Source organism: Streptomyces sp. NPDC014656, from assembly GCF_043084305.1.
In the GTDB taxonomy this organism is placed as follows: Bacteria; Actinomycetota; Actinomycetes; order Streptomycetales; family Streptomycetaceae; genus Streptomyces.
Window position 1 is genome coordinate 618,802 of the sequence record NZ_JBIBZN010000003.1, and the last position, 57,671, is coordinate 676,472.

43 protein-coding genes and 2 pseudogenes (2 of these 45 only partly in view) are annotated in these 57,671 nt (G+C 75.5%); 29 read left to right on the forward strand and 16 right to left on the reverse strand.

Annotated features, from left to right (window positions below):
• Position 1, forward strand: partial view of an HD domain-containing protein gene (locus tag ACF1ED_RS10090; RefSeq protein ID WP_391758500.1) — a 1-nt sliver only. The gene continues 503 nt to the left of window position 1, outside the view; only 1 of the gene's 504 nt is visible here; its start codon lies off the left edge, out of view; the stop codon is cut by the window's left edge — 1 of its three bases falls inside, at position 1.
• Positions 2–90: 89 nt separating this feature from the next.
• On the opposite strand, the gene ACF1ED_RS10095 is transcribed toward ACF1ED_RS10090, so the two are convergent.
• From ACF1ED_RS10095 to ACF1ED_RS10115, 5 genes are all read right to left on the reverse strand, one after another.
• Positions 91–834, reverse strand: coding sequence for a class I SAM-dependent methyltransferase (locus ACF1ED_RS10095; RefSeq protein ID WP_391758502.1), 744 nt, complete (start codon positions 832–834; stop codon positions 91–93).
• A 245-nt stretch (positions 835–1,079) separates the two neighbouring features.
• Positions 1,080–1,472 (reverse strand): ArsR/SmtB family transcription factor, encoded by a 393-nt coding sequence (locus ACF1ED_RS10100; RefSeq protein WP_391758504.1) that lies wholly within the window; start codon positions 1,470–1,472, stop codon positions 1,080–1,082.
• Between the two features lie 8 nt (positions 1,473–1,480).
• On the reverse strand, positions 1,481–1,840 hold the full coding sequence (locus ACF1ED_RS10105; RefSeq protein ID WP_391758506.1) for a zinc ribbon domain-containing protein YjdM: 360 nt from the start codon (positions 1,838–1,840) through the stop codon (positions 1,481–1,483).
• A 104-nt stretch (positions 1,841–1,944) separates the two neighbouring features.
• A complete protein-coding gene (locus tag ACF1ED_RS10110; protein WP_391758508.1) occupies positions 1,945–3,825 on the reverse strand; it encodes an NAD-binding lipoprotein in 1,881 nt (626 codons plus the stop codon).
• A gap of 136 nt (positions 3,826–3,961) precedes the next feature.
• Positions 3,962–4,783, reverse strand: coding sequence for an SDR family NAD(P)-dependent oxidoreductase (locus ACF1ED_RS10115; protein WP_391758510.1), 822 nt, complete (start codon positions 4,781–4,783; stop codon positions 3,962–3,964).
• A gap of 197 nt (positions 4,784–4,980) precedes the next feature.
• Between ACF1ED_RS10115 and ACF1ED_RS10120 the strand changes: the two genes are divergently transcribed.
• From ACF1ED_RS10120 to ACF1ED_RS10170, 11 genes are all read left to right on the forward strand, one after another.
• Positions 4,981–6,537 carry a sensor histidine kinase gene (locus ACF1ED_RS10120; protein ID WP_391758512.1) on the forward strand — a complete coding sequence of 519 codons (1,557 nt, stop codon included), beginning with the start codon at positions 4,981–4,983 and terminating at the stop codon, positions 6,535–6,537.
• The gene (locus ACF1ED_RS10125) at positions 6,534–6,935 is read left to right on the forward strand and encodes a roadblock/LC7 domain-containing protein (RefSeq protein WP_043225763.1); all 402 of its coding nucleotides are present in this window, start codon (positions 6,534–6,536) and stop codon (positions 6,933–6,935) included. The genes ACF1ED_RS10120 and ACF1ED_RS10125 overlap by 4 nt, the downstream gene beginning before the upstream one ends.
• The gene (locus ACF1ED_RS10130) at positions 6,932–7,288 is read left to right on the forward strand and encodes a DUF742 domain-containing protein (RefSeq protein WP_383461992.1); all 357 of its coding nucleotides are present in this window, start codon (positions 6,932–6,934) and stop codon (positions 7,286–7,288) included. The genes ACF1ED_RS10125 and ACF1ED_RS10130 overlap by 4 nt, the downstream gene beginning before the upstream one ends.
• The gene (locus ACF1ED_RS10135) at positions 7,269–7,898 is read left to right on the forward strand and encodes an ATP/GTP-binding protein (protein WP_391758514.1); all 630 of its coding nucleotides are present in this window, start codon (positions 7,269–7,271) and stop codon (positions 7,896–7,898) included. The genes ACF1ED_RS10130 and ACF1ED_RS10135 overlap by 20 nt, the downstream gene beginning before the upstream one ends.
• Positions 7,895–9,124 carry a cytochrome P450 gene (locus ACF1ED_RS10140; protein WP_391758516.1) on the forward strand — a complete coding sequence of 410 codons (1,230 nt, stop codon included), beginning with the start codon at positions 7,895–7,897 and terminating at the stop codon, positions 9,122–9,124. Before ACF1ED_RS10135 ends, ACF1ED_RS10140 begins: the two co-directional genes overlap by 4 nt.
• On the forward strand, positions 9,121–10,356 hold the full coding sequence (locus tag ACF1ED_RS10145; RefSeq protein WP_391758518.1) for a cytochrome P450: 1,236 nt from the start codon (positions 9,121–9,123) through the stop codon (positions 10,354–10,356). Before ACF1ED_RS10140 ends, ACF1ED_RS10145 begins: the two co-directional genes overlap by 4 nt.
• 256 nt (positions 10,357–10,612) lie before the next feature.
• Complete coding sequence (locus tag ACF1ED_RS10150) at positions 10,613–12,691, forward strand: carbohydrate binding domain-containing protein (RefSeq protein WP_391758520.1); 2,079 nt, start codon at positions 10,613–10,615, stop codon at positions 12,689–12,691.
• A 215-nt stretch (positions 12,692–12,906) separates the two neighbouring features.
• Complete coding sequence (locus ACF1ED_RS10155) at positions 12,907–13,836, forward strand: adenosine kinase (RefSeq protein ID WP_391758522.1); 930 nt, start codon at positions 12,907–12,909, stop codon at positions 13,834–13,836.
• Positions 13,833–15,329, forward strand: coding sequence for a GMC family oxidoreductase (locus ACF1ED_RS10160; RefSeq protein ID WP_391758524.1), 1,497 nt, complete (start codon positions 13,833–13,835; stop codon positions 15,327–15,329). The genes ACF1ED_RS10155 and ACF1ED_RS10160 overlap by 4 nt, the downstream gene beginning before the upstream one ends.
• Positions 15,330–15,406: 77 nt before the next feature.
• Positions 15,407–16,303, forward strand: coding sequence for an aldo/keto reductase family oxidoreductase (locus ACF1ED_RS10165; RefSeq protein ID WP_391758759.1), 897 nt, complete (start codon positions 15,407–15,409; stop codon positions 16,301–16,303).
• Between the two features lie 60 nt (positions 16,304–16,363).
• On the forward strand, positions 16,364–18,376 hold the full coding sequence (locus ACF1ED_RS10170) for a radical SAM/SPASM domain-containing protein (RefSeq protein WP_391758526.1): 2,013 nt from the start codon (positions 16,364–16,366) through the stop codon (positions 18,374–18,376).
• Between the two features lie 87 nt (positions 18,377–18,463).
• Here the strand turns inward: ACF1ED_RS10170 and ACF1ED_RS10175 are convergent.
• The 4 genes and pseudogenes from ACF1ED_RS10175 to ACF1ED_RS10190 form a co-directional block, all read right to left on the reverse strand.
• Positions 18,464–21,508: pseudogene (locus ACF1ED_RS10175) on the reverse strand (alpha-amylase family glycosyl hydrolase); the annotation flags it as partial.
• A 116-nt stretch (positions 21,509–21,624) separates the two neighbouring features.
• Positions 21,625–24,684: pseudogene (locus tag ACF1ED_RS10180) on the reverse strand (alpha-amylase family glycosyl hydrolase); the annotation flags it as partial.
• Positions 24,685–24,772: 88 nt separating this feature from the next.
• Complete coding sequence (gene rfbB / locus ACF1ED_RS10185) at positions 24,773–25,753, reverse strand: dTDP-glucose 4,6-dehydratase (RefSeq protein WP_391758528.1); 981 nt, start codon at positions 25,751–25,753, stop codon at positions 24,773–24,775.
• Positions 25,750–26,814, reverse strand: coding sequence for a glucose-1-phosphate thymidylyltransferase (locus ACF1ED_RS10190; protein ID WP_391758530.1), 1,065 nt, complete (start codon positions 26,812–26,814; stop codon positions 25,750–25,752). The genes rfbB and ACF1ED_RS10190 overlap by 4 nt, the downstream gene beginning before the upstream one ends.
• A gap of 251 nt (positions 26,815–27,065) precedes the next feature.
• Here ACF1ED_RS10190 and ACF1ED_RS10195 point away from each other — a divergent pair, with 251 nt between their 5' ends.
• The 13 genes from ACF1ED_RS10195 to ACF1ED_RS10255 are packed head-to-tail and all read left to right on the forward strand — an operon-like array spanning position 27,066 to position 44,587.
• Positions 27,066–28,355 (forward strand): aspartate aminotransferase family protein, encoded by a 1,290-nt coding sequence (locus ACF1ED_RS10195; RefSeq protein ID WP_391758532.1) that lies wholly within the window; start codon positions 27,066–27,068, stop codon positions 28,353–28,355.
• Positions 28,352–29,374 carry an ATP-binding cassette domain-containing protein gene (locus tag ACF1ED_RS10200; protein WP_391758534.1) on the forward strand — a complete coding sequence of 341 codons (1,023 nt, stop codon included), beginning with the start codon at positions 28,352–28,354 and terminating at the stop codon, positions 29,372–29,374. Before ACF1ED_RS10195 ends, ACF1ED_RS10200 begins: the two co-directional genes overlap by 4 nt.
• A complete protein-coding gene (locus ACF1ED_RS10205; protein ID WP_391758536.1) occupies positions 29,371–30,186 on the forward strand; it encodes an ABC transporter permease in 816 nt (271 codons plus the stop codon). The genes ACF1ED_RS10200 and ACF1ED_RS10205 overlap by 4 nt, the downstream gene beginning before the upstream one ends.
• Entirely contained in the window at positions 30,183–30,983 is an 801-nt protein-coding gene (locus tag ACF1ED_RS10210; RefSeq protein WP_250734394.1) for an ABC transporter permease, read from the forward strand. The genes ACF1ED_RS10205 and ACF1ED_RS10210 overlap by 4 nt, the downstream gene beginning before the upstream one ends.
• A gap of 8 nt (positions 30,984–30,991) precedes the next feature.
• Positions 30,992–32,485, forward strand: a complete 1,494-nt coding sequence (locus ACF1ED_RS10215; RefSeq protein ID WP_391758539.1) for a hypothetical protein — start codon at positions 30,992–30,994, stop codon at positions 32,483–32,485.
• 1 nt (position 32,486) lies between these two features.
• Positions 32,487–34,628 carry a glycosyltransferase gene (locus ACF1ED_RS10220; RefSeq protein ID WP_391758541.1) on the forward strand — a complete coding sequence of 714 codons (2,142 nt, stop codon included), beginning with the start codon at positions 32,487–32,489 and terminating at the stop codon, positions 34,626–34,628.
• Complete coding sequence (locus ACF1ED_RS10225) at positions 34,621–35,763, forward strand: sugar phosphate nucleotidyltransferase (RefSeq protein ID WP_391758543.1); 1,143 nt, start codon at positions 34,621–34,623, stop codon at positions 35,761–35,763. The genes ACF1ED_RS10220 and ACF1ED_RS10225 overlap by 8 nt, the downstream gene beginning before the upstream one ends.
• A gap of 8 nt (positions 35,764–35,771) precedes the next feature.
• Positions 35,772–38,909: an HAD hydrolase family protein gene (locus ACF1ED_RS10230; RefSeq protein ID WP_391758545.1), complete on the forward strand. Its 3,138-nt coding sequence runs from the start codon at positions 35,772–35,774 to the stop codon at positions 38,907–38,909.
• Positions 38,906–40,969, forward strand: coding sequence for a 4-alpha-glucanotransferase (malQ, locus tag ACF1ED_RS10235; RefSeq protein ID WP_391758546.1), 2,064 nt, complete (start codon positions 38,906–38,908; stop codon positions 40,967–40,969). The genes ACF1ED_RS10230 and malQ overlap by 4 nt, the downstream gene beginning before the upstream one ends.
• Positions 40,962–42,167: a sedoheptulose 7-phosphate cyclase gene (locus tag ACF1ED_RS10240; RefSeq protein ID WP_391758548.1), complete on the forward strand. Its 1,206-nt coding sequence runs from the start codon at positions 40,962–40,964 to the stop codon at positions 42,165–42,167. Before malQ ends, ACF1ED_RS10240 begins: the two co-directional genes overlap by 8 nt.
• Positions 42,164–42,547, forward strand: a complete 384-nt coding sequence (locus tag ACF1ED_RS10245; RefSeq protein ID WP_391758550.1) for a cupin domain-containing protein — start codon at positions 42,164–42,166, stop codon at positions 42,545–42,547. The genes ACF1ED_RS10240 and ACF1ED_RS10245 overlap by 4 nt, the downstream gene beginning before the upstream one ends.
• A complete protein-coding gene (locus ACF1ED_RS10250) occupies positions 42,528–43,652 on the forward strand; it encodes an ROK family protein (RefSeq protein WP_391758552.1) in 1,125 nt (374 codons plus the stop codon). Before ACF1ED_RS10245 ends, ACF1ED_RS10250 begins: the two co-directional genes overlap by 20 nt.
• Complete coding sequence (locus tag ACF1ED_RS10255; RefSeq protein WP_391758554.1) at positions 43,649–44,587, forward strand: SDR family oxidoreductase; 939 nt, start codon at positions 43,649–43,651, stop codon at positions 44,585–44,587. Before ACF1ED_RS10250 ends, ACF1ED_RS10255 begins: the two co-directional genes overlap by 4 nt.
• Before the next feature lie 31 nt (positions 44,588–44,618).
• Here ACF1ED_RS10255 and ACF1ED_RS10260 read toward each other — a convergent pair whose 3' ends face one another.
• The 5 genes from ACF1ED_RS10260 to ACF1ED_RS10280 all read right to left on the reverse strand — a co-directional run bounded on the left by ACF1ED_RS10260 (position 44,619) and on the right by ACF1ED_RS10280 (position 50,404).
• On the reverse strand, positions 44,619–45,290 hold the full coding sequence (locus ACF1ED_RS10260) for an adenosylcobinamide amidohydrolase (RefSeq protein WP_391758556.1): 672 nt from the start codon (positions 45,288–45,290) through the stop codon (positions 44,619–44,621).
• A 50-nt stretch (positions 45,291–45,340) separates the two neighbouring features.
• Positions 45,341–47,404 carry an iron ABC transporter permease gene (locus tag ACF1ED_RS10265; RefSeq protein WP_391758558.1) on the reverse strand — a complete coding sequence of 688 codons (2,064 nt, stop codon included), beginning with the start codon at positions 47,402–47,404 and terminating at the stop codon, positions 45,341–45,343.
• 20 nt (positions 47,405–47,424) lie between these two features.
• Complete coding sequence (locus tag ACF1ED_RS10270; RefSeq protein ID WP_391758560.1) at positions 47,425–48,411, reverse strand: iron-siderophore ABC transporter substrate-binding protein; 987 nt, start codon at positions 48,409–48,411, stop codon at positions 47,425–47,427.
• Entirely contained in the window at positions 48,408–49,280 is an 873-nt protein-coding gene (locus tag ACF1ED_RS10275; protein ID WP_391758562.1) for an ABC transporter ATP-binding protein, read from the reverse strand. The genes ACF1ED_RS10270 and ACF1ED_RS10275 overlap by 4 nt, the downstream gene beginning before the upstream one ends.
• Positions 49,281–49,582: 302 nt before the next feature.
• The gene (locus ACF1ED_RS10280) at positions 49,583–50,404 is read right to left on the reverse strand and encodes a polysaccharide deacetylase family protein (protein ID WP_391758564.1); all 822 of its coding nucleotides are present in this window, start codon (positions 50,402–50,404) and stop codon (positions 49,583–49,585) included.
• A gap of 210 nt (positions 50,405–50,614) precedes the next feature.
• Here ACF1ED_RS10280 and ACF1ED_RS10285 point away from each other — a divergent pair, with 210 nt between their 5' ends.
• Together ACF1ED_RS10285 and ACF1ED_RS10290 are read left to right on the forward strand one after the other, a co-directional pair.
• On the forward strand, positions 50,615–52,432 hold the full coding sequence (locus ACF1ED_RS10285; protein WP_391758761.1) for a SpoIIE family protein phosphatase: 1,818 nt from the start codon (positions 50,615–50,617) through the stop codon (positions 52,430–52,432).
• A 219-nt stretch (positions 52,433–52,651) separates the two neighbouring features.
• Positions 52,652–53,860, forward strand: a complete 1,209-nt coding sequence (locus ACF1ED_RS10290; RefSeq protein ID WP_391758566.1) for a PP2C family protein-serine/threonine phosphatase — start codon at positions 52,652–52,654, stop codon at positions 53,858–53,860.
• A gap of 16 nt (positions 53,861–53,876) precedes the next feature.
• Here the strand turns inward: ACF1ED_RS10290 and ACF1ED_RS10295 are convergent, their stop codons facing one another.
• Entirely contained in the window at positions 53,877–55,811 is a 1,935-nt protein-coding gene (locus tag ACF1ED_RS10295) for a hypothetical protein (protein WP_391758568.1), read from the reverse strand.
• Positions 55,812–55,919: 108 nt separating this feature from the next.
• Here ACF1ED_RS10295 and ACF1ED_RS10300 point away from each other — a divergent pair, with 108 nt between their 5' ends.
• Together ACF1ED_RS10300 and ACF1ED_RS10305 are read left to right on the forward strand one after the other, a co-directional pair.
• Positions 55,920–56,318 carry a hypothetical protein gene (locus ACF1ED_RS10300; protein WP_391758570.1) on the forward strand — a complete coding sequence of 133 codons (399 nt, stop codon included), beginning with the start codon at positions 55,920–55,922 and terminating at the stop codon, positions 56,316–56,318.
• 114 nt (positions 56,319–56,432) lie between these two features.
• Complete coding sequence (locus ACF1ED_RS10305) at positions 56,433–57,632, forward strand: nitric oxide synthase oxygenase (RefSeq protein ID WP_391758572.1); 1,200 nt, start codon at positions 56,433–56,435, stop codon at positions 57,630–57,632.
• 30 nt (positions 57,633–57,662) lie between these two features.
• Here the strand turns inward: ACF1ED_RS10305 and ACF1ED_RS10310 are convergent, their stop codons facing one another.
• Positions 57,663–57,671 carry the final stretch of a hypothetical protein gene (locus ACF1ED_RS10310; protein WP_391758574.1) on the reverse strand. It continues 555 nt past the right edge of the window, so only the last 9 of its 564 coding nucleotides appear in the window; its start codon lies off the right edge, out of view; the stop codon is at positions 57,663–57,665.

A 57,671-nucleotide genomic window follows, 5' to 3' on the forward strand; every position in this document is an offset into this window, starting at 1 on the left:
GGCCCCGCCGGGGCAGGAACGCGGCGGGGCCCTGAGGGGCGCCCGGCGGCGGCGGGCCGCGGGGCGCCCCTCAGGGGGTTTCGGGGCCGGTCAGGCGCGGCAGCGGAGGAGTTCGAGCGGCGGGTGGGCGAGGAGGTCGGCCCAGAACTCCTCGCCGTACGCCTCGTAGCCCGCCGCGGAGATCCGCAGCGGCAGCCACTCCACGTCGCGGAACCCGGCCCCGGCCAGGGCGTCCTCGTAGACCTCGCGGCGCGGGGCGGCGCCCACGATGCTGATGGGGTGCGGGTCGAGGAGGGCGGTGACCCGGACCCGGGGACCCGTCTCGATCTCCTCGCCGGTCGGTTCGCAGCGGAAGCCGTACGACTCCAGGGACGCGCAGTCGAAGGCGTAGTCGGGCTTCTGCGCGAACACGTAGAACCGTCCTCCCGGCACCAGATGGGCGTGGACGTTGGCGCACATGCGCTCCATCTCCGCGACGGAGCTCGCGTAGTTGAGGCACTGCACGCCGAGCGCGAGGTCGAACGGCTCGTCGAACGGGCGCAGTTCGGCGACGTCGCCGACCTCGTAGCGCAGGCCCAGCGGGTCGCGGTCCTCGATGGCCCGGGCGGCGGCGATCATCTCGGAGGAGATGTCGACGCCGAGGACGTCCGCCGCGCCGCGCCGCTTGAGCTCCCGGCTGTAGAAGCCGGTGCCGCAGGCGAGGTCGAGCACCGACCTGCCGGTGACGTCGCCGACCAGTTCCAGGACGCTGGGCACCTCCCCGTAGCGGGCGAGGGGCAGGGCCTTGAAGCCCTCGAACGCCTCGCCGATCCCGTCGTACTGCCGCACCGTCATCGTGCTTCCCCTCGTGGTCCCCGGGTGGCGCTTCCGTCAGGCACCGAGTCTGCGTCGCCCCCGCCGGTCATCCGTACTGTCGGATGCCACGAGAAGACGGCGGGCGCCCGCTCGCATCCCCCAAGGAGACGTCCTGATCGGGGCGTTGGCCGGCCGGTACGGCACGGGGCGCGACGGCGCGGACCAGGAACCCGGGACGCGGAAGGCCGCACGGGCCGGGAGGGCCGCTCCCCGTGCGACCCGCGTCAGTCGCCGGGTACGGGCTCCGGGCCGGGCGCCGGAGCCGGGCCGGGTACGGGCTCCGGGCCGGCCGCCCTCAGGTCGGCGAGGAGTTCGGCCTGTCCGGCGAGGACGCCGGAGAGGATCGCCCGCGCGACGGCGAGCAGCTCCGCCACCCCCGGGTCGGTGAGCGCGTAGCGCACGGCGGAGCCCTCGCGGCGGGCGACGACCAGGTTCGCGCGCCGCAGCACGGCGAGCTGCTGCGAGAGGTGGGCGGGCTCCACGGCGACCTCGGCGAGCATCTCCGAGACGGCGTGCTCCCGTTGGCTCAGCAGCTCCAGGACGCGGATGCGCACGGGGTGGCCGAGGGTCTTGAAGAACTCCGCTTTCAGCTGGTAGAGCGGCGCGGTCCTGGTCATGGCGGGGGTCAGACCTTCTTGACCACGCTCGACTTGAGCTGCATGGGGCCGAAGCCGTCCACCTTGCAGTCGATGTCGTGCCCGTCGACGCCGTCCACGAGGCGGATGTTGCGGACCTTGGTGCCGGCCTTGATGCCGCTGGGGCTGCCCTTGACCTTCAGGGTCTTGACGACGGTGACCGTGTCGCCGTCGGCGAGCACGTTGCCCACCGCGTCCTTGATCACCCCGGCGCCGTCCGTCTCGGTCCCGGCGGCGGCCTCGCCGCCCGCCTGCCACTCGTGGCCGCATTCGGGGCAGACCAGCAGGGCGCCCATCTCATAGGTGTAGACGCCGGAGCATTCGGGGCACGGGGGCGGGTTCTCGTTCACCCCGCGATCCTACTGAGCGATGTGACCAATTGCGAAAAACGGCAAGTCGCCGGAAGGCTCCTTCGACGCCCCGGCCTCCGTGTCACGCCGCTTCCGCCTCCGCGTCACGCCCCGCAGACCACGATCAGGACGTCGCCCGCGGACCAGGTCCTGGACGCGGCCTTCGGCGGGTTGAGGCGGGGGACGGCGCAGTCGCGGGGGCGGTAGCCGATGGCGGCGGCGCCCTGGCGGGCGGCCGCCGCGACCAGGTCCCCGAAGGTGGCCTCGGTGCCGGACGGGAGGAAGTCGGCGGCGGGACGGAGGCGGACGCCGTCGCCGGTGGGGGAGAACAGCTCGTCGAAGGCGGCCGCCAGGTGGCCGTTCTGGGACACCTGGGCCAGGAGCAGGGCGGTCAGCCGGCCGGTGACGAGGAGGTCGGTGCGGGGGCCGGCGGGGGCGAGGGGGCGGTTGCGGGCGTCGGTGAGCTCGGCCACCACCGGTACGGCCCGGCCCGAGCGCCGTTCGCGCGCCCGGAGGTGGAGGAGGGCGACCAGGGTGCGGCCGTCGGGGTCCGGCCGGCCGTCGCCGTCCGGGCCGGCGAGGACCACCACGTGGTCGTACGCCTCCGGCTCCGCCGGCACCCCGCCGCCGTCCTCCCGCACCGCCGCCACCCCGCCCCTCGCCAGCCCCTCCAGCACCCGCTCGGCCCGGCCGTTCCAGCCCAGGACCAGGGCCCTGCGGGGTGCGGACTCGGGGGCGGGCGGAACGGGACAGGGGGCCGCCGTGGCGGCGGGTCCGGCGGGTCCGGCCGCTCCGACCGGTCCGGTGGCCAGGACCGCCGCGCGGTGGTCCTCGGCCAGGACGAGGAGGCCGTCGCCGGGGGCCAGCTCGGTGTCCCGCGGGGGGTTGAGGCGCGGGGTGCCGTCCCGCCGGACGATCCCGACCGCGCAGGAGTCGGGGCAGGCGGCGGCGAGTTCGCCGTAGCGGCGGCCGGCGAGACCGGGCCGGTGGAGGGTGTGGAGTTCGGCGCCGGCGAAGTCCAGCAGGTCCTCCAGGACGAGCGCCAGGCCGGGCTCCAGGACGCACTGGACGAGCAGCCGGGCCGCCAGGTCGTCGACGTCCAGGACCACCGCGCCGGGCCCGGCGGCCAGGCGGGCGGTCGCCAGGTGGGCGCCGTCCCTGACCGCCGCCACGACCCGTACCGGGCAGCCCTCCCCCACCGCCGCCCGGAGCGCGAGGAGCGTTCTGATCACCTGCGCGTCGCCGCCGGGACCGTCCGGCGGCAGCACGACGACCGCCTCCGCCGCGGCGGGGGTGACGCGGGCCAGGGCGGCCGGGTCGGTGGGGCGGCCCCGGCGGCACAGCAGCCGGATCCGGACGCGGGACGGCAGCGCGTCCCGCGCCTCCCGCTCGGTCTCCGCCTTGTCGCGGTCCGCCAGCACGACCACCGCGCCCCCGCGCCGCTGGGCGTGGGCGGCGAGCAGTTCGGCGAGGACCGTGGGCGCCTGTTCGGACCAGCCGAGCAGCACCGTGTGGCCGCGTTCGACCACCGTGGTCTGCCCGCGCTCCAGCTCCGCCAGCCGGTCGGTGACGGCGGTGGTGACGATGCCGACGAGGGTGGAGACGTACAGCAGCGACACCAGGGCCAGGAAGACCGAGAGGGCGACCCGCAGCGGCGGGCCGACCTCGCCGCCGAGCCGGAGGGTCTGGCCGACGGTCCGCCAGACGGTGGCCGCCTTGCCCTGGAGGGTGTCGGGCGACGCGTCGTCGGTCCACACGAGCAGGGCGCTCACGGGCGCCACCAGGGTCAGGCAGGCCAGGGCGAGCCAGGCGGCCAGGGCGGTCGCCCCGCGCACCACGGTCCGGTCGACCCAGTACCGCGCCCGGTCCCGCACGCCCGGCCGGGCCGGGGGACCGCTCGCGGACCGGCCGGCCGGACCGGGACCCGGCCGGGCCCGTCGGGGCGCCCGCTGGGAGGGGACCGTGAACTCGCGCTCCTTACGCACGGCAGCAGGGTGGCGGCGGCCCCGGCGGGAAACGCCGCCGATGCCCGCCGTTCATCCTTTCGGGCAGGCGCACGGGCGGCAGGCGTTCGAACCGCGCCCCCGGCGCGCGCGTCCTCGCGCCCGGGGTGCGCCGGTTTCAGCTCCGGAGGTACGAGGCTCCGTTGAGGTCCAGGATCGTCCCGGAGGCCCATTCGGCGGCGGGCGAGGCGAGCCAGAGGACGGCGGCCGCGATCTCGTCCGGGTCTGCGACCCTTCCGAAGGGGCTCTGCGCGCGGATCGCGGCGCCGCCGGGGCCTTCGAGGCGGGGCGCGACCCGTTCCGTGGCGAAGAAGCCGGGGGCGACCGAGGCGACCGCGATGCCGTGCGGAGCCAGGGAGACGGCGAGGGACTGGCCGAGCGCGTGGACGGCGGCCTTGGTGGCGCCGTAGGCGGGGTGGTCGGGCTCGCCCCGGAAGGCGCCCCGGGAGCCGATGTTGACGATCCGTCCGGCCGCGCCCCGGTCGATCAGGCGGCGGGCGACGAGGTGGCTCAGGTTCGCGGTGGCGAGCAGGTTCACGGCGACGTGCCGCTGCCAGAGCGCCGCCCACTCCTCGTACGGCGTCTTCGCGAGGGGGTGCGGGAGGTTCACGGCGGCGTTGTTCACCAGGACGTCCACCCCGCCGCCGTCCCCGCCGAGGGCCTCGGCGGCCGCGTCGACGACCCGGGCCGCCTCCGCGGGGTCCGCGAGGTCGCCGCCGACCAGGACGTGTCCGGTCCCTTCGAGGGAGTCGAGGGTGGAACGGGCCTCGTCGGCGCGGGTGCCGTAGTGGACGGCGACCCGGTCGCCGTTGGCCGCGAAGGCCCGGGCGACCGCCCGGCCGAGCCCTCGGGAGGCTCCGCTGACGAGGACGCCGCGGCCTGAGTCGGGCAGCTTCACCGGTGTGCCTTCCGGTCGGGGACGTGCCGTACGGTCCGTCATTCTGCCCGGAGGGCGGGAGTGAGGGGCGCGGCGGGCCGGTGGACGGGGCCGGGGCGGAACCAGCGGCCACCATTTGGAAGGTTTTGTATCAGTCCGGATGCCAATCCGGTCAGGGAGAGTTCCGAACCGATCAAGAACGCCTCTATAGTGCGGTCGTTCCGAACCTCCCCTGTGCCTGCCTCTCGAGAGTCCGGTTGATGTCGGCGTCGCCCACCCCGTTCCGCCCTGCCCTGATCGCCTCCCTGCTGACCGTCGCCGCGGGTGGTGCGCTCACCGCCGCCGCGACGAGTGCCGCCCCGGCCGAAGTCCGCCCCTCACTCGCCTGGTTCGCGGTCTGCGGGGTGCTGCTCCTCGGGGCCGCCACCTTCGCCCTGACCTGGTACGCGCGGACCGCCCGCGGCCTGGCCAGGCGGGCCGAACAGCTGGCCGCCCAGGTCGCCTCCCAGGACACCTACGCCGCCCGGCGGCAAGCCGCCTTCGAGCGCGAGACCGATGCCCTGAAGGAGCGTCACGAGGCCGCTGTCGCCGCCGAGGCGGCCGCCCACACGGCCCGGACCGACGAACTCGTCCGCGCCCAGCGGGCCGAGGCCGAACGGCTCGCCGCCGGCCACGCGGCCGCGGTCGCCGGCCTGGAGCAGCGGCTGCGCCGCGCCGAGTCCGCCCGCTCCGCCGCCCTCGCCGCCGCCGCCAACGCGGCCGGCCGCATGCAGGCGCTGGCCACGAGCATGATGGCCGACCTGCGCGAGATGGAGCACCGGCACGCCGACGAGGACGTCCTCGCCGACCTGCTGCACCTCGACCACCGCACCGCCCAGGCGGGCCGGCTCGCCGACTCCGTCGCCGTCCTCACCGGCGCCCGCTCCGGCCGCCGCTGGGCCCGGCCCATCGTCATGGAGTCGATCCTGCGCGGCGCCATGGGGCGCATCGCCGGCTACCAGCGGGTCCGGCTGCACTCCAAGTGCGAGGCGGCCGTCGCCGGCCACGCCGCCGAGGGCGTCATGCACGCGCTCGCGGAGATCCTCGACAACGCCGCCAACTTCTCCCCGCCGAGCGCGGAGGTCCACGTCTACGTGGAGGAGGTCCCGGCCGGCGTCGTCATCACCGTCGAGGACAGCGGCCTGACCATGAGCGACGTCCAGCTCCGGCGCGCCGAGGCCGCCGTCGACGCGACGGCCCAGGACCTGGCCGGACTCTCCGGCACCCGCCTCGGCCTGCACGTGGTCGGCCGGCTGGCCCGCAAGCACAACCTGTCGGTCTCCTTCCGGCCCTCCGCCCGCGGCGGCACCGGCGTCGTCCTGATGGTCCCCCAGGAGATCGTCACCCGCGGCGCCGAGACGGCCGGGCCGCCCGCCGCCGAACGGCCCGCCGCGCCGCTCGCCGTACCCGCCCCCCGCACCGCCCCCGACTCCGTGCCGCCCGCCGAGCCGGAGGCCGTCCCCCGGGCCGGGGGCGAGGCCCCCGCCGGTACGGACGGGTCCGGGATCCTGCTGCCCCGCAGGCGGCGGGGCAAGACCCTGGCCGCGCACCAGGAGACCGGCAAGGCCCCCGCCGAACCGGCCCGCCCGGCCGCGCCCCGCACCGGCGAGGCGGCCCGCGCCCGCTTCGGCGGCTTCCAGAGCGGCCTGCGCGGCACCGGGGCCCCGGCCCCGTCCGGCGGGACCCCCGCCGCCGGTCCCGACCCCTCCGCTCCCCCCGCGACGGAACCGACCACGCCGTCCTCGAACCACCCCCATTCGGAAGGCAATCCGCGATGACCGGCACGACCACCGACGACAAGCTCAGCTGGCTCCTGGAGGGCCTGCTGGAACGGACCCCGGGGACCCGGCACGCCCTGGTCCTCTCCCGGGACGGCCTCAAGCTCTGCCGCACCTCCGGCCTCTCCGTCGACCAGGCCGACCAGCTCTCCGCCATCGCCGCGGGCATCCAGAGCCTGTCGCACGGGGCGTCCGTGGAGTTCGGCGACGGCACCGGCGGGGTCCGCTCCGCGATGGCCGAGTTCTACGGCGGCATCCTCTTCATCGTCGAGGCCGGGGAGGGCGCCCACCTCGCGCTGGTCGCCGACGAGGACGCCGACGCCGGGCTCGTCGGGCACAACATGACCGAGCTGGTCGAGCAGCTGGGCGAGCACCTCGTCGCGAGGCCGCGGGGATGAGCCGCGTCAGGCCGGGTCGCGACGACTCCCCCGACCGCCTCTACACCCTGACCGGCGGCCGCAGCGGCACCGGATCGACCGCCTTCGACGTGGTCACGCTCGTGGTGGCGGAGAGCGATCCGGTGCCCGGCATGCAGTCCGAGCACGCCGCCATCCTCCGCATGTGCCGCTTCCCCACCGCCGTGGTGGAGGTCGCGGCCGGACTCGGGCTGCCGGTGTCGATCACCAGGATCCTCCTGGCCGACCTGCACGACACCGGCCGGATCAGCGCACGGCACCCGCGCCCCACCTCGTACCGCCTTCCCGATCACGACATCCTGGAGCAGGTGCTCGTTGGACTCCGCAATCTCTGAGCAGCACCAGACCCTGAGCAGCACCGCCGACAACGGACTGAAGATCGTCGTCGTCGGCGGCTTCGGAGTCGGCAAGACCACCCTCGTCCGCTCGGTCAGCGAGATCCGCCCGCTGAACACCGAGGAGACCATGTCGCAGGCGGGCGAGGGCATCGACGACACCGTCGGCGTCGCCGCCAAGACGGCCACCACCGTCGCCTTCGACTTCGGCCGGATCTCGCTGGACGCGCGCAACGTGCTGTACCTGTTCGGCGCGCCCGGCCAGGAGCGGTTCTGGTTCCTGTGGGACCGGCTCTTCTCCGGGACGCTCGGCGCGGTCGTCCTCGTCGACACCCGCCGGATCGCGGACTCCTGGTACGCCGTCGACCGCCTGGAGCACCACGGCACCCCGTTCGTCGTCGCCTGCAACGACTTCGGCGGCCCCTCGCACTCCCCCGCCGAGATCCGCGAGGCCCTCGACCTCGCCGACGAGGTCCCGCTGGTCTTCTGCGACGCCCGCTCGCGGGAGTCCAGCAAGCAGGTCCTCATCTCGCTCGTCGAGCACCTGAAGAACGTCGTCGCCGCCGACCCCGAGCAGGGTCCGCGGCCCGTCCCGGAGCCCGCCCCGTGAACCCTGCCGAGCCCGCGCCGGTCCCGCTGAGCGGGCCGCGCTTCCACACCGACCCCGTCGAGCTGTACCGGCGGATCCGGCGGGACCACGGGGCCGTCGCCCCGGTCGTCCTCGACGGCGACGTGCCCGCCTGGCTGGTCCTCGGCTACCGGGAGCTGCACCAGGTCACCAGCGACCCGGTGCTCTTCTCCCGCGACTCCGAACTGTGGAACCAGTGGGACGCCATCCCCGCCGACTGGCCGCTGCTGCCCATGATCGGCCGCAAACAGCCGTCGATCCTCTACACGGTCGGCGAGCGCCACCGCGAGCGGGCCGAGGTGATCTCGACCGCGCTGGAGTCCGTCGACCCCTTCGAACTGCGGCGGCGCGCCGAGCGCTTCGCCGACGAGCTGATCGACGGGCTGTGCGGCAAGGGCGCGTGCGACATCATCGCCGAGTACGCGATGCTGCTCCCCGTCCGGGTCCTCGCGAGCATCTACGGCTTCGCGGACGAGGAGGGCCCGGCGCTGGTCACGGCGATGAACGACATGATCAACGGCGGTCCCGGCGCGCTGGCCGGCCAGCAGCACCTGGCGGGGGCGATGGTCGCGCTGCTCACCGCCAAGGCCGCGGAGCCCGGCGATGACGTCGCCTCGCGGATGCTCGGCAACACCGTCGGGTTCACCGTCGAGGAGGTCGCCCAGGACCTCATGGTGATGATGGCCGCGGGCCACCAGCCGACCGCCGACTGGATCGGCAACTCGCTGCGCCTGATGCTGACCGACGACCGCTTCGCGGCCTCGCTCTCCGGCGGCCGGCACAGCGTCGGCGAGGCGATGAACGAGGTGCTGTGGGAGGACACCCCCACGCAGAACGTCGCCGGCCGCTGGGCCTCGCGCGACACCCACCTGGGCGGGAAGCGGATCGACCGCGGCGACCTGGTGCTCCTCGGCCTCGCCGCCGCCAACGCCGACCCGCACGTCCGGGCCGACGCCGGCGCCCTCACCGGCGGCAACAACGCCCACCTCTCCTTCGGTCACGGCGAGCACCGCTGTCCGTTCCCCGCGCAGGAGGTCGCCGAGACCATCGCCCGGACGGGCATCGAGGTCCTGCTCGACCGGCTGCCGGACGTCGACCTCGCCGTCTCCGAGACCGCCCTGACACGTCGCCCCTCCCCCTGGCTGCGCGGCCTGACCGCGCTGCCGGTGACGTACACCCCGACCCCCGCCCTTGGAGGGACCGCATGACCTGCCCCATCGACCACACCGCCGCCGAGCCCGTGGTCCTCGACCCCTTCGTCACGGACCTCGACGGCGAGGGCGCCCGGCTCCGCGAGGCCGGTCCGCTGGCCCGCGTCGTGCTGCCCGGCGGCGTGCCCTGCTACGCGGTCACCCGCCACGCCGAGGCCCGGGCGCTCCTCACGGACTCCCGGCTCGTCAAGGACATCGAGCGGTGGGGGGCCTGGCAGCGCGGCGAGATACCGCTGGACTGGCCGCTGATCGGCCTCGCCAACCCCGGCAGGTCGATGCTGACGGTGGACGGCGAGGAGCACCGCCGGCTGCGCACGCTGGTCGCCCAGGCGCTCACCGCGCGCCGGGTGGAGCGGCTGCGGGCCGGCATCGAGGCCCTGACGGCGGGTCTGCTCGACCGGCTCGCGGAGCGTCCGGCGGGCGAGACGGTGGACCTGAAGGCGGAGTTCGCCTACCCGCTGCCGATGAGCGTGGTCAGCGAGCTGATGGGCGTGGACGCGGCGGACCACCCGCGGATGAAGGCGCTGTTCGAGAAGTTCTTCTCGACGCAGACGCCTCCGGAGGAGGTGCCGCAGATGATGGCGGACCTCGGCACGCTCTTCGCCGGGATCGTGGCGGGCAAGAAGGAGTCGCCCGGCGACGACCTGACGAGCGCGCTGATCGAGGCCTCGGAGGACGGCGACCGGCTCAGCACGGAGGAGATCACCAACACCCTCCAGCTGATGGTGGCGGCCGGTCACGAGACGACCATCAGCCTCATCGTGAACGCCGTGGTCGCCCTGGAGACCCACCCGGAGCAGCGCGCCCTGGTCCTCAAGGGCGAGGTGCCCTGGGAGAACGTGATCGAGGAGACCCTGCGCTGGTCGACGCCGACCTCGCACGTGCTCATCCGGTTCGCGAGCGAGGACATCCAGGTCGGCGACCGGGTGCTGCCGAAGGGCGAGGCGCTGATCGTGTCCCACGGCGCGATCGGCCGGGACGAGGAGCAGCACGGCCCGACGGCGGGCGACTTCGACGTCACCCGCGCGTCGATCCGTCACATCTCCTTCGGCCACGGCCCGCACGTCTGCCCGGGTGCGGCGCTGTCCCGCCTGGAGGCTTCGGTGGCGCTCCCCGCGCTGTACGCCCGCTTCCCCGAGCTGCGTCTCGCGGTGCCGCGCGAGGAGCTGCGGAACAAGCCGGTGGTCACCCAGAACGACCTGTTCGAGCTGCCGGTCGTGCTCGGCTGAGACATCCCGCCGCCCTCGCGCGGCACGCGAAGAAGCCCGCCCCCTCGGGGGGCGGGCTTCTTCGCGTATGCGGACAGCGGGCAGGCGGAATTGCCCGTGTCCGACGTCTTGACGCTCTCGGGACGCCACGCCTAGCTTGCTCAAGGTCTTGCTGAAAGTTACGGCAAGTTCTTTCAACCCCTGTGGCCCGCCGTCCCGTCGACCGGTACGGCGGGCCTGCCGCACCCGCATCCGCACCCCCACGAGGAGCACACCCATGAGGTTAGGCCTCATCCACGCCTCCCGGCGGCCGACGGCCGGGCTGGCCACCGCCGCGCTGGCGCTCGGCCTGACGACGGCGCTGGCCGCCCCGGCGACCCCCGCGGCGGCCGCCCCGACGGCCAACGGCGACAAGAAGGTCACCGCCGTCCTGTTCGAGTGGAACTTCGACTCGATCGCCCGCGAGTGCACGAACACCCTCGGCCCCAAGGGCTACGGCTACGTCCAGGTCTCGCCCCCGCAGGAGCGCGTCCAGGGCCCCGCCTGGTGGACCGCGTACCAGCCGGTCAGCTACAGGATCCAGGGCCCGCTGGGCGACCGCGCCGCCTTCCGGGACATGGTGGACACCTGCCACCGGGCAGGCGTGAAGGTCATCACCGACACGGTGATCAACCACATGACCTCGGGCTCCGGCACCGGCACGGCGGGCACGAACTACAGCAAGTACGACTACCCCGGCCTCTACTCCGACGGGGACTTCCACGGCTGCCGCCGCCCCATCGGCGGCGACTACTCCGACCGCCACAACATCCAGGAGTGCGAGCTCGGCGAGACCGGCCGGCCCTCGCTCTCCGACCTGAACACCGGCAGCGACCACGTCCGGGGCAAGATCGCCGGATACCTCAACGACCTGCTGTCGACGGGCGTCGACGGCTTCCGCGTGGACGCCGTCAAGCACATCGCGGCGGACGACCTGGCCGCCATCCGCTCCAAGCTCACCGACCAGAACGTCTACTGGGTCCAGGAAGCCATCCACGGTGCCGGCGAGGCCGTCTCCCCGAGCGAGTACCTGCGCACCGGTGACGTACAGGAGTTCCGCTACACCACCGACCTCAAGCGGATCTTCGGCAACGAGAAGCTCTCCTACCTGAAGAACTTCGGCGAGTCCTGGGGCTACATGCCCTCCGGGCAGAGCGGCGCCATGGTCGCCAACCACGACACCGAGCGCAACGGCAGCAGCCTCAGCTACAAGGACGGCGCCCGCTACACGCTCGCCCACGTCTTCATGCTCGCCCACCCCTACGGCACCCCCTCGGTCCACTCCGGCTACGAGTTCGGCGGCAAGGACGACGGCGCGCCGAACGGACACGCCGTCAGCGCCTGCTACGCCAACGGCTGGTCCTGCCAGCACTCCTGGCGGCAGATCGCCAACATGGTCGCCTTCCGCAACGCCACGGAGGGCACGGCGGTCACCGACTGGTGGGACAACGGCGGCAACGCCATCGCCTTCGGGCGGGGGGACAAGGGCTTCGTCGCGGTCAACCGCGAGGGCGCCGCGATCACCCGGACCTTCCAGACCTCGCTGCCGGCCGGCACCTACTGCGACGTCCAGCACGGCGACCCCACCGCGAACGGCGGCTGCACCGGCACCACGTACGCCGTCGGCTCCGACGGGAGGTTCACGGCCACGGTCGGCGCGAACGACGCCGTCGCCCTGCACGTCGGCGCGAAGGGCGGCGACAAGCCCGACGAGGGCGACAACAGCGTCACCGTCCACTACGCCACCGACAGGAACTGGACGGCCCACAACCTCCACTACGCCCCGGCCGGCGGCCGGTGGACCACCGCGCCCGGCGTCGCCATGGAGCCCGCCTGCGCCGGCTGGGTGAAGAAGACCGTCGCGCTGGGCTCCGCCACCGGCATGAAGGCCGCCTTCAACAACGGCTCCGGCACCTGGGACAGCAACGGCGGCGCCGACTACGCGCTGGGCACCGGTGACGTCACCGTCAAGGGCGGCGTCGTCGGCACCGGCAACCCCTGCGACGACGGCGGCGAGCAGACCGGGAGCGGCGCCTCCTTCGCCGTCACCGCCACCACCGTCCCGGGCCAGGACGTCTACGTCGTCGGCGACGTCGCCGCCCTCGGCGCCTGGGCCCCCGCCGCGGCCCTGAGGCTGGACCCGGCGGCGTACCCGGTGTGGAAGCTGGACCTGGACCTGCCGGCCGGCACCTCCTTCGCGTACAAGTACGTCCGCAAGGACGCCGCGGGCACCGTGACGTGGGAGAGCGGCGCGAACCGCACCGCCACCGTCCCGACCTCCGGGCGGCTCGCCCTCACGGACGCCTGGCGCGGCTGATCCGCGACCGCGCCACGGGTGGGGCCGGCCGGGCGCCGGTCCCGCCCCCGGCGTTCCCGCGCGCCCCTCCCCGGCCCGTCCCTCGGTCCCTCCCCCGCCCCCTCCTCGCAAGAGTTTTCTGAAACACCCTGCAAGATCTTGCCGACATGATCGGCGGACTGCTTAACTCCTCAGCGATCCGCGGCAGTTGCGGCCCGTGACCGAGAGGAACAGCCATGAGCAGCGCGTACGACGTCCTCGTCCTGGGAGGATCCGGCGTCGACACCATCGTGTACGTCCCCGAGCTCCCCCTCCCGTACGCCGACAGCTACATGATCCAGCCCGGCATCGAGACCCGCGCCGGGCAGACCGGTGACTTCGTCGCCCTCGGACTCAGCTCGCTCGGCCTGCGCACCCACCACATCGACATGATCGGCGACGACCCCTCCGGCGACCTGATCCGCGCCTTCCACCGCGACCGCGCCATCGACTTCACCGAGGTGCTCCAGCCCGGCGGCACCAAGCGCGCGGTCAACCTCGTCGGCCCGGACGGACGCCGGCTCTCCCTCTACGACAACAGCCGCTCCGACGAGGCCGACCGGCTCCCCGAGGACACCGTCCGCAAGCTGGCCGCCGCCAGCCGGCACGCGCACGTCTCCATCACCTACCCCTGCGCCCACGCCCTCCCGCTCCTCCACGAGGCGGGGCTGACCGTCTCCACCGACCTGCACAACTGGGACGGCGAGAACCCCTACCACGAGGAGTTCGCCTACGGCTCCGACCTGGTCTTCGTCTCCACGACGGCCCTGGACGACCCGGAGGCCACCATGCGGCGCGTCCTGGAGCGCGGCCGGGCCGAGGTCGTCGTCGCCACCGCCGGCGCCGAGGGCTCCTACCTCCTCACCCGGGACGGCGGCGCCCCCCTCCACGTCCCGGCCGTCGCCCCGCGCGGACCGGTCGTCGACTCCAACGGCGCGGGCGACGCCTACGCCTCGGGCTTCCTCTTCGGCCGGCTCGCGGGCGAGCCCGTCGAACGGTGCGCCCTCTACGGCGCGATCGCCGGCGCCTACGCCTGCACCGTCCCCGCCACCGGCAGCGACGCGATCGACCGGGCCGCCCTGCTGGCCGAGGCCGAGGCGCTGACCGGCCCGGAGGACGCCGCGTGAGCGCCGACCGCTTCGACGTCCTCGTCCTCGGCGGCGGTGTCGCCGGCTGCGTGCTGGCCGCCCGGCTCGGCGAGGACCCGGGCCGGTCCGTCTGCCTCGTCGAGGCAGGGCCCGACCACGGCCCCGACCCGGCCGGCTGGCCCGCCCCGCTGCTCGACGCGCGCGCCCTGCCCCGCCAGGACCTGTGGGAGCGCAAGGTGGCGGCGCACCGCTTCCGGGCCCGGGTCGTCGGCGGCTCGTCCTGCGTCAACGGCTGCTGGAACACCTGGGGTTCCGAGGCCGACCACCGCGAGTGGGTCCGGGCCGGCGGGGAGCGCTGGGGCGCCGCCGCCATGGAGCCGTACCGGGACGCGGCCGTCCGCGCGATGGGACTGCGCCCCGTGCCCGGCCGCGAACTCTCCCCCTGGGCGCGGGCCGCCGCCGACGCCGCCCGCGAACTCGGCCACGCCGAGGTCGACATGGGCCGCACCGGCGAACCCGGCTACGGCTTCCCGCTCCTCAACGCGCACGACGGGCTCCGCCGGAACGCCGCCCTCGCCTACCTCGGCCCCGAGGTCCGCGCCCGCCCCCGGCTGACCGTCCTCCCGCACGCCGTCGCCGACCGCCTGCTGGTGCGCGGCGACCGGGTCGACGGCGTCGTCGTGCTCGTCGACGGGGTGCCGCGCACCCTGCGGGCCGAGCGGTACGTCGTCGCCGCCGGCGCCTTCGGCTCACCCGCGCTGCTGCTCCGCAGCGGCATCGGCCCGGCCGGCGAGCTGCGCGCGCTGGGCATCGACCCGGTGCTCGACCTGCCCGGAGTGGGCGCCAACCTCAGCGACCAGCCCGGCGTCTTCGTCCCGCTCGCGCCGACGCCCGAACTCGACGCCGCGCTCGCCGCCAAGGAGCGCGACGGCGAGCTGTACGTCAGCCGCGTCCTGCTCCGGACGGCCGGCGCGCACGCCCCCGAGGACGGCTGGAACCTGCACGTCCTGCCGTCGGCGGGCCCGCCCCTGTTCGGTTCGCTGCCGCCCGGCCGGTACGAGGCCGGCGTGTCGGCCTTCCTGATGAAACCCGCCTCGCGCGGCTCCGTCCGCCTCACCTCGGCCGATCCGCTCGCCCCGCTCGCCCTCGACCCCGGCTTCCTCACCGACCCGGAGGGCCACGACCTGGCCGCCCTCCGCTCCGGCCTGGAGACCGCCCTCGCGCTCGCCGGGACCGCCGCCCTCAAGGGGCTCGCCGCGCTCCCCGGGGGCACGGCCCCGCACCTCCTGGGCGACGACGAGCTGCGCGCCCGCGCCGGCACCTACTGGCATCCGGCCGGGACCTGCGCGATGGGCCCCGACGACGACCCCGCCGCCGTGGTGGACGGCGAGGGCCGGGTCCGCGGGCTGGCGAACCTGACGGTCGCCGACGCCTCCGTGCTGCCCACCGTGCCCGCCGCCAACACCCAGCTGCCGGTGCTCGCCACCGCCGAACTGCTCGCCGCCGCCCTCACCACCGGGCCCGGCGCGTGACCGGCGTCCCCGACCACGGAGGAACCCCCACCATGACGGACCACCCCGCCCGGGGACGGCGCCTCGTCTACGGCTGCATGGGCCTCGGCGGCGGCTGGGACGCCCTGCCGTACGGCCCCGACGACGTCGGCCACGCCGAACGGGCCGTCGAGGCGGCCCTCGCCATCGGCGTCACCGCCTTCGACCACGCCGACATCTACCGGTACGGCAAGTCCGAGGCCGTCTTCGGCGAGGTCCTGGCCCGCGCCCCCGGCCTGCGCGAGCGGATCACCCTCCAGTCCAAGTGCGGCATCCGGCTCCCCGAGGACGGCCGGCCCGGCTTCTACGACCTGCGCGGACCCAGCGTCCTGCGCCGCGTCGAGGAGTCGCTGACCCGGCTGCGCACCGACCGCCTGGACGTCCTGCTGCTGCACCGGCCCGACCCGCTCGCCGACCCGGAGGAGCTGGCCGCCGCGCTCTCCTCGCTCCACCGCCAGGGCCTGGTCGGGCGCTTCGGCGTCTCCAACATGAACGCCGCCCAGATCGCCCGGCTCCAGTCCTTCCTGGACGTGCCGCTCGTCGTCGACCAGCTGGAGATGAGCCTGCGCAGCCGCGCCTGGGTCGAGGAGGGCGTCCTGGTCAACACCCCGGCCGGGGCCGGGGTCGGCTTCCCGTCCGGGACGGTCGAGTACTGCGCCGAGCGGGGCATCGAGCTCCAGGCCTGGGGCGCGCTCGCCGGCGGCCGGTACGCCGACCCGGCGGCCGGACCCGCCGCCGCGCTCGTCGGCCGGCTCGCCGAGGAGCACGGCACCACCCCGGAGACCGTGGTGCTGTGGTGGCTGCAACACCACCCCGCCGGGATCGTGCCGGTGATCGGCACCTCCCGCCCCGAGCGGATCCGTGCCTGCCGCGACGCGGTGGAGCGGGCCCCCGGCCTCGGCCACGAGGAGTGGTACGCCCTCTGGACCGCCGCGCGCGGCGCCCCGCTGCCCTGACCCGGGCCCGCCCGGTCCGCCCCCGCACCCCGATCGGTTCCCCCTGTACGGAGAGAGTCTGTGACCACCACCGGCGCGCCGCCGGCGGGCTCGTTCGAGTCGGCCCGTTTCTACATCACCTTCCGCTGCAACTCGCTGTGCGGCTACTGCAACGTCTGGCAGGACGACAAGTTCAAGGGGTACGACGAACTCACCCTGGAGCAGGGCCGCCGGATCCTCGACGAACTCCACGCGCTCGGCGTCCGATACGTCGACTTCACCGGCGGCGAGCCGGTGCTGCACCCGCACATCGACGGCATCGTGCAGTACGCGAAAAAGCTCGGCATGACGGTCGAGCTCACCAGCAACGGCATCCGCTTCGCGAAGCACATCGACGCGATCGTGCCGCACGTCGACACCATGAACGTCTCCCTGGACACCCTGCGCCCGGAGCGCTACCGGGCCATCCGGGGCGTGCCGACGCTCGACCGGGCGCTCGACGTGATCCGCTCCATCGTCGCCTCCGGCGACGGCGGGCACCTGAAGCTGATCTGCGTGGTCACCCGGGAGAACGTGGACGAGGTGCCCGACCTGCTGCGCTTCGCGCAGGAGAACCGGGTGACCGTCTACTTCTCCACCATGTTCGAGTACTTCGACGAGCAGGACACCGTCCGGGACGTCAACCGCACCGCCCGGAAGCTGAAGCTGGTGGAGCAGAACGGACGCCCGGCCGGCGGCTGCGCGCCCGAACGGGCGGCGCCCGGACCGGACGACGGCTCCATACCCGACCTGCTCCTCGGGCTGCTGCACGCCCCGTTCGCCCTGGTCAACCTGCACTTCCGGAAGTACGTGGAGACGCAGGACCCCTCGGCGCCGACGCAGTGCTACGCCAACAAGCGGATCCTGACGGTCGGTCCGGACGGGCGGCTCGTCCTGCCCTGCTACCACGCCTTCGACAACTCGGTCACCTGGGAGCGGCCGCTGGCCGAACTGGTGCGGGACGAGGAGTTCCTGCGGGTGCGGGACGAGGAGGTCGGCTTCCGGCCGGAGTGCCGCGGCTGCACCGTCTTCCCGTACGTGGGACTGTCGTTCAGCTACCGCTTCGACAAGGTCTTCCTCTACCAGGCGCTGTCCGAGGAGATCGCCAAGCTGAAGACCCGCTTCGTCAACCCGCTCCATCCCCGGCTCGTGGTCGAACCCGCTCCGCTGCTGGCCGGGTTCGCCGCCCTGGAGCGCTTCATCGACGCGGAGCTCCCGCCCTTCCGGGACCCGCTGACGGAGCACCACCTGTACCGCTTCGACGTCACGGGCACCGGGATCCGCACCGACTTCGCCGCCGGGGAGACCTCGGTCGAGGAGGTCCTCGCCGACCACGCCGGCGAGCAGTGCTGGGGCGTCCAGCGCTCCCCGCACACCTGGGTCCGGCTGCTCTACCGCGAGCTGCTCCCGCTGCTCGGCACCCTCGCCGACCGGGGCCAGCTCCCCCGGAAGGAGCACGAGGAGCTGGTCGGCCGGGTGTACGCGGTGCAGCTCGCCTGGTGGCGGGCGTACCTCGGGCGCTACGCCCGGGGCGGCGGGGCGCTCGACACCCGCGACGCCGACGCGACCGTGGCCCGCTTCCTCGCCGCGACGGCGGCCCTGCTGCCCGAGGCGCCGGAGTCCGGCCGGGTGCGCGAGATCCTGCTGCACGCCGGGTGCGTCCTCGCCCTGCCGCCCGGGGAGCTGGCCCCGCTCGCCTCGGCCGAGCCGTTCCCCGAGGCCGGTCTGCTCGCCAAGCACCTGCTGCTGCTCGCCCCCGAGGAGGAGCTCGCGGCCTACGCGGCGCTGCTCCCGGACGGCGCGGCGGGCGCGCTGCGCGGCGAGCCGCCGGCCCCGACGCCGGACGGCCCGCTCGACCGCCTCCTGGACACCGCGCCGGCCGGGGACGCCCCGGCCGTCGCGGCCCTGATCGACACGGTGCGCGCGCTGCGCGGGGAGTTCCCCGAGGAGGAGCTCGCCGCCCTCCTGCTGACGCGCGAGCTGCGCGATCCCGCCCGGATCCGCCGGCGCGGGGCCGAACTGCGCGGCGTCGCGCGGCCCTTGTCCCTGGGCTGACGGCGGAGTACGGCCGCGCCCCCCGGACCGTGCGGTCCGGGGGGCGCGGCCGTGTCGTGGGCGGGGTCAGCCGGCCGGGGTGCCGGTCACGCCGGTGGCGGTGAGGAGGGCCCCGGCGGTGTTCCGCTGGGTGGCGATCAGCTGGCCGCCGAGTGCCCCGGCGATCCGGTCGCGATCACGGGGGTCGACGGTGAAGACCTGGCGGCCGGCCGCCTCCGGGTGGGCGGCGCGCTGTTCCCCGGTGAGGGCGGTGGGCAGCAGGCGCAGCCACCGGCCCTCGTCGGTGAGGGCGCCGTCCCGGATCGCGATGCCGCCCTCGGGGGCGTACACGAGCTGCTGGCTGGTGGAGCCGGTGGGCTTGACGTCCCAGACGAGGGTGGTGGCGTCGAGCCAGCGCGCCTCGGAGCGGGAGAGGTCGAGGTCGGGGGTGGTGCGGATGCTCGGCAGGACGTAGTCGGTGGCGCCGCCGACGAGCCACACCTCCTTGCCGTGGGTGCCGAAGTCCAGGGAGCGGTCGGCGGGGAGGTCCTTCTCGTCGCCCCGGTGGACGATGTAGCTGAGCGTGGTGGCGCCCTCGGCGAGCGGCACCTCGTAGACGGCGCCGTAGGCGTCGGTGCGGACCGGGGCGAGCGGCTTGGACCAGTCGGTGGGCCGGGCGGCGCCGGTCCAGGTGTGCAGGCCCCAGCCCTCGTGGTCGCCGTCCGGGCGGTGGTAGTGGATGACGGCCTTGCGCTCGTCCTGCGGCGGGTAGGCGCCGGCCGGGACGGTCTCGGTCTGTCCGGCCGCGCCCTGTTCGATCCAGACCTCGCCGGTGCGGTTCAGCTCGACCGTGCGGGCGGCGCCGTCGGTGGTCCCGTCCTTCTCGACGGTGTAGGTGACGGCGGTGGTGCCGGGCTCGACCTTCACCCAGGCGAAGGCGCCGTAGGCGTCCCGGCCGGTGAAGGCGGACCGCCCGCCGGGGGTGTTCAGGGTCCAGCCGTCGTACTCCGCGTCCTCGCGCCGGTAGTGGACCACGGCGTAGCCGCGTTCGAAGGCGCTGGGGCGGGTGGGGGCGGGCGGCCTGCCGGAGGTGGTGGTGGCGGTGGTGCTCGCGGTGCGGCCGCGGGCGTCGACGACGACGGCCTTGTAGCGCAGCGCCGTGCCCTCCGGCAGACCGGCGGGCAGGTGCTGGGTGACCTTGTGGGGGGCGTGGTCGGCGGTGCCGAGGGTCCGCCAGGGGCCGTTGCCGACCTGGGCGGCGAAGACCACCCGGCTCAGCTCGCCGGCCGTGGGGTCGGCGCCGATCTCGACGGTGCCGGTGGCGCCCGCGGCGGGGGCGGTGAGGCGGACGGCGGGGGCGGTGTGCGGGGCGTCGAGGGGGCGGCCGGCCTTGAGGACGACGGAGGAGAGGGCGGGCACGGTGAGCGTGATGCGGCGGTCGGAGCCGCTGCGGACGGTGCGGGAGGTTCCGTGGAGCGGGGCGAAGCGGGCCCGGGAGGTGCCGGTGGTGAGGGTGACGGTCTTCTCCGTGGTGGCGTTGTTGACCGCGACCAGGTACTCGGTGCGCCGCTCCGGGTCGACGCGGGAGGTGGCGTGGACGCCGGCGCCGGTGGTGTCGGTGTGGCGCTGGATCTGGACGCCGTCGCGGAGCGCGGGGTGTTCGCGGGTGAGCTTCGACAAGGCGGCGATGGACCGGTAGAGGGGGTGGTTCGTGTCGTAGGCGTCGTCGGCGTGGGTGCGGTCGGTGCCGAGCAGGTCGTCGTCGAGGTAGTCGGGCACCCTGGAGGCGAAGAGGGTCTGGCGGGCGTCCTTGTCGCCGCCGGCGCCGGTGAAGCCCTGCTCGTCGCCCGCGTAGACCACCGGGTTGCCGCGGGAGAGGAACATCAGCTCGTTGGCGAGCGTGGCGCGGCGGACGAGTTCGGCGTCGGAGGCGTTCGGGTTGTCCTGCTTCAGGAAGGCTCCGAAGCGGCCCATGTCGTGGTTGCCGAGGAAGGTGACCTGCTCGTAGGCGTTGGCCTTGTCGGTGGTGTAGCGGTAGTCCTCGGCGAAGACGTCGGCGAGCGCGGAGGCCGGGCGGCCGAGCGAGGCGACGTCGCGGACGGCCTGCTGGAGGGGGAAGTCGAGGGTGGCGTCGAGCCGGCCCTGGGTGACGTAGGGGGCGGTGACGGCGGGGTCGGAGGAGAGGACCTCGCCGAAGATGAGGAAGTCCTCGCGGCCCTGCTTCTTGGCGTAGGCGTCGAGGGCGGTGGCCCACTGCGTCCAGAACGCCATGTCGACGTTCTTCACGGTGTCGACGCGGAAGCCGTCGATGCCGAAGTCGCGGACCCACGTCTGGTAGATCTCGGCCAGGCCGCGCACGACCTCGGGGCGTTCGGTCCACAGGTCGTCGAGTCCGGTGTGGTCGCCGTAGAGGCCGCTCTCGCCGACGAAGGTGGAGTCGCCGCGGTTGTGGTACATGGTCGGGTCGTTGAGCCAGGCGGGCTTCTTGGCGCCCTGCTCGGCGTCGGCGACGAGCGGGGTGTACGGGAGGCCGTCGGCGTCCACGGCGGCCGGCACGCGGCTGTCGTCGAAGGGGCGGCCGGTGGCGTCGAGGTACGGGTAGGCGCCCTTGCTCCGGTAGGCGTAACGGTTCTCGCCGGAGCGGATGACGTCGGCGGTGTGGTTGGTGATGACGTCGAAGAAGACCTTCATGCCCTTGGCGTGGGCGGCCTCGATGAGCTTCTTGAGGTCGTCGTTGGTGCCGAAGTGCGGGTCGACCCGGGTGAAGTCGGTGATCCAGTAGCCGTGGTAGCCGGCCGAGGCGTCCTTGCCGACGCCCTGCACGGGCTTGTTCTCGAAGATCGGGGCCATCCAGATGGCGGTGGTGCCGAGGCCCTTGATGTAGTCCAGGCGCCGCGTGAGGCCCTTGAGGTCGCCGCCCTGGTAGAAGCCCTTGTCGGTGGGGTCGTACCCGGTCTCCAGGCGGGTGCCGGTGAGTCCGCCGCGGTCGTTGGTCCGGTCGCCGTTGGCGAAGCGGTCCGGGAGCACGAAGTAGAACTGCTCGCGGGTCAGGTCGTGGCGGGCGGGCTGGGCGGCGAGCGTCCGGTCCGACGGGGGCGGCGGGGTGCGGTGGCCGGCGGAGGCCGGGGCGGGGCCGGTGACCGCGGTCGCCATGAGGGCGACCGCGGTGGCGATGCCGACGCGGGCGGCCCGGCGGGGGGTCGTCAGGGGGGTCTGGTGCACGTCTGGGTCCCTTCCAGAGTGGCGGTGGGTCAGTGCGGGAGGCGGTGGACGCCGGTCGCGCCCAACAGGGCGCCGTCGGCGGCGCGCTGGGTGGCGATCAGCTGTCCCGTGCGGGCCTCGGCGGCTCGGTCGAGGTCGCGGGGGTCGAGGGCGAAGGCCTGCCGCTCGGCGTACTCGGGGTGGGCGGCGCGCTGTTCCCCGGTGAGGGCGGTGGGGAGCAGGCGCAGCCACCGGCCCTCGTCGGTGAGGGCGCCGTCCCGGATCGCGATGCCGCCCTCGGGGGCGTACACGAGCTGCTGGCTGGCGACGCCGGTGCCGGTGCCGCGCCAGACGACGGTGGTGTCGTCGAGCCAGACGGCGTCCTGGCGGCCGAGGTCGAGCGGGAAGGCCCCGGCGAGGGAGGGCGAGAGATAGGCGGGGTCTCCGGCGAGGCGCCAGACCTCCTTGCCGTGGAGGCGGAAGTCGAGGACCTCGTCGCCGGGTACGTCCTTCTGCTCCTTCTTGTGGAGGATGTAGCTGAGCGAGCCGGCGCCCTCGGTGAGGTCGACCTCGAAGACCAGGCCGAAGGCGTCCTGGCGGACGGGCGCGATGGGGTCGTTCCACTCGGGCGGGCGGGCGGCGCCGGTCCAGGCGTGCAGGCCCCAGCCCTCGTAGTCGCCGTCGGGGCGGTGGTAGTGGACGACCGCCTTCGCCGGGTCCTGGGGCGCCCGCGCGCCGGCGGGGCGGGTGGCGTCGACGAGGGGGCTGCCCTGCCGGGTCCACACCTCTCCGGCGGCGGTGACGTCGAGGGCGCGGGCGGGGCCGTCGGGGACGCCGTCCTTCTCGACCGTGAAGGAGAGGGCGGTGCCGTCCTCGGGCGGGGCGATCCAGGCGAAGGCGCCGTAGGCGTCGCGGCCGGCGAACGCGGCGGTGGTGTCCCCGCTGCGCAGCCGCAGCCCGTCGTAGTCGCCGTCGGGGCGCTGGTGGTGGACGACGACGTGCTTGCGTTCGGCCCTGGGCCGGACGGGCGGCGGGGTGTCGCCCGCGGTGGTGGCGGCGAGGGCGGACGCGGTGCGGCCGGTGCCGTCGACGGCGACCGCCTTGTAGCGGAGCGGGGTGCCGGCGGGGACGGTGGCGGGGATGTGGTGGGTGACCCGGTACGGGGCGTGGTCGGCGGAGCCGAGGGTCTGCCAGGGGCCGTCGCCGGTCTGGGCGGCGAAGACCACCCGGGCCAGCGGGTCGCCGGAGACGGTGGCGTCGATCCCGACGGTGCCGGTGGCGCCGGCCGGGGGCGCGGTGAGGCGCACGGCGGGGGCCTTCGCGCTCCGGGGCAGGGGGGTGCGGGCCTGGAGGACGACCGCGGACAGGGCGGGCACGGTAAGGGTCACGGTGCCGTCGCCGCCGCTGCGGGCCGGGCGGTCGGTGCCGTACAGGGGCCGCAGTTCCCGGCGGGCGGCGCCGGTGGGGACGGTGGCGGTGCGGGGTTCCTCGGCGTTGTTGACGGCGACGAGGTACTCGGTGCGGCGCTCGGGGTCGACCCGGGAGAAGGCGTAGACGCCGGTCCCGTCGGCGACGTGGCGCTGGATCTGGACGCCGTCGCGGAGCGCGGGGTGCTCCTTGGTGAGGCGGGAGAGACGGGAGACGGCCCGGTAGAGGGGGTGGCCCGTGTCGTAGGCGTCGTCGGCGTGGGTGCGGTCGGTGCCGAGCAGGTCGTCGTCGAGGTAGTCGGGGACCCGGGAGGCGAAGAGGGTCTGGCGGCTGTCGGAGTCGCCGCCGGCGCCGGTGAAGCCCTGTTCGTCGCCCGCGTAGACGACGGGGTTGCCCCGGGTGAGGAGCAGCAGTTCGTGGGCGAGGCGGTCGCGGCGGACGAGTTCGGCGTCGCTCGCGCCGGGGTTGTCCTGCTTCAGGAAGGTGCCGATGCGGCCCATGTCGTGGCTGCCGAGGAAGGTGACCTGCTCGTAGGCGTTGGCCTTGCCGGTGGTGTAGCGGTGGTCCTGGGCGAGGACGTGGGCGAGGTCGCCGGCGGGTCCGCCGCGCGAGGCGTAGTTGCGCAGCGCGGCCTGGAGCGGGAAGTCGAGGGTGGCGTCGAGGCGGCCCTCGGTGACGTACGGGGCGGTGACGGCGGCGTCGGCGGAGAACGCCTCGGCGAACATGAAGAAGTCCTCGCGGCCCTGGGTCGCGGCGTAGGCGTCGAGCGCGGTGGCCCACTCGGTCCAGAACTCCATGTTGACGTTCTTGGCGGTGTCCACGCGGAAGCCGTCGATGCCGAAGTCGTGGGCCCAGGTCCGGTAGATGTCCTTCATGCCCTCGACGACCTCGGGGCGTTCGGTCCACAGGTCGTCGTGGCCGAAGAAGTCGCCGTTGAGGCCGCTCTCGCCGACGAAGGTGGAGTCGCCCCGGTTGTGGTACATCGTCGGGTCGTTCAGCCAGCCGGGGACCTTGGCGGGTCCTTCGACGACCGGGGTGTACGGGAAGGAGCCGGTGTCCACCTCGGGCACGGCGGTGGTGTCGTCGAAGGGGCGGCCGTCCTCGTCGAGGTAGGGGTAGGCGCCCTCGGGGCGGTAGCCGTACTCCTTCTCGGCGTAGTCGACGGTGTCGGCGGTGTGGTTGGTGATGACGTCGAAGAAGACCTTCATGCCCTTGGCGTGGGCGGCCTCGATGAGCTTCCTCAGGTCGTCGTTGGTGCCGAAGTGCGGGTCGACCCGGGTGAAGTCGGTGATCCAGTAGCCGTGGTAGCCGGCGCTCGGGTCCTTGCCGCCGTCGCGGTCCTGGACGGGGATGTTGGTGAAGACCGGGGCCATCCAGAGGGCGGTGGTGCCGAGGCCCTTGATGTAGTCCAGGCGCCGGGTGAGGCCCTTGAGGTCGCCGCCCTGGAAGAACTTCTTGTCGGTGGGGTCGTACCCGGTCTCCAGGCGGGTGCCGGTCAGTCCGCCGCGGTCGTTGGTCCGGTCGCCGTTGGCGAAGCGGTCCGGCAGGACCAGGTAGAACTGCTCGCGGGTCAGGTCGTGCCGGGCGGGCTGGGCGGCGAGCGCCCGGTCCGGGGGCGGTGCGGGCGGCGCGGGCGGCGGGGAGGCCGTCGAGGCGGCGGGGACGAGGGCCGTCGTCAGCAGGGCGGCCGCCAGGGACATGGCGGAGCGCCGGACGATTCCGGTCACGGGTGTACTGCTCCTTCGGAGCGCGTCGGGCGGAGGGACGGGCGCGGGGGCGGGGGCGGGGTCAGGGGTGCGCGGGGACGGGCCCGGTCGCGGACGCGTGCCGGGCCGCGTACCAGCGGACCGTGTCGGCGAGGGCGTCGGCGAAGACGGCGCGGGGGCGGTAGCCCAGTTCGCGCCGGATGCGGGTGTCGTCGACGGCGTACCGCAGGTCGTGGCCCTTGCGGTCGGCGACCCGGGCGATCCGCTCGGGGCCGGCTCCGCAGAGGGCGAGCAGCCAGCCGGTCAGCTCCAGGTTGGTGAGGGACGTGCCGCCGCCGACGTTGTAGACGCGGCCGGGGCGTCCGCCGGTGCGGACCAGTTCCACGGCGGTCACGTGGTCCTCCACGTGGAGCCAGTCGCGGATCTGCGAGCCGTCGCCGTACAGGGGCACGTCCTGCCCGGACAGCAGGGCGGTGACGAAGCGCGGGACGAGCTTCTCGGGGTGCTGGCGCGGGCCGAAGTTGTTGGAGCAGCGGGTGACGCGGACGTCCAGGCCGTGGGTGGTGTGGTAGGCCAGCGCCATCAGGTCGGCGGCCGCCTTGGAGGCGGCGTACGGAGAGCTGGGGCGCGGCGCGTCGTCCTCGCGGGCGGCGCCGGTGGCGATCGAGCCGTACACCTCGTCGGTGGAGATCTGGACGAAGGTGCGGACGTGGTGCCGGACGGCCGCGTCGAGGAGGGTCTGGGTGCCGAGGACATTGGTGCGGACGAAGGGCGAGCCGTCCGCGATGGACCGGTCGACGTGGGACTCGGCGGCGAAGTGGACGAGGTCGTCGTGGCCCGGCACGAGGCCGTCGACGAGGGCGGGGTCGGCGACGTCGCCGCGGACGAAGCGGAGGCGGGGGTCGTCGAGGACCGGGGCGAGGTGGGCGGTGCTGCCCGCGTAGGTGAGGTCGTCGAGGACCGTCACGGAGACGTCGGGGGGCCCTTCGGGGCCGAGGAGGCGCAGGACGTGGGCCGAGCCGATGAAGCCGGCCCCGCCGGTGACGAGGACGCGTCGGGTCATGGGTGGAGGTGCACCTTGCTGTGGTCGCCCAGCACGAGGCGGTGGGCGTGGGGGTGGCGGGGGGCCGTCACGACGGCGTCCCGCCCGATGAAGGAGCGTTCGATGCGGCCGGCCCGGTCGACGTCGGCGCCGTCGAGGAGGACGGAGCCCTCGATGGAGCTGTCGTGGACCCGGCAGTTGGCGCCGATCGAGGTGTAGGGGCCGATCACGGCGTCGCTGATGACGGAGCCGGGGCCGATGACGACGGGGCCGGTGATGCGGGAGCCCCGGACGACGGCGCCCTCGCCGAGGCGGACGCGGCCCACGACGGCGCTGTCGGGGTCGATCTTGCCGTCGAGCCGTCCGGGCAGGCCGTCGAGGACGTGCCGGTTGGCCTCCAGCATGTCGTCGACGCTGCCGGTGTCGCGCCACACGGAGGTGGTGACGTCGGCGCGGACGTCGTGCCCGGTCTCGACGAGCCACTGGACGGCGTGGGTGAGTTCCAGTTCGCCCCGGGCCGAGGGCCGGATGGCGGCGACCGCCTCGTGGACGGCGGGCCCGAAGGCGTACACGCCGATGAGGGCGAGGTCGCTGCGCGGGCGGTCGGGCTTCTCCTCGACCCGCAGCACCCGGCCGTCCGGGCCGACCTCGGCGACGCCGAAGGCGCTGGGGTCGGGCACGGCGGTGACGAGCAGCCTGGCCGCGGCGGGCTCGGCGGCGGCGCGGGCGGTGAAGCCGGCGACGCCGCCGTCGAGGTAGTTGTCCCCGAGGTGGAGCAGGAAGTCCTCGTCGGCGAGGAAGTCGCGGGCGACGGCCACGGCGTGGGCCAGTCCGAGCGCCCGGTCCTGGCGGACGTAGGTGACGTCGAGCCCGAAGGCGCGCCCGTCGCCGACGGCGCGGCGGATGTCGTCGGCGTAGGAGCCCACGACGAGTCCGACGTCGCGGACGCCGGCGGCGGCGATGGACTCCAGGGCGTAGAAGAGCACCGGTTTGTTGGCGATCGGCAGGAGCTGCTTGGTCCCGGTGTGGGTGAAGGGGCGCAGTCGGCTGCCGGTCCCACCGGCCAGGACCAGGGCCTTCACATCGGCTGCCTTCGGTCGGGTGCGGCCTTGGGGTGTCTGTGCACGGTCCCTCCTCGCGTTCGAGGTGTGTGTCGGCGGTCGCACGGCGACTCAAGCAGAGCTTCCGCACCGACTGCAAGGCATGTCTGAAAGTTTCTGCAATCTCTTGCTGAAAGGTGGCGGCAAATGCTTCACTCGCACCTCGAAACGATCAATCGCTCGGTCAACTGGCGGAAAACCCGCGTCAGTTCGCTCGACCCTTGGGAGCTCCGGTGGCAGATCACCAGCGAGAAGCGCTGGCCAGGGAGGCGCGGCATCGGGCGCCCGGCCAATCGGAGGAGGCCGCCCTCGCCCGGCGGGTCTTCGCCGAGGGCCGCGGCGCCGTCCTCACCGATCTCGACGGCAACCAGTACCTGGACTTCGCCGCCGGCACGCTCACCCAGTCGCTGGGTCACTCCCACCCCGAGGTGGTGGCGGCCCTCACCCGGCAGGCCGGCCGGCTGTGGAACGTCCACGACAGCTCCACCCCCGAACGGGCCGAGTTCTTCGAGCTGCTGGCCCGGCTGCTGCCCGAACACCTCGACACCTACGCGCTGTTCTCCACCGGCGCCGAGGTGGTCGAGGCGGCGCTGCGGGTCGTGCAGTCCACCGCCCCGCCCGGCCGCAACCGGATCGGCGCGCTCCGGCACGGCTTCCACGGCAAGACCATGGGCGCCCGGATGCTCGTCCACTGGGACGTCGGCCACCAGTCCTTCGCCGGCAACAGCGTGCTGGGCTACGCCCCGTACTGCTACCGCTGCCCCCTGGAACTGGAGCGCCCCACCTGCGGCATCCGCTGCGCCGACCTCGTCACCCGGCACATCGCCACCAAGCCGAACGTCTCCGCGCTGGTCTTCGAACCGGTCCTCGGAGCCGCCGGCGTGATCGTCCCGCCGCCCGGCTACTGGGAGCGGATCTCGGCGGCCTGCCGGGAGAACGGCGTGCTGCTCGTCGCCGACGAGGTCGCCACCGGCGGCGGCCGCACCGGCGCCTTCCTCGCCTCCGAACTCGTCGGCGTGGAACCGGACCTGGTCGCCCTCTCCAAGGGCATGGCCAACGGCTTCCCCTTCGCCGTGCTGGCCGGCCGGCACGACCTGCTGCACCGCCCCGAGGCCGCCCCGCCCGGCGCCTACGCCTCCACCTACGCCGGCAACCCGCTGGGGATCGCCGCCGCCCGCGCCACCCTGGAGGTCGTCGCCCGCGACCGGCTCCTGGACCGGGTGCGGGTCCTCGGCGACCGGCTCGGCGCGCACCTCGCCGCACTCCACGGCCGCTACGAGGTGCTCGGCGACGTCCGGGGCCTCGGCCTCCTGCACGGACTGGAGTTCGTCCGCGACCGGGCGAGCCGCACCCCCGCCCCCGAGATCGCCCGCGCCGTCTACACCACCGCCCTCGACCTGGGACTGCGCACCGCCGTCGGCGGACACGTCATCCGGCTCGCGCCGCCCTTCACCCTGGACGAGCGGCTGCTCGACGAGGGGGCCCGCATCCTCGGCGAGGCCATCGGGCGGGTGACCGCGTGATCGTCGCCGAAGGACTCACCAAGGACTTCCGGATCGCCGAACGGCGCCCCGGTCTGCTCGGCAGCCTCTCCACCCTGCTCACCCGCGAGTACCGCACCGTGCGCGCCGTCGACGGCATCTCCTTCGCGCTGCGCGCCGGTTCGAAGACCGCCTACATCGGCGCCAACGGCGCCGGCAAGTCCACCACCATCAAGATGCTCACCGGCATCATGACGCCCACCTCGGGCCGCTGCCTGGTGAACGGCGTCGAGCCCTACCGGCGCCGGCGCGAGAACGCCCGCGCGATCGGCGTGGTCTTCGGACAGCGCAGCCAGCTGTGGTGGGACCTGTCGGTGCCCGACTCCTTCCAGATCCTGCGCCGGATCTACGAGATACCCGACGCGGTGTACGGGCGGAACCTCGCGCTCTACCGCGAACTGCTCGACATCGACGCCCTCGGCACCACCCCCGTGCGCCAGTTGAGCCTCGGCCAGCGGATGCGCGCCGAGATCGCCGCGAGCCTGCTGCACGACCCGGCGGTCGTCTTCTGGGACGAACCGACCATCGGCCTCGACATGGTCCTCAAGGAGGCGGTCCGGGAGCTGGTGAACCGGGCCAACGCCGAACGCGGCACCACCGTGCTGCTCACCAGCCACGACCTGTCCGACATCGCCGCCATCTGCGACGACGCGCTCGTCGTCGACGGCGGCCGGGTCGTGCACGAGGGCACCCTCCACGACCTGCTGCGCCGGGCCGACCGGCGCTCCGTCGTCTTCGACCACCGGGGCGGCCCCGGCCCCCGGGCCGCCGTCGACGGCATCGAGGCCGGACTGCCCGGCGCCACCGCCGCCGTCACCCCGGAGGGCCGGATCCGGGTCGACTACCCGGCCGACGCCTTCACCTCGCGCCAGGTCCTCGGCTTCCTCCTGGACCGGTTCGAACTGGCCGACTGCTACGCCCCCGAGCCCGACCTGGAGACGGTGCTCCGGCAGGTCTACCGGGGCGGCGTGCCCGCCGCGCGGGACGGCGGCGGCCGATGAGAGCGGCCCTCCGCCCCGGCAGCTACCTGCCCTTCGCCACCAGCGGGCTGCAGTCCCTGCTCCAGTACCGCTCGACCTTCCTCGTCACGGGGATCACCGCGGCGGCCGGCGCGGCCGTCACCGTCTTCCTGTGGCGGGCGGTGTACGCGGACTCCCCGGGACCCGGCCCCGGCGGCTTCACCCCGGCGAGCATCACCACCTACCTCGTGGTGGCGCAGGTGCTGGCGGTGGTGCACACCAACCGGGTGGACGACGAGGTCGCCGCCGAGGTCTACCGGGGCGACATCGCGGTGACGCTGGTCCGCCCGGTCGCCTACCCGCTGGTCCGGTTCGCCGCCTGCCTGCCGGTGATCGCCGCCAACGCCGTCCTGGTCGGGGTGCCGCTCCTGGTCCTGTTCGCCGCCCTCGTCCCGCTGACCGCGCCGGCCCCGGCGGACGTCCTGCTGTTCCTGCCGTCCGCCGTGCTGTCGGTGCTCATCGCCTTCTGCGTGAACCTGCTGACCGGCATGGCCGGCTTCGTCACCACCAACACCTGGGGCGTGCGGATGGCCAAGCAGGGCATCGTCGCCTTCTTCGCCGGGCAGACGGTGCCGCTGGCCCTGCTCCCCGGCCCGCTGCACGCCCTCGCGATGGCGCTGCCCTTCCGGGCCATGGCCGACGGGCCGCTCACCCTGCTCCTCGGCCGGTACGAGGGGGCCGCGGGCGCGGCCGCCGTCCTCGGCCACCAGCTGGCCTGGACCGCCGGGCTCGTCCTGCTGTGCGCCGCGCTCTGGCGGACGGCCGTCTCCCGGCTGGAGGTGCTCGGCGGATGAGCCGCACGCCCGGCGGCCGGCTGCGGCTGGCGCTCTTCCTCGGCGGGGTCGGGCTGCACCGGCTCGCCGCCTACCGGCTCGACTTCCTCCTCGGCTCCGGGGCGTTCCTGATCCGGGTCGGCCTCCAGACGGTCGCGGTCGGCGTGGTCTTCAGCCACGTCCCGGCCGTCGCCGGCTGGTCCTACCACCAGGTGCTCTTCCTCCTCGGCTGCGCGCTGCTGTCGCGCGGACTCGACCACCTCTTCACCGACCAGCTGTGGGAGCTGAGCCGCAAGCTGATCCAGCGCGGCGAGTTCTACCGCTACCTGATCCGCCCGGTGGACCCGCTCTTCGCCCTCCTGTCGGAGCGCTTCTTCCACCCCGACGGGATCGGCGAACTCGCCGTGGGCCTCTTCCTGGTGCTGTGGAGCGGCTCCGAGCTCGGGCTCGACCCCACCGCCGTCCAGTGGGCCCTGGCCCCGCTGCTGGTGCTGGCCGGGGCGCTGATCCACGCCTCCGTGAAGCTGTTCTTCGCCTCGCTGTCCTTCTGGACGGTGACGAGCATGCCGGCGCTCCAGACGGTCACCCAGGTCTCCGAGTTCGCGGGCTACCCGCTGGACCTCTACCACGCCTCCCTGCGCACCCTCCTGACCTGGGTGCTGCCCTTCGCCTTCACGTCGTACGCCCCCGCCGTCTACCTGCTGCACGGCGACACCGGACTCCTCCGGTGGCTGCCGGTGGTGACCGGCCTTTCCCTCCTCGCCGCGCTGGCGCTGTGGCGCCGCGGCCTGGCCCGATACGAGATGACCGGGAGTTGACGAACCGCGTGACCAGCGCCACCCAGATCCGCGAACTGCTGCGCGCCGCCGCCTGGCTGCCGGAGGACGGCCGCCGGGCCGACCGCCACGAGGTGGCCGACGAGGCCGACCTCGGCGACGGACTCCGGCTCGTCGTGACCGCCGCCGTCGGCGGACCGGCGCACGGCCGGCGGTTCCTCGTCCCCGTCCGCGCGGACGCCCGGGGGCGCCCCTCCGAGGCGCCCGGCACCGAGGACTTCGACCGGGCGTGCGTCCGGCTCGCCGCGGCGGGCGCCCGGATCCCCACCGCCCGCGGCGGACACGTCGCCTTCCGCGGCTCCGGCCCCGCCCCCCGCGCGGTCCGGGTCCGCCCCTTCGACCGCGGATGGTCCTCGAACTCGCTCTCCCTGCTCGACCTCGACGGCCGGCCCCACCTGCACAAGACGTACCGGACCCTCGGCCCGGAGGTGCGCGAGCCGGAGCTGCTGCGCCTGATGGACGGCAGCGGCCACACGCCCCGCTGGTTCGGCGACTACTCCTACGTCCCGCCCGGCGGCGGCCCGCCGCTGCCGCTCGGGGTGGTGTACGCGTACACCCCGGGCTCGGGCATGGACGCCCCGCTCCGCGCGAACCTGCGCGCCCTGTGGCCGGAGCTCGCCGCCGCAGGACCGGCCGGACCGGCGGGCCCCGCCGCCCTCGACGCGCTGGTGCGCGCGCACCTCGCGCCGCTCGCCGGCACGCTCACCGCCGCCCGGGAGTTCCTCGGCTCCTTCCACGAGGAGCTGCGGTCCCGGCTCGGCGGGGGCGCGCCGCCCGCCGCGTACCCGGTGGAGCGGGCGCTCGACGCCGCCGAGGCGCGGATCGCCGCCCTGGCCGCCCGCGGCCGGGACGAGGCGGTCCTGCCCGCCGCGGTCCTCGACGGCGCCTTCCGGGCGCTCGGCGAGGAGGCCGCCCTGCTGCGGGCCGCGTTCGCGGCCTCCGCGGCACCGCGCCCCGCCGGGCCCTGCCACGGCGACCTGCACCTGTCGCACCTGTTCGCCGACCCGCCGCGGGTCATCGACATCTCCACCCCCAGCACCGGCCCGGGCGAGGCGGGCTGGGCGGAGCAGTCGCCGCTGGAGGACCTGGTGGCGCTCGGCCGCGCCCTGGAGTACTTCTCCGCCGACGAGGCCGCCGACCACGCCGCCCGGCTCCTCGGGGTGGACCCCACCCGGACCATGCTCGCCTCGCTCGACGGCGGCGCCGGGCTGGCCCCGCGCGAACGGCCCCCGCTGCTCCTCGTCTTCGCGACCGCCGACGCGTGGCGGCGGGAGGTCGCCCGGCTGCTGCTCGGCCCCTCGGGGACGACGGCGGAGCACGGCGGCGAGGAGCTGCGCAGGCTGCTGCACCTGCGCCGCCTGCTGCACGAGCTCGACTACAACTTCGCGCACGCCCGGCCCTACCACGCGGCCATCGACCTGCGCCACGCGACGGCCCTGGGCCGTCCCACCCACCGCACCCGCACTCTCACCACGAGGAACTGACGTGAGTGACGCCCCCGATGGCCCCGACGCCCCCGACGGCCCCCTGCACATCATCGAGACCTACTTCGAATGCTGCGGATTCGACCACACCTTCCTCCAGGGCGGCACCTCGGTCTACCTCTGGAACATCTCGCGCGCCTTCGCCCGCAAGGGCCACCGGGTCTCCATCGTGACCCCGGCGCACGGCCGCCTCGACGACCTGCGCCGCCGCCACGCCGTGGAGGACCTGCCCTACGAGGACGTCCACACCCTCCCCCTGGTGCTCGACCCCGAGGTGTGGCGCGGCTTCCCCGCCGAGGTTCCGGTGGAGCTGCGCACCACGGCCCACCGGATCCGGCTGGAGGGCGTCGACCTCTACTTCCTGTCGAACGACTACCTGGACCGGCTCCCGGACACCTTCTACCCGCCGTACGCGGCGAAGGGCCGCGACCTCACCTTCTTCAAGCCGCTGGTCTTCCAGGTGGAGAGCGTCCGCTTCCTGCGCGGCTGGTTCGGCGGCGAGCGGGCGGTCGTCCACGCCCACGAGCCGTACTACCACTACCTGCTGCCGGCCGCGCTCGCCGGAGACCCGCTGAAGAGCGTGGTGACGACCGTGCAGAGCAACATGCCGATCACCAAGAAAGTGTACGGACCCGAGGTCCGCCGGCTGCTCGCCCTGCTCGGCGCCCCGCCGCCACCGGCGGAGCCGCCCGCCCCGCCGGCCGGGGTGCGCGAGGCCCAGCGCCAGTACCAGACCCGGACGCACCTGCACTACGAGTACCCGGAGGACCACCTCACCGTCTACGGCCTGGTCGCGGACCACTCCGACCGGATCGACTTCCTCTGCGAGGGCCAGCGGGACTTCTCCAACGGCTTCCGGGACACGCCCTTCGAGGAGCTGTTCGCCGCGCTGCCGGTCGCGGAGACGGTCCGGCGCAACGCCCACAAGCAGTTCGTCGGCGGCTGCGCCGTCTCCGACGCCTGGCTGGCGGGCGATCCGGACGCGGTGGACCGGACGGCGGTGCTCTCCGGTCTCGGCCTGGACCCGGCGCTGCCCACCTTCTTCCACAACGCCCGCTACGCGGTGCACCACAAGGGGCAGGTCGAGCTCTTCCGCGCGGTCGACCGGGTGCTGTCCGAGGGACTGGACGCCAACTTCGTGCTGCGCTGCATCTCCGGCACCGGCATCGACGACCCGTACGTCCACGAGGTCGTCGCCCGGCACCGGGGCCGGATCCACCTGGAGTGGGAGCGGGTCGGCGAGGAGCGGGTCTTCGCGCTCGCCTCCGCCGCCGACTTCTGCGTCTTCCCGTCCAAGTTCGAGATGGACACCTTCCTCATCGCGCAGGGCGAGGCGATGGCCTGCGGGGCGGTGCCCATCGCCACCGCCCAGTGGGGCATGGCGCACTTCGGGCACGCCGACGAGGGCGACGGACGGACCGGCTTCGCCGTCAACCGCTCCTTCGCCGAGGACGACGCCCTGCTCGTCGACGCGCTCGCCGACCGGCTGCGGCAGGCCGTCCGCCTGTACCGGGAGCGGCCCGGGGAGTACCGGACGCTGTCCGCCCGGGCCCGCGCGGTGGCCCGCGCCTTCACCTGGGACCACGTCGCCGACCTGCACCTGGAGGTGTTCCGGGAGCTGTGGCGCGGGACCCCTCCCGAGCCGGCCGTCGAAGCGGCGCTGCGGCACGGCTGGTTCGGGCTGCTGCCGGACGCGGTGTGGAAGGAGCGGCCGGACGAGGTGCTGGCGGCGGCCGTCGCCGCCGGGGACCTCGACGCCGCCGGACGCCTCGGGCCGCTCACCGCCCCCCTGGCGCTGCGGTTCTTCGACGCGGCCTGGGCGCGGGCCGACTTCGCGACCTGCGAGGAGGTCCTGGCGCGCGCCCCCGGCGCGGTGCCGGCGGAGCGGACCGCGCCGCTGCGCGGGCGCTGCCGGCCGGGCGGGGCGGGGCTGGTCTACCGCCTCGGGCACGCCGAGCGGGTCGAGCTGGTCGTCCCGGGCCCCCGGGACGAGGGGGGCCGCGGGGAGGCACGGGTCACCGAGTGGACCCGGACCGCCCCCGGCGAGTTCACCGGCGCCGGACCGGCGGGGGATCCCGCCGCCCGGCTCCTCCTGACGCTGTCGAACGGGCGGATCGCCTGGGACGAGGTACGACATGGCTGACCACCCCACCTCCGCGCGGGACTCCGCCGCCGGGGTCCGGACCGTGCTGCTGGCCGGCGGGCGCGGCGAGCGGATGGGCCGGCTCGGCGCCGGCCGGCTGAAGCCCCTGGTGCCGTACGGCGGCGCCTGCCGGCTGGTCGACTTCAGCCTGGCCAACGCCCGCGACTCCGGTCTGGCCGAGGTGCTGCTGCTCTCGCAGTACGAGGAGCGGCTCCTCATGGACGACCTGCACACGGTGTGGAACGGCGTCGCGCCCGGCTTCCGCGTCCACTTCGGCCCGTACGACGCCGCTTACCGCGCGGCCGGCACCGGCCTGCCCGAGGAGCTTCCCGAACGGACCTGGCCGCTGGAGCGCGGCACGGCCGACGCCCTGATCCGCAAGGCCGACCACGTCTTCGGCCCGCGCACCGAGCACGTGCTGGTGCTCCACGCCGACCACGTGTACCGCTTCGACTACCGGCCCCTGATCCGGCGCCACGTCGAGCGGCGGGCCGCTCTGACCGTCGCCTACCAGCGGATCGACCCGCGGTACGTCCACCTCTTCGGCATGGTCGGCCTCGACCGCGAGGAGCGGCTCACCTCCTTCGTCGAGAAGCCCGAACACCCCACGTCCGACCTGGTGTTCGCCGCCTTCTGCGTCTTCGACGCGACCGTGCTGCGGCGCTACCTGGACGACCTGGACGGCACCGGCTGGCAGCACGACATCAGCCGGGACGTCATCCCCGCCATGCTCGCCGGCGGGGAGCGGATCCTCGGCCACCGGGTCGAGGGCCACTGGGAGGACATCGGCACGGTGGAGCGCTACCACCGCGCCCACCTCGCGATGACCCGCCCGGACGCGACGCTCCCGGTGACGGCGCTGCCGCGCACCCTCGCCCCCGGCGTCTCCCGCGGCCTGGTCGACCGGGCGCCCGGGGTGCACCGCTCGATGGTGCCGATGGGCCTGGCCAACCGGGGCCTGGTCGAGGAGAGCGTCGTCTTCCCCGGGGCGCGGATCGGGGCGGGCGCCCGGGTGCGGCGCAGCGTGGTGCTGCCCGGCGCGGTGGTGCCCGACGGGGCCGACATCGACTCCGCGGTCGTCCTGGAGGACGGCTTCGTCCAGCACGTCGAACCGATGCCGTCCGCGGCACGCTGAGGAGCCCCATGCACATCGTCAACTTCGCCTACGAGTGCGGGGGCTTCGACCCCCGGCTGATGCGCGGCGGGCTGTCGCCGCTGGTGTGGAACCTGTCACGGGAGTACGCGGCGCTGGGCCACCGGGTGTCGATCGTGACCCCCGCGCACGGGCACCTGGAGCGGCTGCGCGCCACCCGTCCGGTCGAGGAGCTGGACTACCGCGTCGACCACGCGGTGCCGCTGGTCCTCGACCCTAAGACCTGGCCGGGTCGCCCCGCCGAGCTGTCGCTGGCGCTGACCACCCGGGCGTACCGGCTGCGCCTCGACGGCGTGGACGTGTACCTCCTCTCCGACTCCCACCTCGACCTGCTGCCGGACCGGCTGTACCCGCCGCCGGACTCCGAGGGCCGGGAGCTGTCCTTCTTCAAGCCGCTGGTCTTCCAGGTCGCCGGGCTGCGCTTCCTGCGCGACCGGCTGGGCGCCGGGCACGGGGAGGGCGCCGAGCCGGCGGTCGTGCACGGCTTCGAGCCCTCGTACCACCACCTGGTGCCGCTGGTCCTGAAGGACGACCCGCGCTGGCGGTGCGTCAGCACGGTCGCGGCCAACGCGCCCGTCACCCACAAGGTCTACCGGCCGCAGACCGAGGCGGTGCTGCGGCTCTTCGGCGTCGACCCGCTCCGGATCGGCGCCGCCGGCGGCGATCCCGTCGCCCTGGACGCCTGGGAGGAGCCGGCCCCGCCGGAGGACTCCCCCACCGCGGCGATGGTCCGGGCGCTCGCCGCGACCCGGCTGCACACCGAGTTCGGCCCCGACCACGTGTCGCTCTTCCCGCAGCTCCTCGCCCACGCCGACCTGGTGGACTTCGTCTCGCCCGGCCAGCGCGACCACCACAGCACCTTCGAGGGCACCCCGATGGAGCGGTACGTGAGCGGCCTGCCGGTCGCCCGGCTGCTGCGGCGGCACGCGGGCAAGCTCTTCGACGGCGGCTGCGGGGTCTCCGACTCGTGGCTGGCGCGCGACCCGGCGGCGGTCGACCGGGCGGCGGTGCTGCGCGGCATGGGCCTCGACCCGGCGCGCCCCGTCTTCTTCCACTCGGCCCGCTACGCGGTGCACCACAAGGGCCAGCTGGAGCTCTTCCGGGCGATCGAGGAGGTGCTGGCGGAGGGCGTCGAGGCGTCCTTCGTGCTGCGCTGCGCGACGGGCGCGGGCGGCGCGGCCGCGACGGCGCCCGCCAACGCGTACTTCCAGCGGATCGCGGACGCCCACCCGGACCGGGTGCGGCTGGACTGGACGCTGGTCGGCGAGGACGCGCTGTTCACCGAGGCGGCGTGCGCGGACTTCACCCTGTGCCCCTCCAAGTTCGAGCTGGACGGCTTCCTGATCGCCCAGGCGGAGGCGATGGCCTGCGGCGCGGTGCCGATCGGGACCGCGCAGCGGACGACCGCCCACTTCGGGCACGCGCTGCCGCGGGACCACCCGGACGCGACCGGCTTCGCGGTGCGCGGTTCCTTCCGCGACGACGACCGGGAGCTGGCCGGGCTGCTGGCCGGCCGGATCCGGGAGGCGGAGCGGATGTTCCGCGAGGCTCCGGAGGAGTACGCCCGCCTGTCGCGGAACGCGGTCCGCACCGCCCGCGGCTTCACCTGGGGGGAGAGCGCCCGCCGCCGGCTCGGCGCCTTCCGGGAGCTGCTCGACGGCGTCCCGCGCCGGCTGCCCGCCCGGGACGCCGCGCGGTACGGCTGGTTCGGGCTGCTGGACGGGGCGGAGCTCGCGGAGCACCGCGAGACGGTCCTGCGGCACGCCCTGGAGCGGGGCGACGCCGACGCCTACGGGCGGTGCGCGGAGCTCGACGGGCCCGCGTACGAGGCGCTGTTCGCCGCCGCGTACCGGCGGGCGGACTTCGAGCGCTGCGCCGCCCTGGCCCGTGACGCGGGCCGGGACGACCTCATGGCGCCGGTGCGGCACCGGTGCCGGATCGCCCCGGCCGCGCCGGACGCCCCGCGCGCGGTGGAGTACCGCCATCCGGGGCTGATCGCGGTGGACGCGGTCGTGGACGGCGCGGCCCCGGGTCCGGCGGAAGCCGGTGACGCGCCGCTGGAGTCGGCCGACGAGGCCGCCCGCTCCGACGAGCCGGTGCCGGCGGCCGGGACCACCCGGCTGGTGGCGCTGCGCCGGGACGCCGACGGCGTCTTCCGCGGCGCGGTCCCGGCCGGCGGTCCGCGCGGCGGCCTGGTGCTGCGGCTCACCCACGACGACGGGAGGACCGCCTGGGACCACGTGCCGGTGCCGGAGGCGCCGCCGTACCGGGTGGTCGCGACCGACCTCGACGGCACCCTGCTGCGGTCCGATCTGACGGTGTCCGGACGGACCCGGCGGGCGCTGGAGCTGGTGGCCGCGTCGGGGGCCGCGCACCTGGTGGTGACGGGCCGTCCGGCGGCGGCGTGCCGCCGGCTCCTGGACTCCCTGGGCTACACCGGCCTGGCGGTGTGCGGGCAGGGCGCGCAGCTGTACGACGCGGGCACGGACCGGCTGCTGTCGGCGGAGCGGCTCGACACGGAGCTGGCCCGCTCGGTGGTGGCGCGGGTGGAGGAGCTCCTCGGCCCGCTGGAGCTGGGGGTGGTGACCTCCCCGCCGGAGAGCCGGTTCAAGGTCACGCCCGGCTTCGGTGAGCGGGTGCGGCACGGCTGGGACGTGACCGCCGACCGCTCCCTGCTGTGGGACGCGCCGATCGACAAGCTGGTGCTGCACCACCGCGCGGTCGGGGACGACGCGCTCACGGAGGCCGCCCTGCGGCTGTGCGGCGACGAGGTGACCGTCGTGCACTCGGTGCGGGGGATGGTGGAGGTGCTGCCCCGGGGGATCACCAAGGGCACCGGTGTGGCGCGGGCGCTGGAGCTGCTCGGCCGCACCGGGGCGGAGACCGTCGGCTTCGGCGACATGCCCAACGACATCCCGCTGCTGGCGCTCGCCGGGCACGGGGTGGCCGTCGCCAACGCGCACCCCGCGCTGCGGGCCGTCGCGGACGAGATCGCGCCCGGCCACGAGGAGGACGGCGTGGCGGCGGTGCTGGAGCGCCTCTTCGGCGCGCCGGTGGTGCCGTTCGCGCCGCCGGAGCACGGCCCGGAGCCGGTGGCCGTCCCCGCCGGCGCGGGAGGTGCCCGGTGAACGATCCGCTGAAGGCGCTCGCCGAGGCCCACGGGGTGGCGACCTCGTACCGCACCGACCGGGGTCGGGAGGTCGCGGTGGCCCCGGACACCCTGGTCGCGGTCCTCGCGGCGTGCGGGGTGGACGGTTCGACGCCGGCCGCCGCCCGGGCCGCCCTGGCGGCGCACCGCGCCGTCCGGGCCCGGCGGCTCGTGCCGCCGTGCGTCGTCGTCGACGGCCCGGACGGCCCGCTCCCCCGGCTGCCCCGGGGTGCCCGCGCGCGCGTGCTGTGCGCCGACGGGCGGGAGCGGGGCCCGGCGGACGGGCCGCTGCCGGCCGGGCGGCACACGCTGACGGTGGAGGCGGACGGACGGCGGGACACGGCGGTGCTGCTCGTCGCGCCGGAGCGCCCCGGCCCCGCCCCGTACTCCTGGGGCTTCCTCGTCCAGCTGTACTTCCTGCTGTCCCGCCGCTCCTGGGGCATGGGCGACCTCGGCGACCTGACCGGGCTCGTCTCCTGGGCGGGGCGGGAACTCGGCGCCGACTTCGTCCAGTTGGGGCCGCTGCACGCGATGGAGCCGGGTCCGCTGCCCGACCCGTCGCCGTACCGGCCGAGCAGCCGGAGGTTCCCCGACCCGATGCACGTCCGGGTCGAGGACGTCCCGGAGGCCGCGGGGCTCGCCGACGGTCCGCTGAGCCGGGTCCGGCAGCTCGCCGAGCGGGCCGCCGCGCTCAACGCGGCGGTGCTGGAAGGGAGTTCCCTGATCCGCCGCGAGGAGGTGCGGGAGCTGAAGCTGCGCGCGCTGCGCGAGGTGTACGAGGTGCCCCGCACCCCGGCGCGCGAGGCCGCGTTCGCCGCGTACACCGAGCGGGAGGGCGGGGACCTCACCGACTTCGCCACCTGGTGCGCGCTGGCCGAGGTGCACGGTCCGGCGTGGCGGTCCTGGCCGGCCGGGCTGCGCGATCCCCGCTCGGCCGAGGTGGCCCGCGCCCGGCGGGTGCTGGCCGGTCCGGTCGGCTTCCACCGCTGGCTCGCCTGGATCACCGACGAGCAGTTGGCCGGAGCCCAGCGGGCCGCCCGGGAGGCGGGCATGCGGATCGGCCTGGTGCACGACCTCGCGGTCGGGGTGGCCCCGGAGGGGGCGGACGCCTGGGCCCTGCGGCACTGCCTCGCCGAGGGCATGTCGGTGGGCGCCCCGCCGGACGACTTCAACCCGGCCGGGCAGGACTGGGGCCAGCCGCCGTGGCGCCCGGACGCGCTGGCCGCCGAGGGGTACCGGCCCTTCGCCGCGCTGCTGCGGGCCGGCCTGCGGCACGCGGGCGCGCTCCGCGTCGACCACGTGATGGGGCTCTTCCGGCTCTGGTGGGTGCCCGAGGGCCGCCCGCCGTCCGAGGGCACCTACGTGCGCTACGACGGGGCGGCGATGCTGGCCGTGCTCGCGGCGGAGGCCGCCGACGCCGGGGCGCTGGTGATCGGCGAGGACCTGGGCACGGTCGGGCCGGGCGTCCGCGAGGCGCTCGCGGACCGGGGCGTGATCGGGACGGCCGTGCAGCGCTTCGAGTACGAGGGCGGGCCGGAGGGCCGGCTCGGTCCGCTCGCCCCGGAGAAGTGGCGGGAGCACTGCCTGGCCACCCTCACCACCCACGACCTGCCGAGCACGGCCGCCTGGCTCAGCGGGGAGCACGTCGAACTGCGCGACCGGCTGGGCCTGCTGACCCGGCCGGTCGCGCAGGAGCGGGCGGAGGCGGCCCGCGAGCGGGACGGCTGGCTGGCCGAGCTGGAGCGGCTCGGCCTGCTGCCGGACCCGGCGGGCGAGGTCGCCGCGCTCCACGCCTACCTGGGGCGGACCCCGGCCCGCATGATCGGGGTCTGGCTGCCGGACCTGACCGGCGACCGGCGGCCGCAGAACCTGCCGGGCACCGCGGGGCCGCACCCCAACTGGTGCCTGCCGGTCGCCGACGGGGAGGGGCGGCCCGTCCCCCTGGAGGAGCTGACCGAGGCTCCGCTCGCCCATCACCTGGCCGGGGCGTTCGCCGGACGGCCGGAAGCACACCGAGACATCGAGGAGAGGCATGCCTAGCCGGGTTCTTGCTGACGAGGAACGCCTGCCGGGCGTCCGGGAGGACGCCGACGGTTTCAGCCTGCTCGCGCCGGACGGCACCGGATACCGGGCGGAGCTGATCTCCGGGGTGCTGTCCCCGGACAACCCCGCCCTGGCGCGGGCGATCGGCGGGCGGCGGGTGGTGGCCTTCACCGGGCCGACCGTCGGCGGCCTGTACGGGGAGGCGCTGGTCCGCTACCTGGAGGCGCACCTCGCCCCGGGCAGCTGGACGCTGCACACGATCGGCACCGGGGAGCGGAACAAGACGCTGGCCACGGCGGAGCGGGTCTGCGCGCTCGCCAAGGCCGACGGCCTGGACCGGCACGGGGTGATGCTCGCCCTGGGCGGCGGGATCGTCGCGGACGTGGTCGGCTTCGCCGCGTCGATGTACGCGCGGGGGATCCGGCACATCCGGGTCAACACCACGCTGGTCGGCCAGGTCGACGTGGGCGTGGGGGTGAAGACGGGGGTCAACGCCCTGCACACGAAGAACATGTTCGGCGCCTACCACCCGGCGCACGCGTCGCTGAGCGACCCCGCCTTCCTCGCCACCCTCCCCGTGCGGGAGATCCGCTGCGGTCTCGCGGAGATCGTGAAGATGGCGGTGATCCTGGACGAGGAGCTGTTCACCACCCTGGAGCGGTACCCCGACGCCTTCCGGGCGTCCGGGACGCCGACGCCGCCCGAGGTGGAGACGTACGTCCTGCGGACCTCCATGCGCCTGATGATGGAGGAGCTCTGCCCGAACCTGCGGGAGAAGAACCTGGCCCGCCTGGTCGACTTCGGGCACACCTTCAGCCCCGTCGTCGAGACCGCCGGCGACCACCGGCTGGAGCACGGCGAGGCGGTCGCCGTGGACATGGCCCTCTCGGCCTGCCTGGCCCTGCGGATCGGGCTGCTCGACGAGGAGTCGTGCGACCGGATCATCGGGCTGCTCGCCCGGATCGGACTGCCCGTCATCGACCCGGAGACCTGCACGCCGGAGCTGATGACCCGGGCGCTGGAGGAGTCGTGGGAGCGGCGGGGCCGCCGGCTGCACCTGGTGGTGCCGACGGCGGTGGGCAAGGCGGTCTTCGTCGACGAGCTCGCCGACGTGACCCCCGAGGTGCTCCGCCGCGCGCTCGGCGAACTCGCCCGGCGGGCCGCCGGGTTCGCGGCCGAGGGGGCGGGAGCGTGAGCGGCGCGGCACGGCCGGTGGTGAACCTCAGGGAGCTGTTCGCCGCCAAGGAGCACGACCACGGCGGGCGCGGGACGATCCTCGCCCACCGGATCCTCGCCCGGGGCGCCGGGAGCCCGGGGGCGTCCTTCATCGACCTGGCGGTGCTGCCGCCGGGCACCTCGATCGGCCGCCACCGGCACGGCCGCGACCGGGAGACGTACGTGGTGCTGAGCGGCAGCGGCGTGATGCTCCGGGACGGCGCCGAGTTCCGGGTGACGGCCGGGGACGTGGTGGTCAACGAGCCGTACGGCGAGCACGGGCTGAGCAACGACTCCACGGAGGACCTGGCCCTGCTCGTCTTCGAGGAGGAGGTGCCCGATGACGTCCCCGCGGGCTGACGCCGCCGCGCCGGCCGGACGGCGGATCACCGTCGTGGACGTCGGCGGGACGACGCTGCGGGTCGGGACCTTCGACGCCGCCGCGGGCGGCCTGCTGCCGGACGTGCGCCGGACGCCCGTCGACGGCATGGCCCGCTTCCCCGGGTCCTCCGTCCCGGTGCTCCAGGAACGGGTGGTCGGACAGATCGCGCGCGAGGCGGAGCGGGAGGCCGCCGCCTCCGGCTCCGACGGCCTGTGCGTCGCCTTCGCCGGCCCCGTCGGCCGTGACGGGACCGTGCGGGGCGCGCCGACGGTGTGGGGCGGGGGCGGCGCTCCGCTGCCCCTCCGGGAGCTCCTGGAGGCCCGGCTGCCGGTGCCGGCGCTGGTCGTCAACGACCTGACGGCGGCGGCCTGGCGGTACGGGGCCGCTTCCCCCGAGCCGTTCTGTCTGCTCACGATCAGCTCGGGCATCGGGAACAAGGTGTTCCGGGGCGGTGAGGTGCTCCTCGACGACGAGGGGCACGGCGGGGAGCTGGGCCACTGGACCTACGACCGCTCGCCGGACGCGCCGCCGTGCGACTGCGGCGGCCGGGGCCACCTCGGGGCGCTCGCCTCCGGGCGGGGGGTGCTCGCCGCCGTGCGGCGGGCCGCCGCGGCGGATCCGGAGGGGTACGCGCGCTCGGCGCTGGCCCGGACGGCGGCCGGTCCGGCGGAGGTGGACAATCCGGCGGTCGCGTCGGCCGTCCGGGCCGGGGACCCCTTCGCCACGGAGGTGCTGCGGGGCACGCTGGTGCCGCTGGCGGCGGCGATCGGCGGGGTGTTCGCCTCGATCGGCGTCCGCCGGTTCGTGCTGATGGGCGGTTTCGCCCTGGCGGTCGGCGAGCGGTACCGCGCGCTGCTGGCGGCGGAGCTGGTCCGGCAGGGCTGCTTCGGCCTGACGGACGGGCAGGTCGCGTCGATGGTGGTGCTCGGGGCGGACGACGACGACCACGGTCTGATCGGCGCGGGCCTCCTGATGGACCGCCGGCTGGGCCCGGCGCCGGGCGGCGCGGGGACGGCCGGGACGGCGGGAACGGCGGGAACGGCGAAGGCGGCGGAGGGTTCGGAGAGGGTGGTGGCGCGATGAGCGCGGACCCGGCGGGTCACGGGCCCGTCCTCGTGGTCGGCAGCGGCTTCGTCGGCACGGAGATCGCCCGGCGGCTCGCCGGCGGGGGCCGGCCGGTGACGCTGGCCTCGCGCGGCCGGCCCGCCCGGCCGCCCGAGGCGTACGGGGCGGCCTGGACGCCGCTGGACGCCACCGACCCGGCCGCCTGCGCCGGGGTCGTGGCGCGGGTCGGGCCCCGTGCGGTGGTCCTGGTGCACGGGCCTTCGGACGTCACCTGGTGCGAGGCGCACCCGGAGGAGGCGGCCGCCGCGCACACGGCGGCGACGGCGTCCTTCGCCGCGCTGCCGGGCCTGGACCGGCTGGTGATGATCTCGACGGACAACGTCTTCGACGGCACCTCGGCGCGGAACGTGGAGACGACCCCGACGGCCCCGGCGAACGCGTACGGGACGGCGAAGCGGCGGGCCGAGGAGCTGCTGCTCGCCCGGGCGGTGTCCCCGGCGACGGTGCTGCGGGTCAGCCTCGTCTACGGGCACGAGCCGGCCGACGCGGGGAAGTGGCTGAACTTCTTCGCGTCCTGCGCCCACCGGCTGGTCCGGGGGGAGCCGGTGGAGGCACCGGACGACCAGTGGACGACGCCCGTCCTGGTCGAGGACGTGGCGGCGGTGACCTCGCTGCTGCTCCGCCCGGGGGGCGCGGTGCCCGCGCTGCTGCACCTCGGCGGCCCGGAGCGGGTCTCCCGGGCGGGCTGGGCACGGGAGGTCGCGCGGGCGCTGGGGGCCCCGGAGGAGCTGGTGCGCCCGGTGCCCCGGGCCTCGGGCCGCTATGCCTCGCGGCCGGAGAACACCTGCCTGGCCAGTACGTCGCTGGCGTCGGTGCCGGGGATGGAGACCGTCACGCTCCGGGGTGTCGGGGCCGCCGCGGCGGTGCTGGCCCCCGCCTTCCGCGAGGCCTGAGCGCGGCCACCGGGCCGTCGGCGGCGCCCCGTCAGCGGAGGGCGTCGCCGACGGCCCGGTGCACGGCCCGCGCCAGGCGGGCGCCCCAGAGCGAGCGGGGCCCGGCGAAGGGCTCGGCGGCTCCGCCGGGCAGGGGGGTCCGGGCGAGGACGCAGACCGCGTCCGTCGGGGTCCCGGAGCAGTCGTGGCCGGCGTCGAGCAGCGCCTGCACCTTGGCCTCGGTCGCGGTGGCCACGGCGTTGACGAGCGCGGCGTCGGTGAGCGGCGCGGGCACGGTGACGACGATGTTGATCGTGCCGGGCGGCTGGGGCGGGGGCACGGCCGGCCCCGGTGCCGCCGCCCAGCCCCGCACCTCGATGCCGGCGGTGGCCACCGCGTCGACGCCGCCGTCGGAGGCGGCCCCGCGCCGGGCGACGTCGGCGGCGGTCATCAGCCCGACCCCGGGGCCGCGGAGGCCGGCCCGGCGGGCGAGGCCGGCGAGGTGCGCCTCGGGGTCGGTGCGGGTGTAGCCGTGGGCGACCTGGACGTTCATCACCCAGGACCGCTCCCCGATCCCGCCGCCGAGCACCGCGCTGCTGACGGCCCGCCAGCCGGGCCCGTGCCGCCACAGGAGCGCGCCGAGCGCCTGCCCGTCCTCGTCCCGCTCCAGGAGTTCCGGAAGGGCCGGGGGGACCGGCAGGGTCGGTTCCACCACGACGGTCACCGCAACGCGCTCCTCGCTCACCTGTACGTCCCGGTGATCCTACGGGCCGGTCAGCGGCGGCTGCGGACCAGGAGGTACAGGAAGTACGGGGTGCCGATGACGGCCGTCATGGTGCCGGCGCCGAGCTGGGCGGGGGCGATGACGGTGCGGCCCACGGTGTCGGCGGCGCAGACGAGGACGGCGCCGAGGAGGACCGCGACCGGGACCACCCGGTGGTGGCGGCGGCCGACGAGGGCGCGGGCGGCGTGCGGGGCGACCAGGCCGACGAAGCCGATGGTGCCGGCGGCGGCGACGGCGGTGGCGCTGAGCAGCACGCTCAGGGCGAGGAAGCCGAGCCGGCCGGGGCCGAGCGGCAGGCCGAGGAGGCGGGGGGTGTCCTCGTCGAGGGAGACCAGGTCCAGTTCGGTGCGGCGGGCGACGGCGACGGCGAGGCCCACGAGGACGGCGACGGCGAGCGGCAGGACGTCGGGCGGGGTCCGGCCGTAGGTGGAGCCGGAGAGCCAGGTCAGCGCCTTGGTCGCGTTGAAGGGGTCGGTGAGGATGATGAGCAGGGCCACGACGGCGGCGGTGGCGGTGTGCACGGCGAAGCCGACGAGGACGAGCCGGGTCTGCTTGAACCCGCCGCGGGAGGCGAAGCCGAAGACGACGAGGGCGGCGCCCGCGGCGCCGGTGAACGCGGCGCCGGCCACGCCCCAGGAGCCGGCCGTCGGCACGGTGGTGACGAGGAGCACGGCGCCGAGGGCGGCGCCGCCGGAGACGCCCATGATGCCGGGTTCGGCGAGCGGGTTGCGGGTGACGGCCTGGACGAGCGTGCCGGCGAGGGCGAGGGCGGCGCCCGCGAGGAGCGCGGCGAGGACCCGGGGCACGCGGGTGTCGAGGACGAAGGAGACGGTCCGGCCGGCCTCTCCGGCGGCCCAGTTGGCCACGTCGCCGAGGAGGAGCTTGGCGTCGCCGAGGAGGACGCCGCCGATCGTGACGCCGAGCAGGGCGACGACGAGGACGGCGGTGGTGGCGAGGAAGGCGGTGCGGCCGCGGATGCGGAGCCGGTCGACGGCGACGTCGCCGGTGTCCCGGAGCCGGGTGGCCATGACGATGACGAAGACCGCGCCGACGAGGCTGGTGACGACGCCGGTGGGGACGGAGACGGCCGTGTCGGCGGGGACGAGCGTGCGCAGCAGGACGTCGGCGCCGAGGACGAGGGCCGCGCCCGCGAGTCCGGCGGCGGGGACGAGGGCCCGGCTGCGGGCGTAGCCGCGGAAGCGGCGGGCGAGCGGCCGCATGAGGGCGGGCGCGCAGAGGCCGACGAAGCCGACGGGCCCGGCGAGGGTGACGGCGGCGGTGGCGAGCAGCGCGGCGAGCACGACGGCGGTGACGCGGGTGGAGCGGACCGGCACGCCGAGCCCGCGGGCGGCCTCGTCGCCGAGGGCGAGGGCGTCGACGCGGCGGGCGAGGAGGAGGAGTCCGACGAGGCCGACGACGGCGATCGGCAGCATCTGGAGGACGCCGTCGAAGCCGTTCTGGGCGATGCTGCCCTGGTTCCAGTGGTAGACGCCCTCGGTCTGCTGCGGGAAGAGGAGCAGCAGGCCCTCGGTGAGGGCGGTGAGGCCCAGGGTGAGGGCGCTGCCGGCGAGGACGAGGCGGACCGTGCCGGAGCCGAGGCCGGAGAGGCCGAGGACGACGGCGGCGGCGGCGAGTCCGCCGGTGAAGGCGATGCCGGAGGAGGCGAGGAAGGGCAGGGAGACGCCGGTCGCGGCGGCGAGGCCGAGCGCGAAGTAGGAGCCGGCGTTGACGGCGAGGGTGTCGGGCGCGGCGAGGACGTTGCGGCTGACGGCCTGGAGGGCCGCGCCGGCCATGCCGAGGGCGGCGCCGACGAGGAGCCCCGCGACCATGCGGGGCAGCCGGGAGGCGACGACGACGGAGGCGTCGCCGGGGTCGGCACGGCCGGTGACCGCCTTGACGATCTCGGCCGCGCCGACGGAGGCGGTGCCCTGGGTGATGTCGACGAGCGCGAGGCAGGTGACGAGGAGGAGCAGGGCGGCCGTCACCGCCGCCGCGCCCGTGCGGGTGGCTGCGGCCTGGGGACGGGCGGCGGGGGTGGTCGCGGTGACGGCCATGGTGCGGGGTTCCTCGTGTCCTACTTCTTCGTGAGCGCGGTGACGACGGAGTCGGCGTACTGGGTCATCGAGCCGGTGCCGCCGAACATCCAGATGCCGTCGGGGAGGCGGTGGACGTCGCCCTTCTTGACGAAGGGGAGGGAGGTCCACACCTTGTCCTCGGCGAGGACGCCGGAGAACGGGGTGGCGTTCGGGTCGCCGTCGTTGCCGATGTACGCGAAGTGGACGCCGTCACCGAGCTTGGTGAGGCCCTCGACGTCGGTGGCGCCGAGGCCGTACGCCGGGTCGCCCTTGACGGTCCAGGCGTTCTTCAGGCCGAGCTTCTCGTTGACGGCGCCGATGAGCGAGCCGCTGGTGAAGGGGCGGACGGAGACCTGGTTGGAGACGAGGTAGCCGTCGGCGAAGGCGTACTTCGCGCCCGCCAGGCCGGCGCCGGCGAGGGCCTTCGCGCCCTCCTCCAGCTTCGCCTCGAAGCCCTTCTTGAGCTCGTCGGCCTTGGCCGTGGTGCCGGTGGCCTCGGCGATGAGGTCGAGGTTCTTCGTCATCCGGCCGATCGGGTCGGCGGCGTCGGCGGCCTTGACCTCCAGGACCGGGGCGACGGCGCGCAGCTGCTTGACGGCGGCCGGCGGCAGGTCGGAGGTGGCGAGGATGAGGTCGGGCTCGAGGGCGGCGATGGTGTCCATGCTGGGCTCGCCGCGGGTGCCGACGTCCTTGGGCTCGTTCTTGAGCGGGACGGCGGTGTTCCAGGTCTTGTAGCCCTTGACGTCGGAGACGCCGACGGGGTCGACGCCGAGGGAGATGAGCTGCTCGACGACGTTCCACTCGGTGCCGACGACCTTGGTGGCCGGGCCGTCGAGCTTGACCTCGGTGCCGGTGTCGTCGGTGAGGGTGATCGGCTCGGCCTTCTTGTCGGCCTTGGCGTCGGCGGCGGGCTCGGTGGTGCCGCACGCGGTCAGGGCGAGGGCCGCCGTGGCGAGGGCCGCGGCGGTGAGGAGGTGCTTTCTCATGGGGTGGGGCTGAGCCTTTCGGATCGCGCGGGGGTTCGCGTGTGGTGCCGGCCGAGGGCGCGGGTGCGGAGCCTGCCGGTGAGGGGGTCGGTGTCGACCTCGATGCGGATGCCGTACGTCTCCGTGAGGCGGGGTCCGGTGAGGACCTCCTCGGGGAGGCCGTCGGCGACGACGCGTCCGGCGTGGAGCAGGACGATCCGGTCGCCGACGGCGGCGGCCTGGTCGAGGTCGTGGAGGACGGCGCCGACGGCGATGCCGTGAAGGTCCGCCAGGTCGCGCACGAGGTCGAGGAGTTCGACCTGGTAGCGCAGGTCGAGGTAGGTGGTGGGCTCGTCGAGGAGGAGGACGCCGGTCTCCTGGGCGAGGCAGCCGGCGAGCCAGACGCGCTGGAGCTGTCCGCCGGAGAGGTGTTCGGCGCCCCGGTCGGCGAGTTCGTCCACGCCGGTGAGGGCGAGGGCCCGCTCCACCGCGGCGGGGCCGTCCGGGTCGGACTTCCCCCAGCGGCCGCGGTAGGGGTAGCGGCCGAACTCGACGAGGTCGCGGACGGTGAGCCCGCCCGGTGTCGGCCGGCCCTGGGTCAGGAGGGCCACCTTGCGGGCGAACTCACGGGGGCTCAGGGCGAGCCCGTCGGTGTCGCCGTCGAGGACGAGTTCGGCGCGGCGGGGCCGCTGGAGGCGTGCGACCGTGCGCAGCAGCGTCGACTTGCCGCTGCCGTTCGGTCCCACGAGGACGGTCACCTGGCCGGGCCGCAGGGTCAGGGAGGCGTCGTGGACGACGTCGACTCCGTCGTAGGCGACGGTGACGGCGGTGGCCGACAGCTCGTGACCGCGCGGGCGGGGGACCGTGGAGGTCTCTTCACCTGCTTGCACGACGCTTAGGTTAGCCTAACCTCAGTCGGCCGGAACAGGGGGTTCCGATCCCGCCCTCCGCTCCGGCACGGGCGCGGCGCCGTGCTCGTGCCGGGTGGGCCGCGCCGGCGGGACGAAGCCCGGCGAGAAGAGCACGAGCCCGAGCGGCTTCGGCCCCCAGGGGTACGGCGCCGGCGCCGGCGCGGTCCGGTCCGGCCGGACGCCCGCCTCCGCCGCCCCGTCCGCCAGGCCCCCGGCGGCGCCCCGAAGGAGGCGCCGCACCGGATCCGGCGGCTCTCCGCCGGAGCCGCCGGCCCCGGCCCCTACGGGGTGTCCGGGGCGGTGCGGACCGGGAAGCTGAAGGTGTGGCCCTGCTGCTTCAGCCACGGCAGCACCTGCCGCAGCGCCGTGACGGTCTGGGAGCGGTCGCCGCCCCCGTCGTGGAAGAGGATCGTCGGCCCGTTGGACAGCTCGTTCTTGACGGTCGCCACGATGGCGGCGGCGCCCGGCCGCTCGAAGTCCTTGGTGTCCACGTTCCACCCCAGCGGCCGCATCCCGGCGGCGGCGGCTATCTTCCGGCTGTCGGGCGTGAACGCACCGCCGGGGGCGCGGTAGTACTGCACCTCGACCCCGCCCGCGGCCTCCTCGATCATCTTCCGCGCGTCGAGGATCTGCCGCTTCTGGTACGCGACGGGCTTGCGGTCCATCGTCGTGTCGTGGGTCATGGTGTGGTCGCACAGCCGGTGCCCCTCGGCCACCACCCGCTTCACCAGGTCCGGGTGCTGCTTCGCCTGCGGCCCGATCATGCAGAAGACGGCCTTGACCTCGTGCTGCTTCAGGATGTCGAGCATCTGCGGCGTCCAGCGCGGGTCCGGCCCGTCGTCGATGGTGATGTTGACGGCCCGTCCGCCCGCCTCGGCCGCGTGCGCGATGCCCACCGGCACCCGCGTGACCGGCTTCGCGGGCCGCTCCTTCCCGTCGGCCCGCTGGGCCGGAACCTTCGGCGCGCCCGCTCCCCCGGCCCCCGCCGCCGCGGCGTCCCCGTCGCCGCCCACCAGCGCCGTCGCCCCCCACGCGGCCAGGCTGATGCCGACCGCCGACGCCAACACGGCCATGTGCGCGGTGTACTTGCCCATCCGGCGCATGCGCCCTCCGATCCTCGCGTTCCCGCGCCTCCCGGCGCGCTCCCGGGGGAGAGGACGACACGGAACCCGAACAGGTTTCACCCGTTCGGCGGATGTGACAGAGCTACCGTTCGGCTTCGATTCCGCTGCTGTTCGGATGGTGCGCGGAACGGCCTTCCGGTGCAGACTGTGCACCACACCTGGTCGAGTTCCCGTCTGGAGGCCGGAAGAGTGAGCGGCGGCAGCGGCGGACGGCGCCTGACCGGCAGGGTCTCGGCCGTGCGCGCCTCGACGGTCCGGCGGTCGGCGGCGCTCCGCGCCCGGCGTGACCGCACGGAGGGACGGATCCCGGAGGACCGGATTCCGCTCGACCGGCCCGGCACCGAGGCCCGGCTCGCCTGGCTCAACGCCGCGAGCACCCGGATCGGCACCACCCTGGACCTGGAGAGCACCGCCCGGGAGCTGGCCGACTTCACCGTGCCCGGCTTCGCCGACGGCGCCGCCGTCGACATCATGGAGAGCGTCCTGCACGGCGAGGAGGGCTCCCGCTGGACCGGCCGGGGCGTCCCGCCGATGCGCGCGGTCGCGCTCGCCGCCGTCGACACCATGGAGACCCTGGAGGCGACCCCGGTCGGCGAGACCTTCGTCCGCGACCAGAAGCGGCACGAGACGCTGCTCCACCAGTACTGCCTGCGGCAGGGCAAGCCGGTGCTGGTGGGCCGGATGCGGGAGGACGACTTCGCCCGCGTCTCCCCCACCGCCAGCGGGGCGGCGAAGATGCGCGCCCTGGGCGTGCACAGCTACCTCGCGGTGCCGCTCATCGCCCGCGGCCTGCTGCTCGGCAGCGCCGACTTCGTCCGCGGCCCCGGCAGCCCGTCCTTCTCCCCCACCGACCTGGCGCTCGCCGAACAGCTGGCGTCCCGCGCCGCCGTCTTCATCGACAACGCCCGGCTGTACGGCCGCGAGCGCGAGCGCGTCGTGTCGCTCCAGCGCAGTCTGCTGCCCCGCGCCACCCCGGTCACCCCCGGGCTGCGGGTGCACGCCGAGTACGCGCCGTCATCGGCCCGCCACCCGGTCGGCGGCGACTGGTACGACGTGATGTCGCTGCCCGGCGGACGCACGGCCCTGATGGCTGGCGACGTCATGGGCCAGGGGCTGCCCGCCGCCGCCACCATGGGCCGGCTGCGGGCCGTGGCCCGCACCCTGATGACCCTCGACATGGCGCCCGAGCGGGTCCTGGCCCGGCTCGACCTCGCCACCCGCGACCTGGAGGACGACCAGGTCGCCACCTTCCTCTGCGCGGTCTACGACCCGGCGGACTCCCGCTGCACCCTGGCCGGGGCCGGTCTGCTGCCCCCGCTGCTGCTCGACGGGCGGGGCGGGGCCGATTTCGTCCCCCTCCCGGCCGGGGCACCGCTGGGCGCCGGGGTGATCCCGTACGACCCGGTGACGGTGACCGTCCCCGGCGGCGGCGGGCTCGTGCTGTACACCGACGGCCTGGTGAAGGAGCGCGGCGCCGACCTGGAGGAGCAGCTGGACCGGCTGCGGTCGGCGGCGCTCGCCCTGCCCCCCGGCGGCCTGGAGGACGGCGGCCTGATCGCGGCGGCCCCGGCCGGTCCCGGCCGCTTCGACGAGGCGGTTCTGCTGACCGCCCGGGCCGTGCCGCTCGACGCGGACACCGGGCTGCGGGTCTGGCCGCTCTCCGGAGACGGCCGGGCCGCCTCCGAGGCGCGGCGCCTGGTCACCCGCCAGCTCGCCGAGTGGGGCCTGGACGAGCTCGCCGACGTGTGCGAGCTGGTCGTCTCCGAGCTCGTCGGCAACGCCCTGCGGTACGGCCACGGGCCGGGCGAGCTGCGGCTGCTGCGCGGCGAACGGCTGGTCGTCGAGGTCTCGGACACCGGCCCCGACCTGCCGCAGATCCAGCACGCGGACCTCAGCGACGAGGGCGGCCGCGGCCTCCAGCTCGTCAACATGCTGTGCCGCCGCTGGGGCTCCTGCCGCACCTCCGGCGGCAAGGTCGTCTGGGCGGAGCAGGACCTCCCCGTCTGAGGAACCGCACCGCCTGGGGCACCCCACCGTCCGAGGCCCCTCCGCGCCCGCGGGCCGCCCCGTACGAGACCTCCCGGAGGGCCGCCCCCTCCCCCCAGGGCCGTACGTCCCGGCCCCGGGTGACGTCCGGCCCCTGCGGACCGGCCGGAGCGACGGGCATCCTGGCGGTCGAAGGCCCTCGCGGTCCTCCACCGCGCGGGAGTCCGACGAAGGAGAGCCATGCCTGTGGAGCCGACCGCGACCGGGCGGCGGGACCCCGCGCCGGGGCCCGCGCGCGGATCCGGCCCCGCCTCCGCCCGTCCCGCGGGCCGCGCGGAGGCGCGCTACCTGATCGGACGGCTGCTGCCGCTCCTGGTGATCGTCCTCGCCACCCTGGCGGACGTGCTGACCCCGCCGGCGGAACGGTTCGACCGCTTCCTGATCGCCGCCCCGGCGCTCGCGGCGGCGACCTGGACGGCCCGCGGCACGGCCGCGATCGGCGCGCTCGCCATGGCCGCGAGCGGCGTCCTCGCCGTCCTGCGCGGCGACCCCCTCTTCCCGGCGAGCCTCGCCAACCAGGTGGTGCTCGCCGTGGTCGCCCTCGCCGCCGCCGTCTCCAGCCGCGTCCGGCAGCACCGCGAGACCGAGCTGCGCCAGGTCAGCGCCGTCGCCGAGGCCGCCCAGTGGGCCGTCCTGCGCCCGCTCCCGCCCCGCCTCGGCACCGTCGACCTGCGGCTGCTGTACGAGGCGTCCGCCGCCGGCGCGCACGTCGGGGGCGACTTCTACAAGGCGCTCAAGGTCCGCGACGGCGTCCGGATCATGCTGGGCGACGTCCAGGGCAAGGGGCTGCCGGCCGTGGAGGCCGCGTCACTGCTCCTCGGCTCCTTCCGGGAGGCCGCGTACACCGCCCCCGACCTGCCGGCGATCGCCCAGCGGCTGGAGGCCAGCATGGCGCGGTACGCGGAGCGGGCGCCGGAGTCGGAGGCGGCCGACCGCTTCTCGACCGTGCTGCTCGCCGAGATCCCCGACGACCGGCCCGTGATCCGGCTGCTGAGCTGCGGCCACCCGGCCCCGGTGGTGCAGCGGGACGGGGCCGTGGAGACGGTCGAGTTCTCCGCGCCCTCGGTCCCGGTCCACCTGCCGGTGCCGGTGGACGCGCCGTTCACGGTGGAGGAGGTGCCGTTCGGCCCCGGCGACCGGCTGCTGATGTTCACCGACGGCGTCTCGGAGACCCGGGACGCGCGCGGCGACTTCTACCCGCTGGAGCAGCGGCTGGGCGCCTGGTCCGACGAACCGGCCGACCGGATCCCCGGGCTGCTGCGGGAGGACCTCGACCGGTTCGGCGTCCACGGCCTGGAGGACGACACCACGGCCCTCCTGCTGGTCCGGGACGGGGGCGGCGGGCCGGCCCCGTGGGCCCCGGCCCGGCCGCGGGCCGTCGCGGCCTGACCGGCGCCCGCCCCGCTCACCGCCCGGCGGCCGTCCAGCCGCGCAGGACGCCGCCGTCGGCGAGCCGCCCGTCGAGGACGACTGCGCCCGCCCCGGCGGCCCGGGCGGCGAACACCCGGCCCTGCGCACGGGCCCGCACGGCGCCGCCCGCGGTGATCCCGACGACGTGGCGGCTGCCCGCCGCGAGCAGGTAGCGGGCCCCGGACGGCGAGGTCCACGGGCCTCCGGCGAGGACGTCCTGCCCGAAGCGTCCGCACCCGGCGGTGTCGGGCACCGAGAGCAGGGGACGCGCGGACTCCGGGGCGCGGGCCGGGGTCTCCAGGAGGACGTCGGCCCGGCCGGCGCCCTCCCAGGTCTCGGCGCGGGCGCACACCCACAGCGCCCGCCCGGCCCGCTCGGGCAGCTGCTGCTCGGCGAACTCCCAGCGGTTGACGGAGCGCACCCCGGAGTCGTGGAGCGGGCCGAGGAGACAGGCGGACCGGGCCCACGCCGCGAGTCCGAGGGGCCCGGCGGCCTCACGGGGCTGCCGGGAGGGGACGCCGGGGGCCGGGAGCGGGGTCCAGCCGAGGTGCGCGGGGCCGAGTCCGCCGAGGTCGGCGACGAGGAAGGCGTGGTCCTCGACGATGCGGGCGGAGGAGCGCAGCTGGAGCACGGTGGTCCCGCCGCAGCCGCCCGGGCCTGCGGGCCGGGGCTCCGGCACGGGCGGGGTGACGCCGTCCGGCGCCACGGCCAGCTCCCGGGCGGGCGTGGCCGGCGCGGCCAGGTCCCGTACGCCCGCCTCGGCGATCCACGGGGCGAGGAGGTAGCGGGTGCCGGCGCCGGTGCGGGCCAGGACGACCGAGGCGGCGGTGGTGACGTCGGCGTCGTCCGCGCGGGCCAGGAGGAGGGCGGGCGACCCGGTGCGGGGTTCGGTGTAGCGGGCGAGCCGGACGCCGTCGTGGAGGAGCACCACGGCCGCGCCGTCGGTCTCACCCGCGTAGAGCAGGGCGGGGGGTCCCGGCGGCGGCGTGGCGGCGGTGCGGGGGGTGGTCTCCTTGCGGACGCCGTCCCCGGTCCACGCGGCGAGCGCGCGGCCGAGGAGCGCCGTGTCGCCGGTGCGGTCGCCCCGGGCGGGCCAGGCGGTGAAGTCCACGCGGGAGGTGTCGGCCCAGCGCTCGGGGTCGGCCCTGAGCAGGGCCGCCGGGTCGGCGGCCGGGTCCGTGGCGGAGACCGCCGGGGCCGGGACGGGCGCGTCCGGGCGCAGCGCCCCGGAGGCGGGGAGGGCGGCGAGGAGGAGGGCCGCCGCGAGGACCACGGCCCGGCCGCGCCGCCGGCGCCGGAGCAGATCGGTGGGGCGGAGGTGGACAGTGCAGGGGTCGAACTCGGGACCGCGCAGCAGGGCGGCCGGGTCGCCGGGGACGGTCGCGCGCAGCCGCGCGGCGGCGGCCAGGGCCCGGTCGGGGGCGGCCGCCCCGGCCCCGGCCAGCAGGGCGGCGGTCTCCTCGGGGCCGAGCCCTTCGAGGACGGTGAGCGCGAGGGCGGCGCGGACCTCGGGCGTGACGGCCGCGAGGGCCCGGTCGAGGGCGAGTTCGTCGCCGCCGCCGGCGCGGGGGAAGAGCCGCAGTCCCGTGACGCGGGGCAGGGCGAGCGCGGCGGGCCGGAGCTCCCGGGCGGTGAGGGCGCCGGTGACGACCCGGGCCCGGAGCCAGGCGTGGGCCTCCTCGCGGGGGCCGCGGGGGCGGGGCAGGGAGCCGGTCCTGGCGGGCCTGCCACGGGGCAGGGCCCGCTGGACCACGGCGTGCGCGGCGAGGACGCGGCGCTGCCGGCCGAGCGAGGGCGGCAGGACGAGGTGGGCGAGGCGGACCAGGGCGGGATAGTGCTCGACGAGCGCGGCCTCCGCGGCGTCCCGGGAGGGACGCGGGGCGGATATGGCGGCCGACGGGCCCTTGCGGGGGATACGGAGCTGCTGCACGCACCGAGAACGAGCGGGGCGGGCGGCGCGTCACTCCCCGGGTTCCGTGGCGCCCGCGCGGACCGGGCCTCCGGATCCGGACGATCTTCGCCGTGCTAAGAAGGCCGGATGACGCTCACACGGGGCCTGCGGGTCCGTCTCGCGGTCGATCTGAGGGTGGCCGGCGCGGTCACGGTGGCCGGCGACCCGGTCGGGGAACCGGAGGCGGTGGCCGGCGCGCTGCTGCTCGGGGAGGGGACGGAGGGGGTCGTCGAGCGGGTCGACGCGCCCGAGGAGCCCCGGCCGGACCCGGGGGCGGCGGAGTACGAGCGCCTGGCCTCGCTCCTGGAGTCCTTCGGGGCGCAGATGCCGGCGGCGAGCCGGGAGCGGCTGGAGGAACAGGTGCGCGCCCTGGAACCGGCCTGGGACGCGTACCGGAAGCGGCGGCCCGTGCTCACCGCCCGGGTCCGGCTCGACGGCGGTCTCGTCCTGGAGCGGGTGCGCGGCGACGTGCTGACCGCCGTGTGAGGGGCGGCGGCCGGGCACCATACCAGGACGGACCGGCCGCTCCGGCGAAGTTCGAACACTCTCCACAGCCGGAGGACTCCGTACGGTAGTCATGGGGCCAGGGAGGAAAACACCTTGGTCTTCAGCCTGATCCGTCGCCGCGCGTCCGCCCCCGCCGGCGCCGCGTGCCCCTACTCGGCCGCCGCCGCGGCCCCCGCCCCCGTCCCGGCGCCGGCCGCCGCGCGCGAGCCGGACCGGGTGGACCGGCGGCAGGCGGAGGAGTTCGTCCGGCAGTTCCACGGCGAGAGCCCGGGCGCCGGGGACGCGGACGCCCGGGTCCGTCAGGTGCGGGCCGAGATCGCCCGTACCGGCACCTACGAGCACACGCCCGAGGAGCTGGCCTTCGGCGCCCGGGTCGCCTGGCGCAACGCGGCCCGCTGCATCGGGCGGCTCTACTGGAGCAGCCTGGTCGTGCGGGACCTGCGCGGGGTGTCGTCCGCCGACGGGATCGCCGCCGCCTGCGCCGAGCACCTGCGGGCGGCGGGCAACGGCGGGCGGATCCGCCCGGTCCTCACCGTCTTCGCCCCGGACCGGCCGGGCCGCCCGGCGCCCCGGATCGTGAACGACCAGCTGGTCCGGTACGCGGGCCACCGCACCCCGTCGGGCCGCTGGGTCGGCGATCCGCGCGCGGCGGCGGCCACGGCCCTCGCCCGCGAGCTGGGCTGGAAGCGGGAGGAGGAGCCCTTCCAGGTGCTGCCGCTGATGGTGCGGGAGCGGCCCGGAGCCCGCCCGGAGTGGTACGAGCTGCCGGACGGCACCGTGCGCGAGGTGGCGCTGCGCCATCCCGAGCACGCCTGGTTCGCCGGGCTCGGGCTGCGCTGGTACGCGGTGCCGGCGATCAGCGACATGGTCCTGGAGATCGGCGGGGTGCGGTATCCGGCGGCGCCGTTCAACGGCTGGTACATGGGCACGGAGATAGGCGCCCGGAACCTCGCCGACGCGGACCGCTACGACCTGCTGCCGCTGGTCGCGGAGAAGCTGGGACTGGACCGCTCCTCGGAGCGGACGCTGTGGCGGGACCGGGCGCTGGTGGAGCTGAACGTGGCGGTCCTGCACTCCTTCCAGGAGGCCGGGGTCACGATGGCGGACCACCACACCGAGTCCGGGCGCTTCCTGAAGCACATCGCCCGGGAGCGGCGGCACGGCCGGGCGGTGCCGGCCGACTGGAGCTGGATCGTCCCGCCGCTGTCGGGCGCGGCCACGCCGGTCTTCCACCGCTACTACGACCCGGTCGACCCGGCCCTGCGCCCGGCGTTCGTCCCCCGGGAGGGGTAGGACGCCCGGCCCGGGGCCGTGCCGCCGGGGTCAGTACCG

Excerpts from the sequence above, each read along its gene's own strand:
- ACF1ED_RS10095 (WP_391758502.1), bottom strand. The coding sequence starts at position 834 with ATGACGGTGCGGCAGTACGACGGGATCGGCGAGGCGTTCGAGGGCTTC.
- ACF1ED_RS10100 (WP_391758504.1), bottom strand. The coding sequence starts at position 1,472 with ATGACCAGGACCGCGCCGCTCTACCAGCTGAAAGCGGAGTTCTTCAAG.
- ACF1ED_RS10115 (WP_391758510.1), bottom strand. The coding sequence starts at position 4,783 with ATGACGGACCGTACGGCACGTCCCCGACCGGAAGGCACACCGGTGAAG.
- ACF1ED_RS10120 (WP_391758512.1), top strand. The coding sequence starts at position 4,981 with ATGTCGGCGTCGCCCACCCCGTTCCGCCCTGCCCTGATCGCCTCCCTG.
- ACF1ED_RS10125 (WP_043225763.1), top strand. The coding sequence starts at position 6,534 with ATGACCGGCACGACCACCGACGACAAGCTCAGCTGGCTCCTGGAGGGC.
- ACF1ED_RS10130 (WP_383461992.1), top strand. The coding sequence starts at position 6,932 with ATGAGCCGCGTCAGGCCGGGTCGCGACGACTCCCCCGACCGCCTCTAC.
- ACF1ED_RS10145 (WP_391758518.1), top strand. The coding sequence starts at position 9,121 with ATGACCTGCCCCATCGACCACACCGCCGCCGAGCCCGTGGTCCTCGAC.
- ACF1ED_RS10150 (WP_391758520.1), top strand. The coding sequence starts at position 10,613 with ATGAGGTTAGGCCTCATCCACGCCTCCCGGCGGCCGACGGCCGGGCTG.
- ACF1ED_RS10155 (WP_391758522.1), top strand. The coding sequence starts at position 12,907 with ATGAGCAGCGCGTACGACGTCCTCGTCCTGGGAGGATCCGGCGTCGAC.
- ACF1ED_RS10165 (WP_391758759.1), top strand. The coding sequence starts at position 15,407 with ATGGGCCTCGGCGGCGGCTGGGACGCCCTGCCGTACGGCCCCGACGAC.
- rfbB (WP_391758528.1), bottom strand. The coding sequence starts at position 25,753 with ATGACCCGACGCGTCCTCGTCACCGGCGGGGCCGGCTTCATCGGCTCG.
- ACF1ED_RS10205 (WP_391758536.1), top strand. The coding sequence starts at position 29,371 with ATGAGAGCGGCCCTCCGCCCCGGCAGCTACCTGCCCTTCGCCACCAGC.
- ACF1ED_RS10210 (WP_250734394.1), top strand. The coding sequence starts at position 30,183 with ATGAGCCGCACGCCCGGCGGCCGGCTGCGGCTGGCGCTCTTCCTCGGC.
- ACF1ED_RS10225 (WP_391758543.1), top strand. The coding sequence starts at position 34,621 with ATGGCTGACCACCCCACCTCCGCGCGGGACTCCGCCGCCGGGGTCCGG.
- ACF1ED_RS10230 (WP_391758545.1), top strand. The coding sequence starts at position 35,772 with ATGCACATCGTCAACTTCGCCTACGAGTGCGGGGGCTTCGACCCCCGG.
- ACF1ED_RS10240 (WP_391758548.1), top strand. The coding sequence starts at position 40,962 with ATGCCTAGCCGGGTTCTTGCTGACGAGGAACGCCTGCCGGGCGTCCGG.
- ACF1ED_RS10250 (WP_391758552.1), top strand. The coding sequence starts at position 42,528 with ATGACGTCCCCGCGGGCTGACGCCGCCGCGCCGGCCGGACGGCGGATC.
- ACF1ED_RS10255 (WP_391758554.1), top strand. The coding sequence starts at position 43,649 with ATGAGCGCGGACCCGGCGGGTCACGGGCCCGTCCTCGTGGTCGGCAGC.
- ACF1ED_RS10265 (WP_391758558.1), bottom strand. The coding sequence starts at position 47,404 with ATGGCCGTCACCGCGACCACCCCCGCCGCCCGTCCCCAGGCCGCAGCC.
- ACF1ED_RS10270 (WP_391758560.1), bottom strand. The coding sequence starts at position 48,411 with ATGAGAAAGCACCTCCTCACCGCCGCGGCCCTCGCCACGGCGGCCCTC.
- ACF1ED_RS10280 (WP_391758564.1), bottom strand. The coding sequence starts at position 50,404 with ATGCGCCGGATGGGCAAGTACACCGCGCACATGGCCGTGTTGGCGTCG.
- ACF1ED_RS10290 (WP_391758566.1), top strand. The coding sequence starts at position 52,652 with ATGCCTGTGGAGCCGACCGCGACCGGGCGGCGGGACCCCGCGCCGGGG.
- ACF1ED_RS10300 (WP_391758570.1), top strand. The coding sequence starts at position 55,920 with ATGACGCTCACACGGGGCCTGCGGGTCCGTCTCGCGGTCGATCTGAGG.